Source organism: Curtobacterium sp. 18060, assembly GCF_902706105.1.
GTDB lineage: Bacteria > Actinomycetota > Actinomycetes > Actinomycetales > Microbacteriaceae > Curtobacterium.
Genome location: NZ_CACSJV010000022.1, coordinates 1 through 56965, shown reverse-complemented (window position 1 = coordinate 56965; position 56965 = coordinate 1). Strand labels below are relative to the sequence as shown.

At 72.0% G+C, this 56965-nt stretch carries 55 protein-coding genes (1 of these 55 cut by a window edge); 24 read left to right on the top strand and 31 right to left on the bottom strand.

The genetic code is table 11. The annotated features are described in order from the left end of the window. The 5 genes in view from GVL05_RS11825 to glp are tightly spaced (at most 50 nt apart) and all read right to left on the bottom strand, a layout consistent with a single transcriptional unit that may run on beyond the window. Positions 1–164, bottom strand: partial view of a hypothetical protein gene (locus GVL05_RS11825; RefSeq protein ID WP_159573260.1) — the 5' portion only. It extends 112 nt beyond the left edge of the window; 164 of the gene's 276 nt are visible here — the first part of the coding sequence; it begins with the start codon at positions 162–164; its stop codon lies beyond the left edge, outside the window. Positions 165–198: 34 nt separating this feature from the next. Further along, positions 199–582: a molybdenum cofactor biosynthesis protein MoaE gene (locus GVL05_RS20010; protein WP_235035953.1), complete on the bottom strand. Its 384-nt coding sequence runs from the start codon at positions 580–582 to the stop codon at positions 199–201. Between the two features lie 50 nt (positions 583–632). After that, positions 633–1145 carry a molybdopterin-binding protein gene (locus GVL05_RS20005; protein ID WP_194671896.1) on the bottom strand — a complete coding sequence of 171 codons (513 nt, stop codon included), beginning with the start codon at positions 1143–1145 and terminating at the stop codon, positions 633–635. Further along, the gene (moaC, locus tag GVL05_RS11815; RefSeq protein ID WP_159573259.1) at positions 1142–1657 is read right to left on the bottom strand and encodes a cyclic pyranopterin monophosphate synthase MoaC; all 516 of its coding nucleotides are present in this window, start codon (positions 1655–1657) and stop codon (positions 1142–1144) included. The genes GVL05_RS20005 and moaC overlap by 4 nt, the downstream gene beginning before the upstream one ends. Further along, positions 1654–2880, bottom strand: coding sequence for a gephyrin-like molybdotransferase Glp (gene glp, locus GVL05_RS11810; protein ID WP_159573258.1), 1227 nt, complete (start codon positions 2878–2880; stop codon positions 1654–1656). Before glp ends, moaC begins: the two co-directional genes overlap by 4 nt. Positions 2881–2985: 105 nt before the next feature. Here glp and GVL05_RS11805 point away from each other — a divergent pair, with 105 nt between their 5' ends. The 7 genes from GVL05_RS11805 to pgm all read left to right on the top strand — a co-directional run bounded on the left by GVL05_RS11805 (position 2986) and on the right by pgm (position 9412). Then, positions 2986–3942: an MTAP family purine nucleoside phosphorylase gene (locus GVL05_RS11805; protein ID WP_159573257.1), complete on the top strand. Its 957-nt coding sequence runs from the start codon at positions 2986–2988 to the stop codon at positions 3940–3942. Beyond that, complete coding sequence (locus GVL05_RS11800) at positions 3939–5009, top strand: NAD(P)-dependent oxidoreductase (protein ID WP_159573256.1); 1071 nt, start codon at positions 3939–3941, stop codon at positions 5007–5009. Before GVL05_RS11805 ends, GVL05_RS11800 begins: the two co-directional genes overlap by 4 nt. 300 nt (positions 5010–5309) lie before the next feature. Further along, positions 5310–6095, top strand: coding sequence for a glycosyltransferase family 2 protein (locus tag GVL05_RS11795; protein ID WP_327785642.1), 786 nt, complete (start codon positions 5310–5312; stop codon positions 6093–6095). Next, positions 6092–6724 (top strand): DUF2064 domain-containing protein, encoded by a 633-nt coding sequence (locus tag GVL05_RS11790; protein ID WP_159573255.1) that lies wholly within the window; start codon positions 6092–6094, stop codon positions 6722–6724. The genes GVL05_RS11795 and GVL05_RS11790 overlap by 4 nt, the downstream gene beginning before the upstream one ends. After that, a complete protein-coding gene (locus GVL05_RS11785) occupies positions 6721–7383 on the top strand; it encodes a class I SAM-dependent methyltransferase (protein WP_159573254.1) in 663 nt (220 codons plus the stop codon). Before GVL05_RS11790 ends, GVL05_RS11785 begins: the two co-directional genes overlap by 4 nt. 59 nt (positions 7384–7442) lie before the next feature. After that, the gene (locus tag GVL05_RS11780) at positions 7443–7688 is read left to right on the top strand and encodes a hypothetical protein (protein WP_123937570.1); all 246 of its coding nucleotides are present in this window, start codon (positions 7443–7445) and stop codon (positions 7686–7688) included. Positions 7689–7792: 104 nt separating this feature from the next. Next, on the top strand, positions 7793–9412 hold the full coding sequence (pgm, locus tag GVL05_RS11775; protein ID WP_159573253.1) for a phosphoglucomutase (alpha-D-glucose-1,6-bisphosphate-dependent): 1620 nt from the start codon (positions 7793–7795) through the stop codon (positions 9410–9412). A 39-nt stretch (positions 9413–9451) separates the two neighbouring features. Here pgm and GVL05_RS11770 read toward each other — a convergent pair whose 3' ends face one another. The 5 genes from GVL05_RS11770 to GVL05_RS11750 are packed head-to-tail and all read right to left on the bottom strand — an operon-like array spanning position 9452 to position 16224. Continuing rightward, entirely contained in the window at positions 9452–10726 is a 1275-nt protein-coding gene (locus GVL05_RS11770) for a glycoside hydrolase family 125 protein (RefSeq protein ID WP_235035950.1), read from the bottom strand. Further along, on the bottom strand, positions 10723–13062 hold the full coding sequence (locus GVL05_RS11765) for a glycoside hydrolase family 3 protein (RefSeq protein WP_159573251.1): 2340 nt from the start codon (positions 13060–13062) through the stop codon (positions 10723–10725). The genes GVL05_RS11770 and GVL05_RS11765 overlap by 4 nt, the downstream gene beginning before the upstream one ends. Then, the gene (locus GVL05_RS11760) at positions 13059–13913 is read right to left on the bottom strand and encodes a carbohydrate ABC transporter permease (RefSeq protein WP_123293697.1); all 855 of its coding nucleotides are present in this window, start codon (positions 13911–13913) and stop codon (positions 13059–13061) included. Before GVL05_RS11760 ends, GVL05_RS11765 begins: the two co-directional genes overlap by 4 nt. 52 nt (positions 13914–13965) lie before the next feature. Then, a complete protein-coding gene (locus tag GVL05_RS11755; RefSeq protein WP_131921229.1) occupies positions 13966–14904 on the bottom strand; it encodes a carbohydrate ABC transporter permease in 939 nt (312 codons plus the stop codon). A 30-nt stretch (positions 14905–14934) separates the two neighbouring features. Further along, entirely contained in the window at positions 14935–16224 is a 1290-nt protein-coding gene (locus GVL05_RS11750) for an ABC transporter substrate-binding protein (protein ID WP_159573250.1), read from the bottom strand. A 121-nt stretch (positions 16225–16345) separates the two neighbouring features. Between GVL05_RS11750 and GVL05_RS11745 the strand changes: the two genes are divergently transcribed. The 3 genes from GVL05_RS11745 (at position 16346) to GVL05_RS11735 (ending at position 21292) form a co-directional block, all read left to right on the top strand. Continuing rightward, the gene (locus GVL05_RS11745; RefSeq protein ID WP_111085521.1) at positions 16346–17392 is read left to right on the top strand and encodes a LacI family DNA-binding transcriptional regulator; all 1047 of its coding nucleotides are present in this window, start codon (positions 16346–16348) and stop codon (positions 17390–17392) included. 13 nt (positions 17393–17405) lie between these two features. After that, complete coding sequence (locus tag GVL05_RS11740) at positions 17406–18650, top strand: glycosyl hydrolase (RefSeq protein WP_131921232.1); 1245 nt, start codon at positions 17406–17408, stop codon at positions 18648–18650. A gap of 146 nt (positions 18651–18796) precedes the next feature. Next, positions 18797–21292, top strand: a complete 2496-nt coding sequence (locus GVL05_RS11735) for a DHA2 family efflux MFS transporter permease subunit (protein ID WP_268839501.1) — start codon at positions 18797–18799, stop codon at positions 21290–21292. Between the two features lie 193 nt (positions 21293–21485). Here the strand turns inward: GVL05_RS11735 and GVL05_RS11730 are convergent, their stop codons facing one another. Then, positions 21486–22472 carry a site-specific DNA-methyltransferase gene (locus GVL05_RS11730; protein ID WP_235035949.1) on the bottom strand — a complete coding sequence of 329 codons (987 nt, stop codon included), beginning with the start codon at positions 22470–22472 and terminating at the stop codon, positions 21486–21488. 102 nt (positions 22473–22574) lie between these two features. Here GVL05_RS11730 and GVL05_RS11725 point away from each other — a divergent pair, with 102 nt between their 5' ends. Continuing rightward, positions 22575–22859, top strand: coding sequence for a GNAT family N-acetyltransferase (locus tag GVL05_RS11725; protein WP_123293692.1), 285 nt, complete (start codon positions 22575–22577; stop codon positions 22857–22859). 14 nt (positions 22860–22873) lie between these two features. On the opposite strand, the gene GVL05_RS11720 is transcribed toward GVL05_RS11725, so the two are convergent. From GVL05_RS11720 to GVL05_RS11710, 3 genes are all read right to left on the bottom strand, one after another. Further along, positions 22874–23203 (bottom strand): hypothetical protein, encoded by a 330-nt coding sequence (locus GVL05_RS11720; protein WP_159573249.1) that lies wholly within the window; start codon positions 23201–23203, stop codon positions 22874–22876. Positions 23204–23373: 170 nt separating this feature from the next. After that, entirely contained in the window at positions 23374–24423 is a 1050-nt protein-coding gene (locus GVL05_RS11715) for a biotin/lipoate A/B protein ligase family protein (RefSeq protein WP_159573248.1), read from the bottom strand. Between the two features lie 85 nt (positions 24424–24508). Then, positions 24509–25387 (bottom strand): alpha/beta hydrolase, encoded by an 879-nt coding sequence (locus GVL05_RS11710; RefSeq protein WP_123293689.1) that lies wholly within the window; start codon positions 25385–25387, stop codon positions 24509–24511. A gap of 105 nt (positions 25388–25492) precedes the next feature. Between GVL05_RS11710 and GVL05_RS11705 the strand changes: the two genes are divergently transcribed. Both GVL05_RS11705 and GVL05_RS11700 read left to right on the top strand, forming a co-directional pair. After that, the gene (locus GVL05_RS11705) at positions 25493–26653 is read left to right on the top strand and encodes an inorganic phosphate transporter (RefSeq protein ID WP_123937556.1); all 1161 of its coding nucleotides are present in this window, start codon (positions 25493–25495) and stop codon (positions 26651–26653) included. 11 nt (positions 26654–26664) lie between these two features. After that, positions 26665–26934, top strand: coding sequence for a hypothetical protein (locus tag GVL05_RS11700; RefSeq protein ID WP_123293687.1), 270 nt, complete (start codon positions 26665–26667; stop codon positions 26932–26934). A gap of 117 nt (positions 26935–27051) precedes the next feature. Here GVL05_RS11700 and GVL05_RS11695 read toward each other — a convergent pair whose 3' ends face one another. After that, positions 27052–27804, bottom strand: a complete 753-nt coding sequence (locus GVL05_RS11695) for an SDR family NAD(P)-dependent oxidoreductase (protein WP_123293686.1) — start codon at positions 27802–27804, stop codon at positions 27052–27054. 94 nt (positions 27805–27898) lie between these two features. On the opposite strand from GVL05_RS11695, the gene GVL05_RS11690 reads away from it, so the two are divergent. Both GVL05_RS11690 and GVL05_RS11685 read left to right on the top strand, forming a co-directional pair. Then, positions 27899–28309, top strand: coding sequence for a MarR family winged helix-turn-helix transcriptional regulator (locus GVL05_RS11690; protein WP_111085532.1), 411 nt, complete (start codon positions 27899–27901; stop codon positions 28307–28309). Then, the gene (locus tag GVL05_RS11685; RefSeq protein WP_323749192.1) at positions 28306–29652 is read left to right on the top strand and encodes an MFS transporter; all 1347 of its coding nucleotides are present in this window, start codon (positions 28306–28308) and stop codon (positions 29650–29652) included. The genes GVL05_RS11690 and GVL05_RS11685 overlap by 4 nt, the downstream gene beginning before the upstream one ends. A 177-nt stretch (positions 29653–29829) precedes the next feature. On the opposite strand, the gene GVL05_RS11680 is transcribed toward GVL05_RS11685, so the two are convergent. Then, a complete protein-coding gene (locus tag GVL05_RS11680; RefSeq protein ID WP_159573247.1) occupies positions 29830–30723 on the bottom strand; it encodes an alpha-E domain-containing protein in 894 nt (297 codons plus the stop codon). A gap of 163 nt (positions 30724–30886) precedes the next feature. Here GVL05_RS11680 and GVL05_RS11675 point away from each other — a divergent pair, with 163 nt between their 5' ends. Both GVL05_RS11675 and GVL05_RS11670 read left to right on the top strand, forming a co-directional pair. Next, entirely contained in the window at positions 30887–31405 is a 519-nt protein-coding gene (locus GVL05_RS11675) for a MarR family winged helix-turn-helix transcriptional regulator (protein WP_131921240.1), read from the top strand. 10 nt (positions 31406–31415) lie between these two features. Beyond that, entirely contained in the window at positions 31416–31619 is a 204-nt protein-coding gene (locus GVL05_RS11670; RefSeq protein WP_131846957.1) for a hypothetical protein, read from the top strand. 33 nt (positions 31620–31652) lie between these two features. On the opposite strand, the gene GVL05_RS11665 is transcribed toward GVL05_RS11670, so the two are convergent. The 6 genes from GVL05_RS11665 to GVL05_RS11640 all read right to left on the bottom strand — a co-directional run bounded on the left by GVL05_RS11665 (position 31653) and on the right by GVL05_RS11640 (position 37732). Next, the gene (locus tag GVL05_RS11665; protein WP_159573264.1) at positions 31653–32489 is read right to left on the bottom strand and encodes an NAD(P)-dependent oxidoreductase; all 837 of its coding nucleotides are present in this window, start codon (positions 32487–32489) and stop codon (positions 31653–31655) included. An 82-nt stretch (positions 32490–32571) separates the two neighbouring features. Further along, a complete protein-coding gene (locus GVL05_RS11660) occupies positions 32572–33171 on the bottom strand; it encodes a M23 family metallopeptidase (protein ID WP_159573246.1) in 600 nt (199 codons plus the stop codon). Between the two features lie 256 nt (positions 33172–33427). Next, entirely contained in the window at positions 33428–33778 is a 351-nt protein-coding gene (locus GVL05_RS11655) for a hypothetical protein (protein ID WP_159573245.1), read from the bottom strand. A gap of 134 nt (positions 33779–33912) precedes the next feature. Then, the gene (locus GVL05_RS11650; protein ID WP_159573244.1) at positions 33913–34659 is read right to left on the bottom strand and encodes a 1-acyl-sn-glycerol-3-phosphate acyltransferase; all 747 of its coding nucleotides are present in this window, start codon (positions 34657–34659) and stop codon (positions 33913–33915) included. Between the two features lie 91 nt (positions 34660–34750). Next, complete coding sequence (gene recQ / locus GVL05_RS11645; protein ID WP_159573243.1) at positions 34751–36604, bottom strand: DNA helicase RecQ; 1854 nt, start codon at positions 36602–36604, stop codon at positions 34751–34753. A 9-nt stretch (positions 36605–36613) separates the two neighbouring features. Next, positions 36614–37732 (bottom strand): CPBP family intramembrane glutamic endopeptidase, encoded by a 1119-nt coding sequence (locus GVL05_RS11640; RefSeq protein WP_159573242.1) that lies wholly within the window; start codon positions 37730–37732, stop codon positions 36614–36616. A 36-nt stretch (positions 37733–37768) separates the two neighbouring features. Between GVL05_RS11640 and GVL05_RS11635 the strand changes: the two genes are divergently transcribed. Next, positions 37769–38698 (top strand): EamA family transporter, encoded by a 930-nt coding sequence (locus GVL05_RS11635; RefSeq protein ID WP_159573241.1) that lies wholly within the window; start codon positions 37769–37771, stop codon positions 38696–38698. Between the two features lie 9 nt (positions 38699–38707). On the opposite strand, the gene GVL05_RS11630 is transcribed toward GVL05_RS11635, so the two are convergent. Beyond that, the gene (locus tag GVL05_RS11630; RefSeq protein WP_123293676.1) at positions 38708–39136 is read right to left on the bottom strand and encodes a GNAT family acetyltransferase; all 429 of its coding nucleotides are present in this window, start codon (positions 39134–39136) and stop codon (positions 38708–38710) included. 93 nt (positions 39137–39229) lie between these two features. Between GVL05_RS11630 and GVL05_RS11625 the strand changes: the two genes are divergently transcribed. Both GVL05_RS11625 and GVL05_RS11620 read left to right on the top strand, forming a co-directional pair. Continuing rightward, the gene (locus GVL05_RS11625; protein WP_235035947.1) at positions 39230–40042 is read left to right on the top strand and encodes a class E sortase; all 813 of its coding nucleotides are present in this window, start codon (positions 39230–39232) and stop codon (positions 40040–40042) included. After that, complete coding sequence (locus GVL05_RS11620; protein WP_159573240.1) at positions 40039–40215, top strand: hypothetical protein; 177 nt, start codon at positions 40039–40041, stop codon at positions 40213–40215. The genes GVL05_RS11625 and GVL05_RS11620 overlap by 4 nt, the downstream gene beginning before the upstream one ends. 46 nt (positions 40216–40261) lie before the next feature. Here GVL05_RS11620 and GVL05_RS11615 read toward each other — a convergent pair whose 3' ends face one another. The 4 genes from GVL05_RS11615 to GVL05_RS11600 form a co-directional block, all read right to left on the bottom strand. Further along, a complete protein-coding gene (locus GVL05_RS11615) occupies positions 40262–43237 on the bottom strand; it encodes an AAA family ATPase (protein WP_159573239.1) in 2976 nt (991 codons plus the stop codon). After that, complete coding sequence (locus GVL05_RS11610; RefSeq protein ID WP_159573238.1) at positions 43237–44400, bottom strand: exonuclease SbcCD subunit D C-terminal domain-containing protein; 1164 nt, start codon at positions 44398–44400, stop codon at positions 43237–43239. Before GVL05_RS11610 ends, GVL05_RS11615 begins: the two co-directional genes overlap by 1 nt. Before the next feature lie 61 nt (positions 44401–44461). Continuing rightward, positions 44462–45649 (bottom strand): S24/S26 family peptidase, encoded by a 1188-nt coding sequence (locus GVL05_RS11605; protein WP_159573237.1) that lies wholly within the window; start codon positions 45647–45649, stop codon positions 44462–44464. A 91-nt stretch (positions 45650–45740) separates the two neighbouring features. Then, entirely contained in the window at positions 45741–46340 is a 600-nt protein-coding gene (locus tag GVL05_RS11600) for a hypothetical protein (protein ID WP_111085548.1), read from the bottom strand. A 202-nt stretch (positions 46341–46542) separates the two neighbouring features. Here GVL05_RS11600 and GVL05_RS11595 point away from each other — a divergent pair, with 202 nt between their 5' ends. Beyond that, a complete protein-coding gene (locus tag GVL05_RS11595; protein ID WP_123937540.1) occupies positions 46543–47085 on the top strand; it encodes a MarR family winged helix-turn-helix transcriptional regulator in 543 nt (180 codons plus the stop codon). A gap of 36 nt (positions 47086–47121) precedes the next feature. After that, on the top strand, positions 47122–47631 hold the full coding sequence (locus tag GVL05_RS11590; protein ID WP_159573236.1) for a DinB family protein: 510 nt from the start codon (positions 47122–47124) through the stop codon (positions 47629–47631). A gap of 150 nt (positions 47632–47781) precedes the next feature. On the opposite strand, the gene GVL05_RS11585 is transcribed toward GVL05_RS11590, so the two are convergent. Together GVL05_RS11585 and GVL05_RS11580 are read right to left on the bottom strand one after the other, a co-directional pair. Further along, a complete protein-coding gene (locus GVL05_RS11585) occupies positions 47782–49902 on the bottom strand; it encodes a DEAD/DEAH box helicase (RefSeq protein ID WP_159573235.1) in 2121 nt (706 codons plus the stop codon). Between the two features lie 268 nt (positions 49903–50170). Beyond that, the gene (locus GVL05_RS11580; protein ID WP_235035946.1) at positions 50171–51025 is read right to left on the bottom strand and encodes a PPK2 family polyphosphate kinase; all 855 of its coding nucleotides are present in this window, start codon (positions 51023–51025) and stop codon (positions 50171–50173) included. 176 nt (positions 51026–51201) lie between these two features. Here GVL05_RS11580 and GVL05_RS11575 point away from each other — a divergent pair, with 176 nt between their 5' ends. Together GVL05_RS11575 and GVL05_RS11570 are read left to right on the top strand one after the other, a co-directional pair. Continuing rightward, a complete protein-coding gene (locus tag GVL05_RS11575; protein WP_111085552.1) occupies positions 51202–52212 on the top strand; it encodes an alpha/beta hydrolase in 1011 nt (336 codons plus the stop codon). A 317-nt stretch (positions 52213–52529) separates the two neighbouring features. Continuing rightward, complete coding sequence (locus GVL05_RS11570; protein WP_159573234.1) at positions 52530–52874, top strand: hypothetical protein; 345 nt, start codon at positions 52530–52532, stop codon at positions 52872–52874. A gap of 27 nt (positions 52875–52901) precedes the next feature. Here GVL05_RS11570 and GVL05_RS11565 read toward each other — a convergent pair whose 3' ends face one another. Continuing rightward, on the bottom strand, positions 52902–56069 hold the full coding sequence (locus GVL05_RS11565) for an efflux RND transporter permease subunit (RefSeq protein WP_159573233.1): 3168 nt from the start codon (positions 56067–56069) through the stop codon (positions 52902–52904). A gap of 64 nt (positions 56070–56133) precedes the next feature. Beyond that, positions 56134–56820: a DUF6518 family protein gene (locus GVL05_RS11560; protein WP_159573232.1), complete on the bottom strand. Its 687-nt coding sequence runs from the start codon at positions 56818–56820 to the stop codon at positions 56134–56136. Positions 56821–56965 lie beyond the last annotated feature (145 nt).

Below are 56965 nucleotides of genomic sequence, written 5' to 3'. Positions count from 1 at the left end.
AGCGCGACGCCGACGAGCACCAGCAGCGCGATCACCAGGGCCACCGCCAGGACGAACCCGCGGATGGGCAGGACACGACGATCACGCGGCTGCGCGAGGTACGCCTGCGCCCGGATCTCCGCGTCGGCCCACCGCCGGTCGGCGGTCGTCTGTGCTTCGTTCACCGATCTGAGCGAACCAGCATGAACTGAGCATCCGTCACAGCGCCGCGACCCACTCGTCCGTGCCGTCGGTGAACCGCTGGTGCTTCCAGATCGGCACCCGCTCCTTCACCAGGTCGACCAGCTCCCCGCACGCCGCGAACGCCTGCGCCCGGTGCGACGACGCCACTGCCGCGGCGAGCGCGACGTCCCCGATGCCGAGCGATCCGACGCGGTGCAGCACGGCGATCCGGACGTCGGGGTGGGCTGCGGCGACGGTGCGGGCGACCTCGGCGATGACGTCGCCGGCGCTGGGGTGCCGCTCGTAGTCGAGCGCGGTGACGCCCTTGCCGCCGTCGTGGTCGCGGACGACGCCGGCGAAGGTGACGACGGCGCCGTCCTGGTCGGTGGCGACGACGGCGGAGACCTCATCGACGGTGATCCCCCGGTCGACGACGTCAGCGAGGACGACGCGTGCGTCCAGCGCCGCGGTCACGACGCGCTCCGGGGCGCGTGGCCCTCGCCGTGTACCTGCGCGAGCACGTGCTCGAACAATCCGTCGAGCACGGCCAGTCCGTCCGCCACCCCGCCGCGCGACCCGGGCAGCGTGACGATCAGGGATCCGCCGGTGCTGATGCCGGCGACGCCGCGGCTCAGCAGTGCGGTCGGACCGGCCCCGGCGAGCCCGCGACGACGGACCTCTTCGAGGACACCGGGCAGCTCCAGGTCGATGAGGGGCGCGACGGCCTCGGGCGTCCGGTCGGTCGGGGTGACGCCAGTGCCCCCGGTCGTGATGACGATCCGGGCCCCGGCGAGCAGTTCGGCGGTCACGGTCTCGGTGATCGCCCCGCCGTCGGGGACGATCACGGGCTCGGCGACGGTGAAGTCCCGCTCGCGCAGCCACCCCGCGATGACGGGCCCGGTACGGTCGAGTGCCGGATCGGCGGCGGCCTGCGTGGACACCACCACGACGGCGGCACGGCCCCTGGTCGGCTGCGAGGTCATCGGTTGCTCCAGTCTCCCGACCGACCGCCGTGCTTCTCGAGCACTCGGACGTCCGTGATCGAGGCCGCCCGGTCGACGGCCTTCACCATGTCGTACACGGTCAGCGCGGCGACGCTCGCGCCGGTCAGCGCTTCCATCTCGACGCCGGTGCGCGAGGTCGTGCGGACCGAGACCTCGATCAGCACGCGGTCGTCGGCACCGGTGATGTCGACCTGCACTCCGGCGATGGGGAGCGGGTGGCAGAGCGGGATGAGGTCGGAGGTCTTCTTCACGGCCATGATCGCGGCGATGCGGGCGGTGCCGATGACCTCGCCCTTCGGCAAGGAGCCGTCGAGGATGCGAGCGACGACGTCGGGCCGGGTGACGAGTGTGGCGGTGGCGGTCGCCGAGCGGTCGGTGACGTCCTTCGCGGACACGTCGACCATGTGCGCGGACCCGTCGGCGCGGACGTGCGACAGCTCGGCCGCGTCGGACGGATCGACCTGATCGGACGTGTGGACGGGTTCGGTCATCGGAGGCTCCAGACGGTCAGAACGTCACCGGGTTCGACGGCGTCGACCCCCACCGGGACGTGCACGAGGTGCGTGGCGGCGGCGTAGTGCGCGAGCAGGTGGGAACTCGGTCCGCCCACGAAGTGGACGACCCCGTCGGCCACCCGGCCACGCCGCACCTGGTGCTTGCCACCCGGTGACTGCGCAGCCGAAGCAGCGGGCAGGTGCAGCTCGGGACGGTCGGCCGGCAGCCCGACGAGGGGCGCGAGCAGCGGACGGAGGAAGACCTCGAACGAGACGAGCGCCGACACCGGGTTGCCGGGGAACGACACCACCGGCACCGGTCGACCGGCGAGCTCCACGCTGCCGAACGCCTGCGGTCCGCCGGGCTGCATCGCGACCGGGGTCACGGCGAGCCCGCGGGGTTCGAGTGCCTGCCGCACGACCTCGTACGCGCCCGCACTGATGCCCCCGGTGGTGAGCACGAGGTCGGCCCAGTCCCCCACGGCGTCGTCGAGCTCGGTGACGAACGCGTCGACGTCGTCGGGGACCCGGACCGTGCGGGACGAAGCACCGATCTCGGCGAGCGCCGCCTGCAGCGCGATGCCGTTCGCGTCACCGATCGTCGCCGCGTCGGTGTCCGCGCCCTGCAGTTCGGACCCCGTCGACACGACGAGGACCCGTAGCGGTCGACGAACCTGCACGGTGGACACTCCGGCGGCTGCGAGCGCGCCGAGCAGGGCGGGGGTGATCGGCGCACCGGTCGGAGCGATGGACGCACCGAGGGCCAGGTCGCTGCCGGTCGCTCGCACGAAGGTGCCCGGCACGAGGTCAGCGGGCACCGTGACGTGCCCCAGGTCGAGCGCAGCCGGGAAGGACCCCGGCGACGTGGCCTCCACCGGGAAGACGGCATCGGCGCCGTCGGGGATCCGCGCGCCGGTCATGATCGGTGCCGCTGTGCCGGAGGAGAGCGGTGCGGGGACGACCCCGGCGGGGATGGGCGCGACGACCCGGACGTCCTGCCCGGCATCGGCCACCCGGACCGCGAAGCCGTCCATCTGGCTGTTGTCGAAGGGCGGCAACGGGACCGGTGAAGCGACGGGTGCAGCGAGCACGCGGTGCCCGTGACCGGCACGGCCGTCGACGGCGAGGTCGTCGATCCGCCACGACGCAGCCCCGAGGCCCGCCAGGACCGGCGCGAGCAGCGCTGCCAGGTCGTCGCGGTGCTGACCGATCGTTCGCACAGGTGCCTCCGAACAGGGATGGTGTCGCCGCTCCCGGTTCGTCCGGGGCCGGCGTCAGTAGCGTATCCAGCGCGCAGACCGCGCCGACGACCTTTCGGAGGACCTGTGGAGAACGACGAAGCCGTGACGATCGGTGTCATCGGGGGCTCCGGCCTCTACCAGCTGTTCGAGGAGGGGACCGCCGAGGAGCTGGACGTGCCGACGCCGTTCGGCCCGACGTCGAGCCCGATCAGCATCGGCACGATGTCCGGCCGTCGGGTCGCGTTCCTCACCCGGCACGGTCGTGAGCACTCCGTCGCCCCGCACCGCATCAACCACCGCGCGAACCTCTGGGCGCTCCGCTCCCTGGGCGTCCGCGCGATCGTGTCCTCGAGCGCCGTCGGTGGTCTGCACCCCGACTACGCCCCGGGCACCTTCGTCGTGACCGACCAACTCATCGACCGCACCTTCGGCCGCGCGGACACGTTCTTCGAGGACGACGTCCAGCACCTGTCGTTCGCCGACCCGTTCGACCCGACGCTGCGGCGCGCAGCCGTCGACGCGATCGCCGCACTCGACGTGCCGTTCCGTCCGACCGGCACGTGCGTGGTCATCCAGGGCCCCCGCTTCTCGACGCGCGCCGAGTCCGTCTGGCTGCGCGAGGCCGGTGGCCACACCATCAACATGACGATGACCCCCGAGGTCCCGCTCGCCGCCGAGCTCGGCATCGCGACCGTCAACCTGTCGTTCGTCACCGACGCCGACGCCGGCCTGGCCCCGACCGAGGACGAAGCCGCAGCCGCAGCCGCAGCCGCAGCCGCCCACGCGGCCACGGCGGACGCAGCGGCCACGGCGGGCACAGCGGCCACGGGCGACGCAGCCGACGACGCCGGCGCACCCGTCACCCACGCCCTCGTGATGGAGCGTCTCGCCCGCGCCAACGAGGTGATCGTCCGCGCCATCGGCGGGATCGTCGGCGCGATCCCCGCCGACTTCACGCCGCGCGAACTCGTCCCGGCGAGCGCCAGCGCCAGCATCATGCAGACCCAGCCCACCGCCGCGACCCCGGGACCCACCGTATGACGCGCCTGCTCGTCACCGGCGGCGCCGGCTTCATCGGCTCCGCGATCGTCCGCCGCGCGCTGGCCGACGGCCACGAGGTCCGCGTCCTCGACTCCCTCCGCGACGACGTCCACGGCGACCCCGGCGAGGTCGTGCGCGCCCACCAGCAGCAGGGCATCGAGTTCGTGCACGGCGACGTCCGCGACCGGGTCTCGCTCGACGCCGCGCTCGACGGCGTCGACGTCGTCTGCCACCAGGCCGCCAAGGTCGGCCTCGGCGTCGACTTCCAGGACGCCCCCGACTACGTCTCGTCGAACGACGCCGGCACCGCGTACGTCCTCGCCGGCATGGACCGGCACGACATCGGTCGACTCGTCGTCGCGAGCTCGATGGTCGTCTACGGCGAGGGCGCGTACACGACGTCCGACGGCGAGCCCGTCCGGCCGCCGGCCCGCCGCCGCGAGGACCTCGACGCCGGTCGTTTCGACCCGATCGGCCCGGACGGTCACCCCCTGCTGCCCGGCCTGATCGACGAGTCCGCCGCGCTCGACCCCCGCAACGTGTACGCGCAGACGAAGGTCGCGCAGGAGCACCTGGCCTCGAGCTGGGCGCGCGCGACGGGCGGCCGGGCGATCGCGCTCCGCTACCACAACGTCTACGGACCCGGCATGCCCGCGAACACCCCCTACGCCGGTGTCGCGTCACTGTTCCGCTCGGCGCTGGCCCGCGGCGAGGCTCCCCGCGTCTTCGAGGACGGCGCCCAGCGTCGTGACTTCGTGCACGTCGACGACGTCGCCGGAGCGAACGTCGCCTCGATCGCCGCGACCGCCGACCTGCCCGCCGACTCGTTCCGCGCGTACAACGTCGGGTCCGGCGTCGTGCACACGATCGGCGACATGGCCGCGGCGATCGCGGGCCCCGACGGCCCCCAGCCGGTCGTCACGGGCGAGTACCGCCTGGGCGACGTCCGCCACGTCACGGCGAGCTCGGACCGCATCGCCGACGAGCTCGGCTGGCGCGCCGAGGTCGACTTCGCGGCCGGCATGCGCGACTTCGCGACCGCTCCCCTCCGGAGTGCCGTCCAGTAGCCCCACTTCGTGAGCAGGAATGGTCGGGTCACCGGACGAGACCCGACCATTCCTGCTCACGAAGCGCGCGCACCGCGCGCACCGCGCCCAGCGCGACCACACGCCGGACGCGACCGGACACGAACGCCCGCCACGGGCCTCCCGTCCGCTTGTCCCCCGTTCTGGGGACCCCGCGCCGAAACAGTGCGCTGACTGACCAGCGGGTACAGATTTCCTGTACCCCGGCGCGCGTCGTCGTGTTACGTCGAGTGCATGACAGGACAGACCCGTCGATCTGACGACCGGCACCGAATGACGGACATGAGTGTCGACGTCATCCTCCCGTGCCTCGACGAGGCCGATGCCCTGCCGAAGGTGATCGCACGCCTCCCGGAGGGCTACCGCGCGATCGTGGTGGACAACGGCTCGACCGACGGTTCCGCCGACGTCGCCCGCGCCCACGGCGCCCTCGTCGTCACGGAACCGGTGAAGGGCTTCGGCTCCGCCTGCGCCGCGGGCGTCGCGGCCGCCACCGCCGACTTCGTCGCCTTCTGCGACGCGGACGCCTCGATGGACCCCGCCGAACTGCCGCCGCTCGTCGACCGCGTCGCGAGCGGCCGCGTCGACCTGGCGCTCGGACGACGTGTCCCGACGAGCACGGGCGCCTGGGCGCCGCACGCACGGTTCGCGAACCGCGTCCTCGCTGTCCTGATGCACCGTGCGACCGGCTACCGCCTGCGCGACCTCGGCCCGATGCGCGTCATGCGCCGCGAGGACCTCGTCGCCCTGGACCTGCAGGACCGCCGCAGCGGCTACCCGCTCGAGATGGTCCTGGCCGCGCACGCGGCCGGCTGGCGCGTCGACGAGTCCGACATCGGCTACGCGCAGCGCATCGGCGACAGCAAGGTGACCGGGACGCTCCGCGGCACGATCAACGCGGTCCGCGACATGACCCGCCTGCTGCGCGCGTACCGCCGGGAGGCCCGTGTCCGGGTCGTCGCACCGGCGTCCGTCCGCCACGTGGCCGGCTCCACCGCCGCGACCGGTTCCACGGCACGGCCCGACTCCGCACCCGTCACCGCCTCGGTCGAGGGGACGCGCGCATGACCGCCGGCATCACCGTGGCCGTGGTCGCGAAGGAGTGCCTGCCCGGCAAGGTGAAGACCCGCCTGACCCCGGCGCTCTCACCCGAGGGTGCCGCCCGTGTGGCGTCCGCGAGCCTCGCCGACACCCTGTCGACCGTCCGCGCCCTGCCCGCAGAGCGCCGCGTGCTGTTCTTCGACGGCGACGTCGTCCCGGAGTCGGCCGAGGGCTTCGACGTCCTCCACCAGCCCGGCGGCGGGCTCGACGAGCGCCTCGGGTTCCTGTTCGACGCCATCGACGGCCCGTTGCTGCTCGTCGGAATGGACACCCCGCAGGTGTCCACCGACGCGCTCGCCCCGGTGTTCGACCGGCCCGAGCGCGACGCGTGGTTCGGCCCCGCCGAGGACGGCGGCTTCTGGTCGCTGTACCTGCAGGCCCCGACCGGCGACCTGCTCCGGGGCGTCCCGATGTCGCAGGACGACACCGGCGCCGTCCAGCTCGCACGTCTGACCGACGCCGGCCTCGACGTCGGGATCCTCGGCGAGCTGCTCGACGTCGACACGATGCCCGACGCCGAACGCGTCGCCGAACTCGCGCCGGACTCCGGCTTCACCCAGGCACTCCGTGCCGAGACCGTGGGGAGTCTCCGATGACCATGCACGCACCCGTCTCCTTCGGCGCCGGCGGCGGCGAGCCCTACGCCCGGGCACTGCGCTCGGACGGACGGCTCCGGCTGACCGACCCGGACCGCCCCGACGTCGTCACGACGATGGACGTCGGCCGGTGGAGCGCCGCGGCCGACCGGGTCGACCGCTCGCTGCTCGACGACGCCGACGGCCCCGTGATCGACATCGGCTGCGGCCCCGGGCGGATGCTCGTCGCCGCGCGCAACCGCGGCATCCCCGCACTCGGCGTGGACGTCTCCGCCGAGGCCGTGGCGATCGCCCAGCGGTCCGGTGGCACCGCGATCCAGGGGTCGGTGTTCGACGCGGTCCCCGACGAGGGGCACTGGGACACCGCCCTGGTCATCGACGGCAACATCGGCATCGGTGGCGACCCCGCCGCCCTGCTCGAGCGCTGCGGCGAGATCGTCCGCGCCGGTGGCCGGGTCATCGTGGAGACGAACCCCGACCCGCTGGCCGACCGGGTGTACACCGCACGAGTGATGGACGCCGACGGCCACGAGAGCGCCGGGTTCCCCTGGGCCGAGGTCGGACTCGACGCGCTGCACCGGCACGCGGCGGACGCCGGCCTCGTGGCGCGGCAGAGCTGGACGGTCGCGGGCCGGAGCTTCTGCGAGCTCATGGCCTGATCACGCACGTTCGTGCACTTGTTTTGCATCATGCAAGACAGTCACGTACGGTCGAGCGCATGACGAACAGCACCTTCCCGCTCGGCGGCACCTTCGTGTCCGGACTCCGCGACCGTGACGAGCGCGCGTCCTTCACGGGCACCCGCTCCACCGAATCGGTGGGCACCTACACGGGCGCGCCGATCACCGGACGCCTCGGGCGCTTCACCGACGTGCAGCGGTCGCGTCCCGGCACCTGGACCGCCTCCACCCGCACGGCCACCGGCTCGTTCCGCACGGCGACCGGCTCCCTCCGCACCGCCTGAGCCGCGCCGTCGCCCCGGTCGGCGGACACGGCTCCGGCCGCGCTCTGCGGCCCCGGCTGTGCGCCGGCCGGACGCGTCCGGGTGCGCGATGCCAGGATGGACCCATGAACGACCGCGCCGGCACCCCCGCGACCGCAGACGACCTCGTCGACATCGACGCGCTCGTCGCCGCCTACTACGACCGTGTGCCCGATGTCTCCATCGCCGAGCAGCAGGTCGTGTTCGGCACCTCCGGCCACCGCGGCTCCTCGCTCGACTCCGCCTTCAACGACACCCACATCGCCGCGATCACGCAGGCGATCGTCGAGTACCGGCAGTCGCAGGGCACCGATGGCCCGCTGTTCATCGGGCGCGACACCCACGCCCTGTCCGGCCCCGCCGAGCGCACCGCGCTCGAGGTCCTGGCCGCCAACGGCGTGCACGTCCTGGCCGACAGCGACAACGGCTACGTGCCGACCCCCGCGCTCAGCCACGCGATCATCCGCTACAACCGCGCCGGCAACCCCGACACGGCGGACGGCATCGTCATCACGCCGAGCCACAACCCGCCCCGCGACGGCGGCTTCAAGTACAACCCGCCGCACGGCGGCCCCGCCGACAGCGACGCCACGAGCTGGATCGCCAACCGGGCGAACGCGATCATCGAGGGCGGCAACGCCGAGGTGCAGCGCACCGAGCACGCCACCCCGGACCGCTACGACTTCCTGCACACCTACGTCGCCGACCTCGAGAACATCATCGACATCGCCGCGATCAAGCGTGCCGGGGTGAAGATCGGCGCCGACCCGCTCGGTGGCGCATCGCTGCCGTACTGGAACCTCATCCGCGACCACTACGGGCTCGACCTGACCGTCGTGAACCCGGACGTCGACCCGACCTGGTCGTTCATGACACTCGACTGGGACGGCAAGATCCGGATGGACCCGTCGAGCCCCTCGGCCATGGCCTCGGTCCTGGCGCACAAGGACGAGTTCGACGTCCTCACGGGCAACGACGCCGACTCCGACCGGCACGGCATCGTCACGCCCGACGGCGGCCTGATGAACCCGAACCACTACCTCGCCGTCGCGATCGAGTACCTCTACGCGCACCGTCCGGCCTGGCGCGACGACGCCGCCATCGGCAAGACCCTGGTGTCGTCGAGCATCATCGACCGCGTCGCAGAATCGCTCGGGCGCCGTCTGTGGGAGGTCCCGGTCGGCTTCAAGTGGTTCGTGCCCGGCCTGATCGACGGCTCCGTGGCGTTCGGTGGCGAAGAGTCCGCCGGAGCGTCGTTCCTGCGCACCGACGGCACGGCGTGGACCACCGACAAGGACGGCATCATCCTGGCGCTCCTGGCGTCCGAGATCGTCGCCGTCACCGGCAAGACCCCCTCGCAGCTGTACGTCGAGCTGACCGAGCGCTTCGGCGACCCGGTCTACCAGCGCGTCGACGCCGCGGCCTCGAAGGAGCAGAAGACACGCCTGTCGAAGCTCGACGGCGACGCCATCACCGCCGAGACCCTGGCGGGCGACCCGATCACCGCCAAGCTGTCGAAGGCCCCCGGCAACGACGCGGCCGTCGGCGGCGTCAAGGTCGTCACCGACAACGCCTGGTTCGCCGCACGACCGTCCGGCACCGAGGACGTCTACAAGATCTACGCCGAGAGCTTCGTCGGGCAGGAGCACCTGGAGCAGGTGCAGCGCGAGGCCAAGGAGATCGTGGACGCCGCACTCGGCGCCTAGTCGGTCACCCGCAGGACCCGCACTGGCGGCGGTCGAGGTTCAGTCCTCGGCCGCCGCCAGTGCCAGTTCGCAGAACATCGCGTCGGCCCACGAGAACCACGGGCGCGAGAACTGCGCCGGGTCCTCGACGTCGAACGACTCGTGCATGTCGCCGGTCCCGCCGTCGGTCGCCACGAGCACGTCGAGCAGTTCCCGGCGGCGCGCCGGCGACCCGGAAACCAGCCCCTCGACCGCCAGGGCGATCGGCCACACCCGCTGCGGCAACGTGTGCGGGCTGCCGATGCCGGCCGCCGCGGTGCCGCTGAACCAGTACGGGTTCGCCGGTGACAGCACGAAGTCCCGCGTCGCCGCCCACACCGAGTCGTCGAGCACCGACGGCGCCGACAACGGCAGGGACAGCAGCGACGGGGTGTTCGCGTCGTCCATGAGCAGCACGCCGCCCAGCCCGTCGACCTCGTAGGCGTAGACGTCCTCGCCGTCCGGCCCGGGCACGACGCCGTGCTGCCGGACGCCGTCCAGGATGCTCGCGCGCAGCACGTCGGCGTCGTCCGCCAGGCCGGAGTCGGACCAGACGTCCCGCGCGATGGCGGCGACGGCGAGCAGCGCCTCGGCGGCGAACAGGTTCGCCGGCACGTTGTAGCCGTACGTGCAGGCGTCGTCCGACGGGCGGAACCCGCACCACGTCATGCCCGTCACCGCGACCGGGGTGCCACGGCCGTCGCGCGCGAGGGTCTCGGTCGGGATCGCCCCGTCGCGCACGAACCGGTAGGCCGAGGCGTCGTGGTCCTGTTCGGTCCGCCACTGCGTCACGATCGTCCGGAACACCCGGTGCGCCCGTTCGTCCAGCACCGCGGTCGACCCGGTCGACCGCCACAGGGCGTGTGCGAAGGTCACCGGGTAGGCCAGGCTGTCGACCTCGTACTTCTGCTCCCACACCAGCGGGTCGGCGTTCAGGTCGTCGGGGTCGTAGTGCGCGCCGTTCGGCTCGCGGTTGAACGAGTTCGCGTAGGGGTCGTGCTCGATCAGCCGGAACTGCCGCCGCACGACCGCCCAGAGCAGCTCCGCGAGCGCCGGGTCGTCCGCCACGAACCGCAGGTACGGCGTCATCTGCGTCGTCGAGTCGCGGAGCCACATCGCCGGGATGTCCCCCGTGATCACGAAGGCGCCGTCGTCGTCGAGCGAGATCGTGTCCCGCAGCGTGCGGACGAGCGCGCGCTCAACGCGGTCGCCGACCTCGGTGCCGACCGCGGCCCGGACCCGGTCGGCGGCCGCCACCAGCGTCGGCGTGATCTCCTCGAGCTGCGTCTGCGTCACGACACCCATCGCACTGACTCCTGTCCGTCGGTGACGCGGACGGTCCGCGTCGACCCGGGTGGATCGAGCACGTCGTCCGTCCAGCAGTCGAGTTCGAGCGGCCGTGCACCGAGCCGGAGACCAGCGTCCCACGTGCCGAGCGCATCGAGTCCGAGCGCGTACACGGTGTCGACGGTCCCACCGGCGGGCACGTCGACCGTCACCAGGGCGAGTAGTCGTCGTCGCCGCGGACGGACACCGGGTTCACGCCGCCGCCCCCACAGGGGCACCGAGACCCGACGGGGTGCGTCCGACGTGTTGCGCACCGTCACCGGGACGGTCACCGTCCCCCCGGCCAGGAGGCGCACAGCAGTCACCGCGTCGCTCCCCTCCGCCAGGCGGACGTCCACCCCGCCACCCGGCCCGGGTGCACCGGTCACGGTCGAGCGACTGGTCACGTCGACGTAGCCGCGTGCCGTCTCGAGGCGCTCGTCGTGCGCCACGGGCAGGACGCCTTCGGCGCCGGGCCACGTCGCGGGGAGTCGTCCCTCGGCCGGGGCGCCGAACAGCACGTCCGCGACGGCTCGACCACCGGAGGGCCCGGGGAACGGCACGACCAGCACGCTGTCGGCCAGGGCGAGCACCTCGGTCAGGACACGTGGTCGACCGTCGACGACGACCGCGACGACCGGCAGACCGCTCTCGCGGGCGGCGCGGAGCACGTCGAGCTGCGCGTCGGGCACGGCGATCGAGGCCAGGTCGACCCCCTCGCCGTTCGTGGTGTCCGGTGCCGGACCGCTGACGGCGCCGTTGTCCTCGAAGCCGTCGTCGTACGCGCGACGACTCGAGCCGCCGAGCACCACCACCGCCACGTCGGCGCCGAGGAGCGCCGTGCGGACCGCGAGGAGCCCGTCCGGGCCCGGCAGGGGCTGTCGGAGCCCGCTGCCCCGGGCGGTGCGGATCCGGGCGGGGCCGAGCCGGGCCTCCAGGGCGGAGCGGACGGTGGACGCACCGGGGTCGTCGGGCGGCCGCGGAGGTGAGTAGTCGCCGAGCAGGGCGTCGACGTCGTCGACGTTCGGGCCGACCACGGCGACGACGGCGTCGGGTGCGATCGCGGGCAGCGCTCCGCCCAGGGCGACCACGGCGCGGTGAGCGGCACGTTCGGCGAGCGCGATGGTCGCGCGTTCCAGTGGCTCGGCGTTCTCGGCCGGGCCGGGTGCTGGTGCAGGTGCAGCTGCAGGTGTCGCTGGTGGTGCTGTCGGTGTCGCGAGCAGGCCGACGCGGCGCTTCAGGGCGAGCACGCGGTCCACCGCCTGGTCGAGGTCGTCGGTGCTGATCAGGCCCCGGTCCAGTGCCTCGTCGAGGTGCGTGTAGGACTCGTCCCACAGGCTCAGGTCGACCCCGGCACGGAGCGCGAGCGCAGCCGCCGAGGCCGGATCGGGGGTGACGTCGCGCAGCCGGTCGATGGCGGTGCCGTCGGCCATCACGAGCCCGTCCCAGCCCCAGGTGTCGCGGATCGTGGTGGTGAGCAGGTCGCGGTTGCCGCAGCACGGCACCCCGTCGACGTCGTTGTACGCCGCCATGAACCCGGCGACGTGTTCGCGTGCCGCGGCGAGCGCCGGCGGCAGGTGCACCTCGGCGAGCTCGCGGCGGCCGATCGGAGCACCGGAGCCGTTCCGCCCGCCGATGCCGGCGCCCTGCCCGGCCAGGTGCTTCGCGACGACCGCGACGTGTCGGTCGTCGATCGTGCCCGGACCGCCGCCCTGCATGCCCCGGACGGTGGCGGCGACCATGATCGCGGCGAGCGCGGCGTCCTCGGACCAGCACTCCTCGCTCCGACCCCACCGGGGATCGCGCAGGACGTCGAGCCCGGAGACGAGGGCGACGTGGGTACCGCGGGCGCGGACCTCGGCGGCGACCGCGGCCGCGAGGTCCTCGACGAGTTGCTCGTCCATCGCGGCGCCGAGCGCGAGGTTCACGGGCACCGTCGTGCCGCCGAGGGCCTGCAGCCCGTGCGGGACCTCTTCCACGAAGAGCGTCGGGACGCCGCCGTCACTGTGCGCGACGACGTGGTCCTGCACGGCGGCGTAGGCCTCGGCGGAGCGTTCGGGCGGGATGCCGTTGCCCCAGTGCACGCCGGACCAGGGGTCGGCGCGGAGCACGCCGTAGACCGCGCCGATCCCGCCCCACCGGTCGACCTCGGCGCGCAGGACGTCGGTGATCCGCGGGCGGCCGTCGACCCAGCGGACTGCCTCCCAGCCCTTGAGGCGCTGGTTGAGCTGGCCGATGCGGGCGCGGACGTCGAGGCTCGTCGCGGTCTGGTGCTCGGTCGGGTGCGCGGTCGGGTGCTCGGTCATCCCTTGATCGCTCCGGAGACCAGGGCGCGCTGCATCTGGCGCTGCAGGATCGAGTACACGAGGTACACCGGCAGCAGCGTGAACAACGTGCCGGCCATGAGCATCCCGTAGTCGGTGCCGGCATCGACCTTCAGCGTCGGGAGCGCCACCTGGATCGTCCGCTGCGCGGTGTCCGGACCGATGAGCACCAGGGCGTAGAGGTACTCGTTCCAGAACGACAGGAAGTTCAGCAGCAGCACCGTGGCGATGCCCGGGATGCAGATCGGCAGGTACACCTGGCGCATCACCTGCCACGCCGAGGCGCCGTCCATCGACGCGGCCTCCTCCAGCTCGCGCGGGATCGTCCGCATGAACTGCGTCAGGATCACGACGGCCAGGGGCATCGCGGTCGCCGGCAGCAGGAGCACGAGGAACGTCCGGGTGTGGAACAGCCCCATCCCGGCGGCGAGCAGGAACGTCGGGAACAGCGCCGCGAACGACGGGATGAGGAACCCGAGCGAGAAGAGTCCCTCGACGATCCGTCCGGCGCGGCCGGTGGCCCGGGCGAGGGCGAACGACGCCGGCAGCGCGAGGACGAGGGTCAGCACCAGGGCCGCCACCGTCGTGATCGCCGAGTTCGCGATGGCCGGTCCGAGCGAGGCCTGGCGGATCGCCTCGGTGAAGTTCGACAGGTCCCACGACGCGGGCAGCGCCAACGGGGACTCGAAGATGCCGTCGTTGTCCTTGAACGACGACACCACGAAGTAGTAGAAGGGCAGGATCAGCAGGGCGGCGTAGATCCACGCCACGGTGCCGCTCGTGATGGAGCCGATCCGGTCTCGCAGCCGGATGCCGGCGGTGGGTTTCGCCATGGTGGTCTCCCGGGGTCTGTCGGTCAGGGGCGGTCGGTCAGGGGTGTCACGGTCAGTGGGTCTTGCGCAGGACCCGGCGGATGACGAACATCCCGCCGAGTCCGAGCACGAACAGGACGACGCCGACGGCCTGGCTGTAGCCGAGGTCGGTGTCGACGAACGCCTTCTGGTACACGAGGTACGACAGCGTCGTGGTCGCGGTGCCCGGGCCGCCCTGGGTCAGCAAGAGCACGTTCTGCGCGGAGCTGAACAGCATCGACAGGAACTGCAGCATCGCCACCACCCCGATGAAGTCGCGGGCGATCGGCCAGTACACACCCCACGCCAGCCGCCACGATCCGGCGCCGTCCATGCGGGCGGCCTGCACGACCTCGGTGTCGACGCCGTCGAGCCGGCTCGCGATGAGCACCGCGGAGTACCCGATGCCGGCCCACAGGTCGACGACGATGAGCGCGCCGAGGGCGGTCGCGGGGTCGGCCAGCCAGGCCTTGCCGCCGATGCCGAGCGTCGCGAGCACCCCGTTGACCAGGCCGTCGGGATTGAGCATCGCGTAGAACATCATCGCCGTGGCCGGTGCCGAGATGAGCGCCGGGATGAAGAGCAGGTAGCGGAGCACCTTGTGCCCGCGCGGCTTCTGCACGACGTGGAAGGCGAGCAGGAACGCCAGCACGATCATGATCGGCAACCCCACCACGATCTGCACCGTGCTGTTCCGGACCGCGGCCCAGAACGTCTCGTCGGAGAACAGCACCCGGAAGTTGTCGAGCCCCGCGAACGTCGGCGAGACGAGCATGCCGGGCCAGCTCAGGAAGGCGATCACGATCATCGCGACGACCGGCCCGATCATGAACAGGCCGTACCAGACCAGCGCCGGGATCGCGAAGGTCGGGAAGCTGCCGCGGGTGCTGCCGACGGCGCGGGATCCGCGGCGGGCGGGCCCGGGCGGGGTCGACGCCGACCGGACGGGTGGTTCCTCGACGAGCACTGCCATGGGGAGCTCCTTCTCGCAGGGTCGGGTGGGTCAGGCGGCCGTGTAGGCGCGCTCGAAGAGGTCGATGATGCGGTCGGCCGAGGTGCCCGAGCCGTACGCCAGGCTGGTCGCACGGATCATCGGCTCGTACGCCGAGTCGGGCACGAGCAGGTCGGGCAGCATCACCGGGGTGACCTGGTCGTCGGTGAGCTTCGACGCCTGGGCGACGAGCGGGAAGTCGCGGCTGACGGTGTCGGTGATCCGGCTCATGTCGCGGCCGGAGTCGAGGACGAACTCGGTCGTCACCGCCGACGAGTACAGGTACTGAACGAACGGCTTGATGAGGTCGAGCTTCGCCCGGCCGTTCTCGCTGATCCAGATGCCGTGCCCGTTGTAGCTCTTGATGACGCTCGGGTGCGCGATGGCCGCGTGCTGCGAGGGGACCGGCCAGCCGCCCACGGTGACCTCCCTCGCGCGTTCCTTCGACACCAGCGCCAGGGCGGAGGACATCGCGGGGACGATCGCGGCCTTGCGCGTGGTGAACTGCGTCAGTTCGGAGTCCGAGGTGAACCCCTGCACCGAGTCCACGAAGACCCCGGCGTCGCGGAGCTCGACGAAGTGCTCGACGCCGCGGACCGCACCGGCGCTCTCCGAGATCCTGCCCGTGGAGAAGACCTTCGCCGCTTCGTCCTGGGACACGAACCCCTGGATCACCTGCATGAGGAGCTTCTGCCCGCTCCAGTCCGACCCGCCGACGGTGACCGGCCCGATGCCGGCGGAGCGCAGGCGGTCGGCTGCGGCGATGAGCGCGTCCGAGGTCGTCGGGATCTCGCTGACTCCGGCCTGTTCGAGCAGCGCCGTGTTGAACGACACCGGCCAGTTCGTCCGGGTGAACGGGAACGCCCGGAGCCGGCCCTGGTCGTCGGTCCACTCCTCGAGCGCCTCGGGGATGATCTTGTCGCGCAGGTCCCACTCGTCGAGGTACCGGGAGACGTCGATCGTGGCGTCCTCACCCGTCCAGGACAACGTCCGCCCGACCATGTTCACGATCGCGACGTCGGCTTCCTTGCCGGCGAGGGAACTCGTCTCGAAGACGATCGGCAGGTCGGACCCGTTCGACAGCAGGGCGACCTTGCGGTCCGTGCGGCGGCGGTAGGCGGCGACGACGTCCGTGAACGTCTGCGCACCCGCGACCGCGCCGCTGAGCTGGGTGTGCACGCTCAGCGTGCCGGGGCCGCTCGAGGCCGGGGTGAGCGCGCTGCACCCGGCCAGGATCGGCGCGAGGATGCCGGCGCCGAGCCCGGCCCCGATGAGGGTGCGCCTACTGATGCCGTCCGTCACGGTGCCTCCCTGGCAGTGGATGGTGGAGCGATCGCGATGCATTTGGTACAGCGGTGTACTTCAGGTGACGAGCAACGTATACCGCTTTACACGACGGGGTCAAGCCTCTACGCTCGACGGCATGAGCGACACCACTGCCGGAGCCGTCGACCGACGCCGTGTGACCATCGCGCAGGTCGCCAAGCGCGCCGGCGTCTCGACCTCGGCGGTCTCGCACGTGTTCAACGGGCGGCCGAACGTGTCCGCCGCCACCGCGGCCCGGATCCGCAAGGCCGCCGACGACCTGAACTGGCGGCCGAACCTGGCGAGCCGCAAGCTCTCCGGCAACGCGGGGCACAGCCTGGGACTGGTCCTCGCCCGCTCACGCGACACCTTCCAGCGCGACCCGTTCACGATGCGGCTGATCGCCGGCCTGACCGAACCCCTCGCCGCGATCGGCTGGTCGCTGTCCGTCACCCTCGTGCAGGCCGACGACGAAGCCGCCGTCTACCGGCAGTGGTGGACCGAGCAGCGGGTCGACGGCTTCCTGCTCGTCGACGTCCGCACCGACGACCCCCGCATCCCGATGCTGCAGCACCTGGCGGCCCCGGCCGTCATGCTCGGCGCACCGATCGCCGGCAGCACCGTCCCGGCGGTCACGGTGGGCGACGCCGACGCGACCGAGTCCTTGCTCGACCACCTCGGTTCGCTCGGGCACCGCCGGATCGCCCGCGTCGGGGACGGTCCGGCGCTCGCGCACACCGGCGCCCGCGACGCCCGCTTCACCGCCGCAGCCGCGCGCCGGGGGGTGGACGCGCTCGTGCTCGGGTGGCGAGCCGACGCCGAGGACCCGGTGGCCGACCTGCTCGCCCGGCTGGACCGCGCCACGGCGATCGTCCTGGACGGCGAGGCGATCGCGGCCGAAGTGATCGCGCACGCCCCCGAGCTCGGTGTCCGCGTTCCCGAGGACCTGTCCGTCGTCGCGTGGGAGGACTCGTGGGTCTCGTCGATCGTGCGTCCGTCGCTGACCGCCCTGGACGCCCCCGTCGAGGAGTCCGCCCGCACCGCCGTCGCCCTGGTCGAACGACTCGTCCGGGGCGACGAGGTCACCGATGCCGAGGTCGGCGGGCGTGCCCTGCACGTCCGCGGCTCGACCGGCCCCGCCCCAGCCGCCGCCACCGTTCCCTGATCGAAGGAGACCGATGACCACCGCCACGCGCTTCGGCGTGAACTACGTGCCCTCGACCGACTGGATGTTCCAGTGGCAGTCGGTGGAGGAATCCGCGATCCGCCGTGACCTCGAGGCGATCGCCACCCTCGGCCTCGACCACGTCCGGCTGTTCCCGCTGTGGCCGACCCTGCAGCCGAACCGCACACTCATCCGCCGACGCGCCCTCGACGACGTGGCCCTGGTGGTCGACATCGCCGCCGAGTTCGGGCTGGACGCCAGTGTCGACGTCGTCCAGGGGCACATGTCCGGATTCGACTTCGTCCCCGCGTGGCTCGTGAACTGGCACGACGGCAACATGTTCACCGACCAGCCGGCGATCGACGCGCAGGCCGCCCTCGTCGCCGCCGTGTACGACGCGGTGCGCGACCGCCCGAACTTCACCGGGCTGACCCTGGGCAACGAGCTCAACCAGTTCCAGCCGCCGAACCCCGCCGCGATGCCCGCCGACACCGCGCAGGTGACGCACTGGCTCGAGTCCCTGCTCGGCGCACCCCACGACAAGGACCCGCGGCACGTCGTCACGCACTCCGAGAACGACCACCTCTGGTACCGCGACGGCCACCCGTTCGTACCGGCGCACGCCAGCCGGCTCGGGGACGTCACGACCGTGCACTCCTGGATCTTCAACGGGGTGGCCGGTCGGTACGGGGCACTCTCCGACGAGTCCGTCCGGCACGCCGAGTGGATGATCGAGCTCGCCCGCGCCTTCGCCACCGACCTCGAGCGGCCCGTCTGGCTGCAGGAGGTCGGGGCACCCGACCGGCACCTCGCCGAGTCCGAGATGCCCGAGTTCCTCGAGCGCACGGTCGCCGCGGCCCTCACGACCGAACGCCTCCACGCGGTCACGTGGTGGTGCTCCCACGACGTCTCCCGCGACCTGGGCGACTTCAAGGACCTGGAGTACTCGCTCGGTCTGCTCGACGTCGACAACCGCGTGAAGCCGCTCGGCCGGCGCTACGCCGAGGTCGTCGCCGACGCACGGCGCTCCGCCCCGATCCCGACCCCGCGGACGAGTGCCGTGGTGGTCGACGTCGACACAGCCGACCTGCCGATCCGTCGGGCGGACCTGGCACCGGGCGGCCCGGTCTTCGAGCGCTGGCACCGCCTGCGCGCGGCCGGCGAGGCCGTGACCGTCGTGACGAGCCGGACCGTAGCCGACCCCGCGGCGCTGGCGGCACGGGGTGTGACCCGGGTCGTGGAGACCGCAGCGGTCTGACGGGGCCGAGCCGGGCCTCCTGGCCGTGGACCGGGATCGTCACCGAGCCCGCGATCCGGGCGTACCGTGACTGCCGATCCACACAGGAAGCCGCTCCTGAGCAACCGAGCACTTGCGGCAGATGTAACTTTGCAGGCAGCGCAAAAATCGTTTCGCCAGCGCATCGGTACCGGGAGACCCTGCTCATGACCCAGACGGCGACCGCACCCGCGGCCCCCACCACGGCGTCCAACGTCGTGATGAACCACCGACAGATCCTGTTGGTGATCTACGGCCTGATGGCCGGGATGTTCCTCGGAGCCCTCGACCAGACGATCGTCGGCACCGCGATCCGCACCATCGGTGACGACCTGCACGGCCTCGACCAGCAGGCCTGGGTCACCACCGGGTACCTGATCGCCTCGACCGTGACGACGCCGATCTACGGCAAGCTCTCCGACATCTTCGGTCGGCGGCCGCTGTTCATCACGGCGATCGGCATCTTCATCGTCGGGTCGTTCCTCGCGTCGTTCTCGACCTCGATGCTCATGCTCGCCGGGTTCCGTGCGCTGCAGGGTCTCGGTGCCGGTGGCCTGATGTCCCTGCCGCTGGCGATCATGGGCGACATGCTCGCTCCCCGCGAGCGGGCGAAGTACCAGGGCTACTTCCTGGCCGTCTTCGGCATCTCGTCCGTGATCGGTCCGCTCGTCGGTGGCGTCTTCGCCGGCGCGAGCGAGCTGCTCTTCATCTCCGGCTGGCGCTGGGTGTTCCTGATCAACGTGCCGATCGGCGTCATCGCGCTGTTCATGGTGCTGACGTTCCTGCACCTGCCGAAGTTCGGTGACCGTGGCAAGCCCCGGATTGACTGGTGGGGTGCGACGCTCGTCATCGTCACCCTCGTGCCGTTGCTGCTCATCGCCGAACAGGGCCGCGAGTGGGGCTGGAGCTCCCCCGGCGCCTTCGCCTGCTACGGCATCGGTGCAGCCGGTCTGATCGCGTTCATCATCGTCGAACGGGCGATGGGCAGCGACGCGATCCTGCCGATGAAGCTGTTCGGCTCGCGGGTGTTCTCGATGTCCGCGATCCTGTCCGTGCTCGTCGGCTTCGGCATGTTCGGCGCGATGCTGACCATCCCGCTGTACCTGCAGATCGTGAAGGGCGTCACCCCGACCGAGTCCGGGTTCGCGATGCTCCCGATGGTGCTCGGTCTGATGATCTCGTCGATCGCCTCGGGCCAGATCATCTCGCGGACCGGCAACTACCAGGTCTTCCCGATCACGGGCACGGCATTCACGGCCATCGGCTTCACGGTCCTGACGTTCCTGACCGCCGACCGCCCCCTCTGGTTCCTGATGCTCGGCATGTTCGGCATCGGCCTCGGGCTCGGGCAGCTCATGCAGACGCTGACCCTCGCGGCGCAGAACTCGGTGTCCCCGCGGGACATCGGCGTCGCCACCAGCGCCGCGACGTTCTTCCGGCAGATCGGCGGCACCATGGGCACCGCCGTGCTGCTGTCCGTCCTGTTCACCCTGATGCCGACGAACATCACCGCGGCGATGCAGAACGAGACCGACCTGAAGAGCGCCCTCAACGCCGCGCTCACCCCCTCGGTCGCGAACGCGTCCGAGAACAAGGGCGTGATGGACCAGATCTGGACGAAGATCGTCGATCCCGTGCAGAAGAACGTGCAGGACGGCCTGAACGACGGCGCCGTGCAGGCGAAGGAAGCCGCCGACGCCGCCGTCACGAAGCAGGTCACCGCCGCCGTGCAGCAGCAGGTCGCGGCCGGCAAGCTCCCCGCCGCCGCAGCCGACACCGTCATCGCCCAGCAGGTCGACGACGCCAAGCCGGCCGCCGAGCAGCAGGCCCTCGAGACGGCTGCGGCCAAGGCGAACGCGACCGTCGTCGACGGCACGCTGCAGGTCGACTACTCGGACAAGGCACAGCGCGAGAACGTCGTCGACGAGGTCGCCCCGACGCTCATCAAGCAGCTGAAGAGCGGCGACTCGAGTGCGAGCTCATCCGGTTCCGCGGCGACGAGCGACACCTCGTTCCTGAACGGCGCGGACAAGCGACTCACCCGTCCGTTCCTGGTCGGCTTCAGCGACTCGGCCGTCCGCGTGTACTACGTCGGCCTCGCGGTGATCCTGCTCGCGTTCGTGCTGACCTGGTTCTTCCGGGTGCCGCCGCTGCGCAAGACCTCGGCGCTGCAGGAGCAGGCGGACGCCGCACGGACCGCTGACGCTGCGGCTGCCGGTGCGGGCGCGGGTGCTGCCGGCGCCGGATCGGGTTCGGCGGCGCTCGCGTCATCCGAGGCAGTGCCGACCTCGCCCGACGTGCCCGCACAGCCCCGGTCGGCTCGCGCTGCCGGATCATCGGACGTGTCGGTGCTGCCGAACGACGTGCCACCGAACGACGTCGCCACGGACGGCACTCGCGCGCCGCTGCCCGACGCCACGACGCACGGCGCCCACTCGGCGGCCGCGCCCGTGGACGAACCCCCGACGACGACCGGTGCCATCCGGACCCGGGCTGCCCATGCTGCCCCGGTGGTGGACGCCGGAGCCCCTGCGACCGGGGCCGACGCTGCGGAGGCGAGCCGTGCCTCCCGGCTGGACGACGCGGACGACGCGCACCCGCACGGGCGGCACTCGGCCGAGTAGGCGCAGGCGCAGGTCGGCCCTGCCGACTCGGAACGACAAGGTCGACGTCGCACGACGTCGACCTTGTCGTCTCTGCACGCGTGCAACTGTTGCGGGCGCGCGGTTGCGTGGTCCTCGATGTCGTACGACGTCGAGGATGTCGCACTGCGCGCGCCCTCGGTGCGTGTGCATGTTCCGACGATCCACGCGTCGATCACCTCGTGGATCGTCGCAGCATGCACCCGCATCGTGTGCGTGTGCATGTTCCGACAGAACACGCGTCGATCACCTCGTGGATCGTCGCACGATGCACCCGCATGTACCCGCCCACGCGCACCCCCCACGCGCACGCACCCGCCACCTCGAACGACGCCCCCGGCAAGCGCTTCCGCATCACGTCGATCGCCGCCGGGTTGTCGTCCACCAGCACGTACCGCCGCCCGAGCGCCGACGCCACCGCGCCGGTCGTCCCGCTGCCGGCGAAGAAGTCGAGCACCCAGTCGCCCTCGCGCGAAGAGGCCTGCACGATCCGCCGCAGCACCCCCTCGGGCTTCTGCGTCGGGTAGCCGGTCTTCTCCTTGCCGGTCGGCGACACGATCGTGTGCCACCAGACGTCGGTGGGGAGCTTGCCGCGCTCGCGCTTCTCCGGTGTGACGAGCCCCGGCGCCATGTACGGCTCGCGGTCGACCGCCGACGAGTCGAACCAGTACTGCGACGGGTCCTTCACGTAGACCAGGATCGTGTCGTGCTTGGTCGGCCACCGCGACTTGGACTTGGCACCGTAGTCGTAGGCCCAGACGATCTCGTTCAGGAACGACTCGCGGCCGAACAGCGCGTCGAGCAGGACCTTCGCGTAGTGCGACTCGCGGTAGTCGAGGTGCAGGTACAGGGTGCCGTCGGTGGTGAGGAGTCGCCAGGCCTCGATCAGCCGAGGCTCGAGGAACGTCCAGTAGTCCTCGAACCGGTCGTCGAACCGCATCAGGTCACCGCGGACCCGCTCGTAGGTCCGTCCGTGGAACCCCATCACCGGCCCGTCGGCGCTCGGTACTGCGGACGAAGCATGCCGCCGCTGGTACCGCCCCGTGTTGAACGGCGGGTCGAGATACACGATGGTGAACGTCCCGTCGGCGAGCGCCGGGGTCACGTCGAGGGCGTCGCCGAGGACGACGCGGTCCGGGCCTCGGTCGTCTCCCGTGTGCACGGGACCATTGTGGCGCAGCCAGCGGCGACGCACCGGTCCCCGCGCTGAAAGCGCAGCCAGCGCAGCCAGCGGCGACTCGGCCTCGCGGCGTAGCCTCGGCGCATGGCAGCACCCGAGGTCCGCAACGACACCGACAAGCAGCAGTACTCCCTGGTCGAGGACGGCGAGGTCATCGGCTTCGCGGCGTACGAGGTCGACGGCGACGAGATCCGCTTCGTCCACACCGAGGTCGACCCGTCGCACCGCGGTGGCGGGCACGCGTCGATCCTCGTGCAGCACGCGCTCGACGACGTGCGCGACGGCAGCCTCCGGGTCGTGCCGCAGTGCAGCTACGTCCGCGCGTGGATCGAGCGGCACCCGGACTACCAGGAGCTCACGACGCGCTGACGCGCAAGCACCGGTCAGTACGACAGGTCGTGCGTCCCGATCCGCGCTTCGTGCCGACCGGCGCTCCGCACCGTCGGCACCTTGATGAGCACGCTGCCGCTGAGCAGGTCGTGGTCGTCGTCCGCCGGTGACGGGGCCTCCTTCGGGAGGCGCGACTGACGTTCGTACTCGGCTTGCGTCTCGTGGCGGGTCGGCGCGAACACCTCGTCCAGCATCCCGCCGATGCCTCCGGATCCGCCGCTGCGCGTGGACTTGTTCGACAGGTCGATCCACCCCACGCGATCGGCGATCCACACCACGACGGCCACGGCGGCCACCGCCCCCAGGAAGATCAACCAGTTCACGCGAGCGACGCTACGTGGACGATCCGGCCACGACATCAGCCGCGCGGGGGATTCTCATGATCCGCACGTGTGGTTCATGGAGTCGGTCGTCACACTGGTGGAGCGGCGGCCGGAGCGTCCCCCCTCTGCTCCGGCCGCCCACCACGAGCCCGCTCACCGGCAGTGCCCGCTCAGGGCACCCGCTCGAGCCACTCCTTCGTCGCGAACTTCGTGCGCACCAGCTCCCGCGCCTTCTCGCGCTCGGCATCGGTCACCGCGCCGGGAGTCGCCCCGTACAGCTTCGTGAACGTGCCGATCAGCCGGTCGATGATCTCGGCGCGGGACAGCCCGGTCTGCGAGCGCAGCGGGTCCACGCGCTTCGCGGCCGACGTGGTCCCCTTGTCGCTCATCTTCTCGCGCCCGATCCGCAGGACCTGGACCATCTTCTCGCCGTCCATGTCGTAGCTCATGGTGGCGTGGTGGAGCAGGGATCCGGTGCCGAGACGCTTCTGCGCAGCACCGCCGATCTTGCCCTTGGTCGAGGTGATGTCGTTGAGCGGCTGGTAGTACGCGTCGATGCCGAGGGACTTCAGCGCCTCGATCACCCACTCGTCCAGGTAGGCGTAGGAGTCCGCGAACGTCATGCCCTGCACCAGGTCGGCGGGGACGTAGAGCGAGTAAGAGATGATGGCGCCGGCGTCCATGAACATCGCGCCGCCGCCGGAGATCCGTCGCACCACCTGCACGCCGAACTTCTCGGCACCCTCGGGGTCGACCTCGTTCTTCAGCGACTGGAACGACCCGATGACGACGGCGGGCTGGTCCCACTCCCAGATGCGCAGGGTCGGACCGCGACGTCCGGCGCCGACTTCTTCGGTCAGCACCTGGTCGAGCGCGAGGTGCTCGTTCGGGCTGATCGGGCCTTCGTGGATGATCTGCCAGTCGTAGTCCTGCCACGACGACGCTCGGGACAGCGCGCGGCGGACGGCGACCCCGACGGACTCGGGTGTGAAGCCGAGCAGCACGGCGTCGGCCGGGAGCGCCGCACGCACGGCCGCGGCGATGCCGGCGGCGTCGGTCGTCGACGACAATCCGTTGACGGCCGCGTCGATGAGCGGCAGCGCGTCGTCGGGTTCGAGGAAGAAGTCGCCGGCGAGCCGGAACTCCTGGATGTCCCCGTCCACCACGTCGAGGTCGACGACGACCAGTTTTCCACCTGGGACCTTGTACTCACCGTGCACGCGTCGAGCCTACGCCCGCCACCTGTCGGACTGGAGGCGCGGCTCGGCGCCGCCACGGGCCTCCCGTCCGCCAGCCGGTACCGTCTCAGGACGCGGCGCGCGCCGTCACCCGGTCCAGCCACGCGACGAGGTCGGCCACGACCTCGTCGCGGTTCGTCTCGTTGTAGACCTCGTGCCGCGCCCCCTCGTAGACCCGCACCGTGACGTCGGACAGTCGTCCGCGCCGCCGGTAGGCCTGCGCCAGCCGCTCGACCGACCGCGGCCCACCGAGGGCGTCATCGGACCCGACCTGCAGCAGCATCGGCAGGTCGTGCGGGATCCCTCGCCGCGGGACCCCGAGCAGCCGGAGCGTGTCGGGCAGGCCGAACAGGCCGATGACGTCGGCCTCGACGGCGAGCGGGTCGACGGACATCGCGTCGATGATCTTCCGGTCGCGGGTGAGCCACTCGAACTTGGTCGGACCGGAGCCCGCGTGCCGGGCGTTGAGGTCGCCGCTGTTCATCCAGCCGGGCAGCCGGTAGGCGGTGGCGGAGAGCACGACCCCGTCCCACGACTCCGACGAGCTGTTCACGATCCGCTGCGCCATGAGCGAGCCCCACGAGTGCCCGAGCAGGACCAGGGGCACGCCGGGGGTGTCCGCACGGGCGACCTCCCCCATCTGCTCGACGGCGGCGATCGCGGCGCGCAGTCCGCCGGGGCCGAGCCGTCCGAGCTTGGCGTGGTCGCCGTCCCACTGCCCGAGGCCGGTGCGCCCGTGCCCGCGGTGGTCGTTCGCGTGCACGGTGTACCCGGCACGCACGAGGTCCTGCGCCAACGGCTCGTACCGCAGCCCGTGCTCGCCGACGCCGTGCGCGATCTGCACGATGCCCTTGGGGCGCGCCGCTCGCCAGGTCGAGTAGACGATCTCGACGCCGTGGGCGTCGGTGAACGAGGCGTCGCCTCGCGCTGCGGAGAAGGTGGGCACACCCGCAGTTTCGCAGACGCTGCCATCTTCGCAGAACCGGGTGACCCAGCACCTGTTCATCCGGCGTTCACGCAGCGGGTTCGAGGCGGGCCTACCGTCCCGGTCATGGACGTCCTCGTCATCGTCGTGCTCGTGATCGTGGTGGCCCTCGTGTTCGACTTCACGAACGGGTTCCACGACACCGCCAACGCCATGGCCACGTCGGTCGCCACCGGGGCGCTCAAGCCCCGGACCGCCGTGCTCATCTCCGCCGTCCTCAACGTGGTCGGCGCGTTCCTCTCCACCGAGGTCGCCAAGACCGTCTCGCAGGGCATCATCCGCGAGGGCCAGGACGGCGTCCACATCTCCCCCACGATGATCTTCGCCGGCCTGGTGGGTGCGGTCCTCTGGAACCTCGCCACGTGGTACCTCGGGCTGCCCTCGTCGTCGACGCACGCGCTGTTCGGCGGGCTGATCGGCGCATCGATCATCGGCGCCGGGCTGAACTCGGTGGACTGGGCGACGGTGGTGTCGAAGGTCGTGCTGCCGGCGCTGCTCTCGCCGGTCATCGCCGGGGTCATCGCCCTGGTGGCCACCTACCTGGCGTACGTGCTCACGAAGAACGCCACGACGCACGGTGCGGCGACGGGCTTCCGGCACGGCCAGACCGTCTCGGCATCGCTGGTGTCGCTCGCGCACGGCACCAACGACGCGCAGAAGACGATGGGTGTCATCACGCTCACGCTCATCGCCGCGAACTACCAGGACAGCGGCACGGGCCCGGCGCTCTGGGTGATCCTGGCCTGCGGACTCGCGATCGGCCTCGGCACCTACACGGGCGGCTGGCGGATCATGCAGACCGTCGGCAAGAAGATCTCCGACGTGCAGTCGCCGCAGGGCTTCGCGGCTGAGACGAGTTCCGCCGCGACGATCCTCATCTCGTCGCACCTCGGCTTCGCCCTGTCGACGACGCACGTCACCAGCGGTTCGGTGATCGGGTCCGGGCTCGGCAAGAAGCTCGCCGACGTGCACTGGTCGGTCGTCGGCCGCATCGTCGTCGCGTGGGTGATCACGTTGCCGGCGGCCGCGGTGGTCGGCGGGTTGGCGACCTGGCTCGCCTCGACCTCGGCGGTCGGCCTCGTGCTGGTGGCGGTGCTCGCCCTGGCCGGCGGGCTCACGTTCTACGTCCTGGCCAAGCGCAAGCCGATCTCGCACGACGACGTCGCAGCCGGATCGACCGAACCCACCGACCAGGCCGAGCCGCAGCCGGCCGGCGCGCAGAACTGAGGGGAACGACGATGGAGATCGACTTCACGAGCATCGGCCTGGTCGCGGGCGTCGGCTTCGTGGCCGCGGTGGGCATCGTGCTCGTCTACACGCTCGGCCTGCGGCTGCTCGGCACCGGGCAGCCGCTCGACACCGGCGGCGAGCGCACGCAGTACTCCGAGGAGACCCCGCGGTCCGGGCACACGCCGCCGGCAGCACTGGCGGGTGCCGTCCTGTGCTTCGCGGTCTGTGCGGCAGCCGTGCTCGCGGGCATCTGGCTCACGATCCCCCAGTTCCACTAGCACGTTCCTTCCCATCGCCCCCGCGCTGGGAAACGGAAACGGGCGTACCTGGTCGAAACTTCCGACCAGGTACGCCCGTTTCGACCAAGTACGCCCGGAACGCCTACGCGCCCGACGTCAGTGCGCGCTGTAGCCGCCGTCGACCAGGTGGTAGCTGCCCGTGATGAACGAGGCCTTGTCGCTCAGCAGGAACAGGACGAGCGCGGCGACCTCCTTGTCGGTGCCGAGACGCTTCGTGGCGTGCTCCGCTTCCAGCGCCGAGATGGCCTCGGGCGTCATGGCATTGCGGAGCAGCGGGGTGTCGATGAAGCCCGGGCCCACGGCGTTCGTGCGGACGCCCTGCGCCGAGTACTCGAGCGCGGCGACCTTGGTCAGGCCGGCCAGGGCGTGCTTCGACGCGACGTACGCGGCGTTCTGCGCGATGCCGACCGTGCCGAGCACTGACGCCATGTTCACGATCGAGCCACCGCCGGCGGCGACCATCGCGGGCAGCTCGTAGCGGAGGCCGTAGAAGACACCGTCGAGGTCGACCGCACGGACGCGGTCCCAGGCGGCGATGTCGTACTCGCCGATCTTCTGCGGGGCGGCGCCGATGCCGGCGTTGTTCACGGCGAGGTGCAGCGCGCCGTAGGTGTCGACGGCGTACTGGACCATGCGCTCGTTGTCGGCGGCGACGGCGGAGTTGGCCTCGAACGCGCTGGCGGTGCCGCCGGCCTCCGTGATCTCGGACGCGACCCGCTGGGCAGCGTCGAGCTTGATGTCGGTGACGACGACCGTGGCACCCGCCGCGGCGAGCTCCTTCGCGACGGACTCGCCGATGCCGCTGCCACCACCGGTGACGATGGCGACCTTGCCCTCGAACTCGGACATGATTCCTTCTCTCTGAACAACACCTGTTGTCCAGGACAACGGTACACCCGAAAACCAGTTCGTTCACTGAACTAATGAGCTAGGCTAACGACCTGTGACCGACGCCACCGACCTCCGCATCGCCGTGAACCGGCTGTCCCGGACGCTCCGCGCGCAGAAGGCCGACACGACGGTCACCGACGCCCAGTTCGCGGCGCTCGCCCGGCTCCACCGCGACGGCGCGATGACCCTCGCCGACCTGAGCCGCCAGGACGGCGTCACCCCGCCCTCGATGACGAAGACCATCGCGGTGCTGGTCGAGCGTGGCCTGGTGTCCAAGGGCGGCCACGACGACGACCGGCGCAAGGTCGTCCTCTGCGCCACCCCGGCCGGGGCCGCGTTCGTCGAGGAGACCCGTCGCCGCCGTGACGGCTGGCTCACCCCGCGGCTCGCCGCACTCACCCCCGTCGAGCGCGCCACCCTCGCCGACGCCACCGAGATCATGAGGAGGCTGGCCCAGCAGTGACCGCCATGTTCCGCTCCCTCGCCGGACGCAACTACCGCATCTGGTTCGCCGGTGCCCTGGTGTCGAACGTCGGTACCTGGATGCAGCGCACCGCCCAGGACTGGATCGTCCTGACCCAGCTCTCCGACAACGACGCCGTCGCGGTGGGGATCACGATGGCGCTGCAGTTCGGCCCGCAGCTGCTGCTCCTCCCCCTCACCGGCCTCGCCGCCGACCGCTTCGACCGTCGCAAGATGCTCATGCTCACCCAGGCACTGATGGGCCTGCTCGGGCTGGGCCTCGGTGTCATGGTCCTCACGCACACCGCGACGCTGCTCGCGCTGTACGGCTTCGCCCTCGCGCTCGGCATCGTCGCCGCGTTCGACACCCCGATCCGCCAGGCGTTCGTCTCCGACGTCGTGCAGGGCGAGAACGTCGCGAACGCCGTCGCACTGAACTCCGCCTCGTTCAACGCCGCCCGCCTGATCGGCCCCGCGGTCGCCGGCGTGCTCATCGCCGCCATCGGCTCCGGCTGGGTGTTCGTCATCAACGCCGGCTCGTTCCTGGCGGTCCTCATCGCCCTGCGGTTCGTCGACCCCGCGCAGCTCGCCGAGCGGGTGCACGCCGGCCGCGGCAAGGGGCAGATCGTCGCCGGCTTCCGGTACGTGCGCACCCGGCCGGACATCATCGTCGTGCTCTGCATGATCTTCGTCGTCGGCACGTTCGGCGTGAACTTCCCGATCTTCACCTCGACGATGGCCCGGGTCGAGTTCCACCAGGGCGCCGGCGAGTTCGGCCTGCTCAACTCGGTGATGGCGATCGGATCGGTGTTCGGCGCCCTGATGTCCGCCCGCCGGGACAAGCCGCGGATGCGCACGCTGGTGCTCGCAGCCGGAGGCTTCGGCCTGGCGTGCACGGCTGCCGCCCTCGCACCCACGTACTGGACGTTCGCGTTCGTCCTGGTGTTCGTCGGACTCGCGGCGCTGACCTTCATGACCACCGCGAACGCCCTGGTCCAGACCACCACCAAGCCCGCGATGCGCGGCCGCGTGATGGCGCTCTACATGGCGATCTTCGCCGGCGGCACCCCGATCGGCGCCCCGATCGTCGGTGCCATCGCGGACGCGTGGGGTCCCCGCTGGGCCATCGCGGTCGGCGCAGCGTCGGGCTTCGTGGCGCTCGCCATCGCGATCGTCTGGCTCGTCCGCTTCCAGCGCCTCCGGCTCCGGTACGACGCGGACACCCGCCTGCACCTCGCGGTCACGCACGCGATGCCGGTGGTCGGCACTCGCGCGTCGCGCGCTGCGCTCCGCCAGGAGCTCGAGCGCGAAGAGGCGGTCGCCGACCGCTCCAGCGCCGTCTGACGCGTCCACTCCGCGAACGCGACAGATCTCCGCGACGCGGCAGCGTCCACCTCGCGAAAGCGACAGATCTCCGCGAACCGTTGGCGGGGCTCTGACGCTTTCGCGTGGCGGACGGGAGGCACGGGTCGGGCCCGCCACGGGCCTCCCGGCCGTCGCCGGTCCGCTCCAGGGCCGCGATCAGTGCGCGGGTTCGGTCACCGCGAAGACGCGCTCGTCGAGCGCCGCGGTGACGCGGTCCGCAGCAGCCGCGAGCCGGTCGCCGGCATCGCCGACGACGCCGAGGGCTGCGTCCGCCGGGACGGCCTCGAGCCGGTCGCGGGCGGCGGAGAACGCCGCGACCTCCTCCGCGACGCAGGACGGAGCCACGTCGGCCAGGCACTCGGCGGCCCGTCGGACGGTGAAGCGCAGCGACCGCGGACTGTGCTCGTCCAGGAGCAGGAACGCCGCGGCGTCGTCCGGTACCGGATGGTGGTCCCGGCCACGCAGGAAGGCCTCGCCCGCACCGCAGGCCCGGAGCGCCGCCGTCCACGAGGTGACCGAGTCCGGTTCGAGCAACCCCGAGGCGAGTAGCCGGGCGGTCGAGGCGACCCGGGTCAGGGAGCGGCCGAGGGTGAAGAACTCCCAGACCTCGTCGCGACTGGCGTCCCCTTCGACCACGCCGATCGCGAGGGCGCTCCGTTCCCGAGCCCAGCCGAGGAACTCGTGCGCGCGGCCCGGGGCGATCTTGCGCGGCATGCGCGAACGGGTGACGTCGAGGCAGTCCCAGAGTTCGCTCGAGACGACCTCGCGGGCTCGACGGGCGTGGTCCCGCGCGACGGCGACCGCGGCGGCGATGGACGCCGGCTCGTGGCGGTCCAGCGCCAGGGCGTCGATGGTCGCGGACCGGTCGGCGTCGTTCGCCGGTCCGGCGGTCCCCACCACCGAACGGAGCTCCGCAGCGACGGCCCGGTCGTCCTCGACGGTGCCGGGTTCGCGTCGGGCGACGTAGACGTCGAGCAGGCGTGCGACCACGTCGGTGCGCTCGACCGCGCTCCCCACGTGGAAGACGTTCCCCGCGAGTCGGCTCAGCACGGCTGCTCCTGCATCCCCAGAACCTAACGAGCGGGCGTTGCGGGAGTGTTTCGGAGCCGCGTCACGGGTGTTGCAGTGTCCGATGTCCGCGCACGGGCCTGGGTCTCCGCCGCGATACCGACCCCTCGCTAGACAATCTAACTAGAGCGTCTAGCATTGCAGGATGACGTCCGAGGTCCTGACCAGCACCGCGGGGTTCTGGTACGAGGACTCCCCGGTCACCGCCGTCGACGTCCTGAACGCCCTCCGCCGGTACCGCACCGCCGAGAGTGCCGCGCAACGTCGTGCTCGCGAAGCCTTGGGCATCGGCGAGAACGCACTGCTCGCGCTGCGGGTCCTCATCGACGCCGAGCACGACGGCCGGACCGTCAACGCGAAGGACCTGGCCGAGCGCCTCGAGATCACGGCGGCGTCGACCTCGGCGCTCGTCGACCGACTGGTCCGCAGCGGCCACGTCGAGCGGCACCAGGACCCGATCGACCGCCGCGGCGTGATCCTCACCGCGACTGGGACGTCGATGGGCCATGCCCTCCGCGTGATCGAGGAACTCGACGCCCGTGCCCTCGAGGTCACCGAGCACGTGCCGACCGACGAGATGGCCGTCGTCGTGGACTTCCTCGACGAGATGGTCCGCGTGGTCGACGACGTCGACGCAGGCGCCCGCACCCTCCGCCGCGCGTAACCTGCTGTCCATGGACCCTCGCGGCACGCACGACCCCGAGGACGACATGCCGTTCGCCGAACTCGACTCCCGGGCCCGCGCCGACGCCGCACTCCGACGGATCCAGGGCGGGGCCGATCCGGCGCGCGAGGCCTTCGACCTGGCGAACACCATGAACGACGAGGCCGTGGGGCGGCTCACGGCGCGGCTGCGACGGTTCCTCCGCCGCGACTGACGCGTCGACGCGCGCGTCGACTCGCGCGTCGATTCAGAAGGCGGTGCCGACCGCCGCGATGTCGTCGCCGCCGTGCCCGGCCGCACTCGCGTCGGCGTAGACGCGACCGAGGGCGTCGAGGAGCGTGGTGGACACGTCGTTCGCCCGCGCAGCCTCGGCGATGAGGCCGATGTCCTTCCGCAGCCCGTCGAGTGCGAACTGTGCCGGGAACTCCCCCGCGATGATCGCCGCACCCTTGGTGTGCGCGTAGGCCGAGTCGCTCGCGCTGCCGTCGATCGCGTCGAGGAACAGCTGCGGATCGAGCCCGAGCGCCGCGGCGAGGGCGAGCGACTGCCCCGTGGCCGCGGTGATCGAGGCGATCCAGGCGTTGGCCGCGAGCTTGAGCGCGGTCCCGTCGCCGACCCGCTCGCCGGCGCGGATGGTCTTCGCGCCGATCGCGTCGAGCACGGGGACGACGCGGTCGACCTGGTCGGCGGGGCCGGCCGCCAGCATGGTGAGCTTCCCCTGCTCCGCCGGGGCCTTCGTGCCGAGCATCATCGCTTCGACCAGGGTGATGCCGTACTTCGCGGCGAGCTGCACGAAGGTCTCGGTGCCGTCGACGCCGATCGTGGACGCCTGGATCCACACGGCGTCGGTCGGAGCGTCTCCGGCGGCCTGTTCGAGCACGTCGACCACGGCGTCGGTGTCGAAGAGGGTCAGGAGGACCACCTCGGCGTGCTCGACGGCGGCACCCGGGTCCGTGGCGACCGTCGCACCGTGCTCACCGAGCGGCGTGGCCTTGTCGGCACTCCGGTTCCAGACCGTGACCTGGTGCCCCTCGCGCAGCAGTGATCCCGCCACGCCGGCACCCATCGCCCCGGTCCCCAACACCGTCACTCGCACGCGCGTCTCCGTCCTGCCACGGCTCGGTGCCCCGGCGTTCCCGACGCTACGCGCTCGACCGTCGTCGCTGTCAGAGGAGCCCGCGGGCCTGCAGCCAGGTGGCCGGGTCGACCGGGACCCCGCCGACGATGACTTCGAAGTGCAGGTGCGCCCCGGTGGAGACGCCGGTGTTGCCGACGGCGCCGAGGCGTTGGCCGGCCGACAGGACCTGACCGGGTCGCACCCCGATCGCCGACAGGTGGCCGTACCGGGTCTGGGTGCCGTCGGCGTGCTGGAGCAGGACCTGGTTGCCGTACCCGCCCAGGACCCCGGCGGAGACGACACTGCCGGGCATCGCGGCGACGACGGTGGTGCCGATCGGAGCCGCGAAGTCGATGCCCTGGTGGTTCGTCGAGCAGGCGGAGCACCCGGTCACCCAGCGCGAGCCGAACCCACCGGCGGCCGGCACGTTCCCCGCGGTGGGGCGGGCCGCCGCGTCCGACGAGCCGACGGCGGTCGCACGTGCCTGGGCGGCAGCGGCCCTGCCGATCGAGAAGCCGTCGCGGTCGACGGAGAGCCGGGCGGAACCGTCGGCGACGAACTGCTGCACGCCGGGCACGGGACTGCTCGGCGACGGGGTCGATGCCATCGCGGTCTGCGGGGAGCCGACGGCGACGAAGAGACAGGTCACCGCGGCGGTCGCCGTCGCGGGCAGGGCGCGCCGGACGGAACTGCGGAAGGAGGAGGGGGAAGCCGGGGTGGCGGAAGGGGGAGCCACCACCCCGGCGGCTCTGGGGGCGTCCGGACGCGTGCCGTGCCCAGCACGGCGCCGCACGGACGCTTCGGGTCGACGGGTACGGGAGCGGTTCGCGGCCCGCCGCTCGGCACCGCGCGGGCGCAGCGGGAGGCCGTCAGCGGGCGTCATCATCGCTCGGGGACCGCCGGGCTCAGACGCGGACGACGCCGTCGCGGGCGATCCGGTCGAGTTCGGTCGCGACGGCGTCGACGACCGCCCGGGTGATGGCGTCGGCGACGGTCTCGACCAGCACGAGCTGCTCGGGCTGCACGCGGAGCTCGGTGACCACCGACGGGGTGACGCGGACCGTGATGTCGTCGATCGCGGCGACGAGGGCCGCGGGCACGAGGGTCGAGTCCCCGGCGCGGACGGGGGCGGTCATCGGTGAGGTCGGTGCGGGCGCTGCGGCCGCACGAGCCGGGGTCGGAGCCGGAGCAGCTACGTGGGCCTCGGGCTGGTCGCGTCGCTGGGCGATGGAGTCGAAGAGCGGGGTGGAGGACATGCTGCTGACCGTCCGATCTGAGTCGTGGTTGCGGGCCGTTGTCGGGCGACCCGTCGGGGATGCGTGCCGTGCGGTACGTCTCTCATTCAACCATCGATATTTCAGATGTGCAATAGTGACCGAACAGATCGCGATCAGTCGGGGTCGACGGCAGCCGCGGTCGGGTCGTCGGGCTGCAGCGCCCGCTTGACCCGCTCGACGATCGTCGCCGGCGGGTTGTTGTAGGTGTTCGCCGGCTCCTGCCCGCTGAGCTCCTGGATCGCGGTCATCACCGCATCGGTCGCGTGCCGGCGCGCGCGTCCGGACGATGCCTCGCCGAACGAGGACAGGTCGATCGGCTTCCCGAACTCGATCGTCACCTTCGCGAGCTTCGGCAGCTTCGAGCCGACGGGCTGCACGTCCTGCGTGCCCGTCAGCGCCACGGGCACCACGGGCGCGCCGCTCGTCAGGGCCAGCCAGGCCACACCCGTGCGGCCCTTGTAGATCCGGCCGTCCAGGGAGCGGGTGCCCTCCGGGTAGATCGCGAAGGCCTCGCCCTCGTTCAACCGCGCGAGCCCCAGGTCGAGCGCCTGCTGCGCCGCCGCCCCCGCACCGCGTTCGACGCCGATCGCACCGATGCCGCCGAAGAACGCCCGCGACACCGCGCCGCGGAACCCGGTGCCGGTGAAGTACTCCTGCTTCGCGAGGAAGGCGACCTTCCGCGGTGCCATCAACGTGATCGCCGGGGAGTCGATGAAGGAGCGGTGGTTGCTCGCGAGGATCACCGGCCCGCGCTTGGGAACGTTGCGGCGTCCGATGATCTTCGGTCGCCAGAGCATCCGCGCGAGCGGTGTCACCATTGCGCGGCTCAGCACGGTGGCGAACTTGGTCGAACCGGACACCGGGCCTCCTCGTCGTGACGGCGAACTCCCGAGTGTAATCACGCCTGCGAGCAGTACATGCCCACGGCGGCATGCACGTCCGACCGTGGGGTCAGTCGGCCTCGGACGCGACGACGTCGAGCACCGCGCGGCCGTACCGCTCGAGCTTCGCGGCACCGACCCCGGAGATCTCGGCGAGCTGGTCGACGTCGGACGGACGCACCGCCGCGATGCCGCGGAGCGTCGCGTCGTTGAACACCACGTACGCCGGCACACCCTGCTCGCGCGCCTGGGCTGCACGCCAGACCCGGAGCGCCTCGAACAGGCCGACCGCATGCTGGGGCATGTCGGTGACGACGGTCCGGCGGGACGACCGGCTCGCCCGCGGCGCCTTCACCGGGTCGCGACGCATCCGCACCTGGACCTTGCCGGTCAGGACCTCGGCGCTCGTCGGGCTGAGGACGACCGTGCCGAACCCGTCGCCCGAGACCGCGGCGTAGCCCTGCGCGAGCAGCTGCCTGGCCACCGCGCGCCACTCGCCGTCGGACAGGTCGGAACCGATGCCGAAGGTCGCCAGGGACTCGTGCTGCAGTTCCTGCACCCGCGGGGACTGCTTGCCGACCAGGATGTCGACGAGATGGGCGACGCCGTACCGCTGACCGCGCTCACGCTCGAGCCGGACGACCGTGGACAGCAGCTTCTGCGCGGGCACGGTGCCGTCCCACGACTCGGGCGGGGCGATGCACGTGTCGCAGTTGCCGCAGGCCGTGGACGGCTGCCCGAAGTACGCCAGGAGCCGCACCCGGCGGCACTCGATCGTCTCGCACAGGCTCAGCATGGCGTCGAGGTGAGCGCTGAGCTGCCGACGGTGTGCGGCGTCGCCCTCGGACTGGTCGATCATCCGTCGCTGCTGCACGACGTCGTTCAGGCCGTACGCCAGCCACGCGGTCGAGGGCAGGCCGTCGCGTCCGGCACGACCGGTCTCCTGGTAGTACCCCTCGACCGACTTCGGCAGGTCGAGGTGCGCCACGAACCGGACGTCGGGCTTGTCGATGCCCATGCCGAAGGCGATCGTCGCGACCATGACGATGCCGTCCTCGCGCAGGAAGGTCGACTGGTTGCGCGCACGCACCCGGGCGTCGAGCCCTGCGTGGTACGGCAGCGCCTGGATGCCCTGTTCGGCCAGTGCGGTGGCGGTCCGCTCGACCGACTTGCGCGACAGGCAGTAGACGATGCCCGAGTCGCCGCTGTGCTCGGTGCGGATGAAGGTGAGGAGCTGCTGCAGCGCGCCGGTCTTCGGTTCGATGCGGTACTGGATGTTCGGGCGGTCGAAGTCGGCGACGAAGTGTGCGGCGTCGTCGAGGCCGAGCCGCGCCGAGATCTCCTGGTGGGTCTGCGGGGTCGCCGTGGCCGTGAGGGCGATCCGGGGCACGGTCGGCCAGCGCTCGTGCAGGACGCTCAGCTCGAGGTAGTCCGGCCGGAAGTCGTGGCCCCACTGGGCGACGCAGTGCGCTTCGTCGATGGCGAACAGCGACACCCGCGCCCGGTCGAGGAGCGCGCGCGTGGACTCGAGCCGGAGCCGCTCGGGCGCGAGGTAGAGCATGTCGACCTCGCCCTGGACGACCGCGCGCTCGACCCGGGCACGCTCGTCGGGCCCCTGCGTCGAGTTGAGGAAGGCGGCACGCACCCCGTTCGCCGCGAGGGCGTCGACCTGGTCCTGCATGAGCGCGATGAGCGGCGACACCACGACCCCGACGCCGTCGCGTACGAGCGCGGGCACCTGGTAGCAGAGCGACTTGCCACCGCCGGTGGGCATGAGCACCAGGGCGTCACCGCCGGCGACCACCTGGTCGATGATCGCCGCCTGCTCGCCACGGAAGTCGTCGTAGCCCCACACGCGGTGCAGGACGTCGAGCGCTGCGGCTCGCGAAGCAGACACGGCGGCGGGCGCGGGCGTGGTGCTCATGCCACGAGCCTACGGGCGACCGGCGACACCCACGGCACTGTCCACAGCGGCACGGTCCACGGCGGCTGCGTCGACGTCGTCGGCACGAGCCGGCGCGACGGCCCAACCCGAGCCCGCCGGGCCGAACCACCGCTTGCCGCCCGCCCAGACCGGCGGCGTCCCGCGGAACCGCGGTGCCTCGTGTCCGGCGAAGGTGCGATCGAGCTTCCGCCACCAGGCCAGGAACTCGACCATGCCCCAGAACGCGAGCGAGGTGCCGAGGGTGATGAGCCAGCCCTGCCAGGTGCCGTTCGCGTCCTGTGACTGCAGGTCCACCTTCGACCACCCAGGTGCCTGCAGCACGAAGATCATGATGTTGTTGAAGGCGTGCTGCAGCACGGTGGCCTCGAGGCCGCCGGTGCGGAGCACGATGATCGCCGCGATCAGCCCGAACGAACCGACGTCGAGGATGCCCCAGACGTTGTAGCCGTTCGGGATGTGCAGCACCGCGAACACGACGGTCGACACCGCCACGGCGATGATCGTGCCGGTGCGTCGCGGGATCCACGAGGCGATCGTCTGCATGAGGAAACCGCGGAAGATGAACTCCTCGGCTGCGCCCTGGAACGGCACGAGCAGGACGACCAGGACGATCGTGAGCGTGAGGGTGCCCAGGGACACCGTCGACTGCCCGATCGCAGCGTGGTCCCAGCCGAAGCCGCCGTCGAACGTGAACATCCCGCTGGTCTGCACGAGGAACATCACCACGGCGATGACGAGGGTCGGCAGGACGCACCACGCCGTCCATGCCCACCGCACTCGGAATCGCGTCGACGTCAGGACGGCGCCCGGTCCGAGTCGAGCGACCTTGACCGCCAGCAGGATCCCCGGCAGCAGGATGACCAGCGACACCAGGGTCAGCGACAGGATCAGCGGATCGGTCGGGTCCAGGGCTCCGCGCTGCAGGTCGTCGAGCAGGTCGAACACCCCGGTCTCGCCCTGGACCGCCGCAACGGGGATGAAGTACGCCACGGTGATCAACACCTGCGAGGCGAAGTACCAGCCCGCCAGGAACGCGAGGGCGACCAGCGGGCGCCACCACCTCCATCGTGCGTCGACACGGGGCAGGCGGTGGTAGGGAACACTCACGCCCCGCAGGCTACCGGGCCGGGCAGGATGGGACCCGTGCTCACCGTGCTGTTCGGCCTGACCGGAGCCGTCGTCTACGGTTTCGCCGACTTCCTCGGCGGGCTCGCGTCGCGGCGCATCCGTCCGGTGGCGGTCACCGCCGTCGCCGCGGCGATCGGGATCGTGCCGCTGCTGATCGGTCTGGCCGTGCTCGGGGGCACGCCGTCGTGGGCGGGCACCCTCTGGGGCGCCGTCGCCGGACTGTCCGGCGCGGTCGGGGTCCTGCTGCTCTACGCCGCATTGGCGATCGGCCCGATGAGCGTGCTGTCACCCCTCACCGCCGTGTTCGCCGCCGTCGTCCCGGTCCTGGTGGCCGTGGCCCGCGGGACCGTCCTGTCACCGCTGGCCGTCGCCGCGGTGGTCGTGGCCGTCGTCGCGGTGGTGCTGGTGGCGGCCGTGCGGGACACCTCGGGTGCACGCCTCACCGTGCGTGGGGTCGTCGCGGCCGCGGTCGCCGGGTGCGGGTTCGGCGGGATCGTGCTGGCGTACGACGCGACCCCGCCCGGCGCGGGCGTCCACCCGCTCGTGGTCGCGCGGGTGCTGCAGACGGTGCTGCTGGGTGCGGCGGCGCTCGTGGTGACGGTGCGTGCCGGGCGCGGGGCGCGGCCTGGAGGCGCGTCAGACCCCGCAGCGTCGGTCGGCGTCGCGGGGTCTGCCGTGCCTCCAGGGCGCTGGTGGCCGACGCGTCTGCTGCTGACGGTCGCGGCGTGCGGCGTGCTCGACGCCCTGGCGAACGTGTGCATCCAGGCGGGGCTGCACGCGAGCGACGAGCCGGGCACCCTGCCCGTCGTGAGCGTGCTCAACGCGCTCTACCCGATCGGCACGGTCGTGCTGGCCGGGGTGGTGCTGCGGGAGCGGTTGACCGCGCCGCAGTGGGTCGGCATCGCGCTGGCGTTCATCGCGTCGGTGGGCCTGGCCCTGGCGTGACCGGACGACTCAGACGTCGGGGATGAGTCGCTTGCCGAGCGACACGGTGCGGTCGTCGGAGTACCCGAGGGACTCGTAGAAACCGAGCACCCGCTCGTTGCCGGCACGGATCTGCAGGTTGAGCTTCGGGCAGCCGAGGTCGGTGAGCAGCCGCTCGAACTCGGCCATCAGCGTCCGGCCGAGACCGGAGCCCTGCAGGTCCGGCTGCACGGCGAGGTAGTTGACCCAGCCGCGGTGCCCGTCGAAACCGGCCATTCCCGCGGCGACGACCCCGCCGGCCTCCGACTCCGCCACCAGGAAGAGCTCGGGCTGGACCGTGGCCTTGCGCGCGATGTCGCGGCGGGGGTCGTTCCACGGGCGGACGAGACCGCACGATTCCCAGAGGGCGACGACCGCGTCGGTGTCGTCGGCGCGGAACGGGCGGATCCGGTACTCCATCCCCCCACGTTACGGGGGTGTGGAGAACGTCGTCACCGGGCCGTCGTCGTGATCTGATAGACCTGTCCGACCGACCAGCCGATCAGGAGCCCCGTGACCGCACACGACACCATCCCGTCGCGCCGCAGCGCGCGGGACGACGACGGCGGTAGACGGTCCGGGCGCCGTTCCCCCCGGCGACGGCAGACGGTCGGTGGCGCGATCGTCTCGCTCATCGCCGAACTGCTCATCATCGCGGGTGCCGGCACCGGGTTGTACGTGGTGTGGACCGCGTGGTGGACGGACGTCGTGGCGGTCAACGAGCAGTCGAAGCTCGTCGAGGGGCTCGACCAGTTGAAGACCCCGGACGGGGCCGGCACCGAGCACCGCGGCACCGCACCCGTGCTCGCCGAGCCGCCGGACGTCACCGACGTGTTCGGCACGATGCAGATCCCGCGCTTCGGCAAGGACTACAACCGGCCGATCGGCGAGGGCACGGACCGTGAGAAGGTGCTCAACACCATCGGGCTCGGGCACTACCAGGACACCGCGATGCCCGGGGCTCCCGGCAACTTCGCCGTCGCCGGACACCGCGTGACCTACGGCAAGCCGCTCAACCAGATCGCGGAGCTCAAGACGGGCGACTCGGTCGTCGTGCGGGTCACCGACGCGAAGACGAAGTTCGACGTCTGGTACGTCTACAAGGTCACCGACAGCCAGATCGTGACGCCGGACCACATCGAGACGATCGCGCCGGTGCCGAACAAGCCCGGAGTCGACCCCTCGGCGTCGGACCGGTGGCTGACCCTGACCGCGTGCCATCCGATGTGGTCGGCAGCCGAACGGTTCGTCACGCACGCGAAGCTCGACTACTGGATGCCCGCGTCCGAGGGCACCCCGAAGGAACTCTCGGAGACGGCCAAGTGATCTTCCCCCTGGTCTGGCGGCTGCTGCCCGGCCCCACGTTCCTGAAGGTGCTCGAGCTGCTCGTGCTGCTCGCCGCGATCGTGTTCGTGCTGTTCCAGTGGGTGTTCCCGTGGATCGCAGCGGACATCCTGCCGCCGCCGGATGGCACCGTGGAGTCCACGCCGACGCCGTAGCGGCCGGCCACCCGGAACCAGGACCGGCGGCGGACGGCAGGCGGCGTCAGACCGTTGTCGTCACCTGCGAGCCGCCGGCTGCCGTCCGCCGCACGGCGATCCGCTCCGGGATCCGCTGCTTGAGTTCCTCGACGTGGCTGACGATGCCGACTTGCCGCCCACCGGCGGTCAGTCGCGACAGCTGCCCGATGACGTCGTCGAGGGTCTCCGGGTCGAGCGTGCCGAACCCCTCATCGACGAAGAGCGTGCCGAGCGAGACGCCACCGGCCTCGGCCTGCACGACGTCGGCCAGTCCGAGCGCCAGGCACAGCGACACCGTGAACGTCTCGCCGCCGGACAGGCTGCGGGGATCCCGCACGGTGTCGGTGGTGTGGTCGTGCACGGCGAGTGCCAGGCCGGTCCGGCGTGCCCGTGACCCCGACTCGCGCTCGTCCGAGGTCTCGAGCGTGAACCGCCCCGTGAGCATCCCCCGGAGTCGGTCGTTGGCCGCGGCGACGACGTCCTCGAACCGGCGCATGAGCACGTAGGTACCCAGGGTGATCCCGGTCGGGTTGGCCGCGGTGACCCCGTTCGCGATGTCGGCGAGCCGGACCACGGCGCGGCTGCGTGCCGACGTCTCGTCACGGGCTCGGGTCGCCCGGGTGACCTCGGTCGCGCACCGGTCGACCGCGTCGGCACGGTCGGCCGCGGAGACGGCGACCGCGACGGCCTCGTCGAGTGCGGCGGCAGCGCGCTGGCGTCCGGCACGGGCACCGTCGAGGTCGAGGCGTTCCGCGGAGTCGTCCGCCGCGGCGACCACGGCGGGCTCGGCCAGGCCGGCCGTGACGACGGCCCGCTCGGCCTCGGCCGCGCTGATCAGCGCCCGCAGCCGGTCGGTGCTGTCGGGGTCGAGCCGTCCGGCCCGCGCTGCGGCGACGTCGGCGAAGTCCTGGTCGTCGAGGACCCGGTCGACCTCGGCACGGCGGTCGTCGCGGGCACGGGTCGCGGCGGCCACCCGTTCGTCGGCCTGCACGACCGCGCGGTACGCCTCGAGTCGCTCGTCGAGGAGCTCGACGGCTGTCCGGAGCGTCGCGGGACGCTCGTCGAGGAGCGCTCCGAGCCGCTCGAGCGCCGCGGCCACGGTGCCGAGGTCGGTGTCGAGCCGCTCGGCGTCGGCCAGCGCGGTCGATGTCAGGACGGTCCGCCGTGCGTCGAGGTCGTTCCGCTCGCGCTGGAGCCGACCGGTCGTCGTGTCGTGCTCCGCCCGCTGCCGCTCGTGCTGCAGGACGAGCGCGGCAGCGTCGTGCGCAGCCCGGACCCGTTCGTCAGCGGCCGCGGTCAGGGCGTCGAGCGTGGGCGCGTCGACCGTGCCGACGACGTCGACGAGCCGCTGGTGTTCGGCACGTTCGACCGCCAGGTCCGACGCGGCGTCGGCGAGGTGCTGGTCCGCGCGACGGGTGGCGTCGCTGGCGGCGTCGACAGCCGCGGTCGTGGGGTGGTCGTCCTGCGGCGTCGCCACCGACGGGTGCGCCGTCGACCCGCAGACCGGGCACGGGTCGCCGGCCGTGAGCGCCGCCCCGAGTTCTCCGGCGAGACCGGCGATCCGGCGTTCACGGAGTGCCCGCTCGGCCGTGAGGGCGTCGGTCGCCGACCGGCGCGCGGCAGCGACGGACTGCTCGGCCGTGGCGACCCGCTGCGCCGCATGGTCGCGCGCCACGAGGTCGGCTCGGAGGGACCGGATCCGGGTGACCTCGTGCGCGGCGGCGTCCGAGTCGGCTGCCGTGCGAGCCGCGGTGCGTGCGGCCTCGACGATGCGGGCCCGTTCGGTGGGACGGGCGTCGAGTGCGGCGTCGCGTTCGAGCAGCTGCTCGGCGATCTGCTCGGCGTCGGCGGTGGCCCCGGCGATGGCGGACCGACGGGCAGCGGCGCCGTCCTCGACCGCGACGAGGTGCCGGACGGCCGACAGGTCGTCGGTCAGGGCGTCGCGTCGCAGCACGACGGCGTCGGCGTCGGCGGTGACCCCGTGGCGGTCACGCAGCGACCGGGCGGCCGCGGTGCTCTCGTCGGCGCGCAGGACTGCGGCGTCGAGTCCGTCGGCGACGGCGGTCACCCGGGCAGCGCGTTCGCCGAGGGCGAGGGTCGACCGGGCGGCGTCGACGGCGGGGGCGTCGTCGTCGAGCGCGGCCCGTCGCACGAGCAGTCCCGCGCGTCGTTCGAGGGCGGTCGCACGCGCCGTGGCCGCCTGTTCGTGCTCGGCAGCAGTCGTCGCCGCCGCGGCTGCTGCAGCACGGACGGCGGCAGCGGCATCGGCGGCCGCACGGACCGACGCCACCGTCGACGGCACGACGGTCTCGTCGGCGTCGTCGAGACCGGCGGCCTGGGCGAAGCGGTTCAGGGCATCACGCACGCGGTCGTCGGCACCGTCGACCTCGGCCTGCACGGCACGGCGCCGCGCGGCGAGTTCGTCGGCCGTGCGGTCGTAGACCTGCGTGCCGAACAGGGACTGCAGGAGCTTGCGGCGCTCTTCGCCCGGGGACCGCAGGAACCGCGCGAACTCGCCCTGCGGCAGCACGACGGTCTGCAGGAACTGCGCGCGGTCGAGCCCGACGATGCGGCCGATCTCGACGCCGACCTCGGGGATGCGTGACGACATCGGTTCGCCGGCGACGTCGGACGGGTTCGTCAGACGGAACAGCTGCACGGACGCCTGCTGCTTGACGGTGCCGGTCCCCCGCTGCTTCGGGCGGTCGTACTGCGGGGTGCGGCGGACCCGGTAGGTCCCTGCACTGGTCTCGAAGACGAGCGCGACGAACGGCTCCACCGCGGGGTCGGCGTGCTGGCTGTGCAGGCGGTCGGAGCTGGCGTCGGACCCGGCGAGCCCGCCGTACAGGGCGAACACGACGGCGTCGATGATGGTCGACTTGCCGGAGCCCGTCGGCCCCTCGAGCAGGAACACCCCGGAGGCCGCGAGCGCTGCGAAGTCGATGGACACCAGGTCGGGGTAGGGCCCGATGGCGCGCAGTTCGAGTCGGTGCAGGTACATCAGCGGTCCCCCTCGCGCTGCAGCGCCAGCACCGCGGCCTCGTACGCCTCGGTCAGGACGGCGTGTTCGTCGTCGTCGGGGGCGGCACCGGTGGCGAAGGCCACGAAGTCGGCTGCGACCTCGACCGGGTCGGACGTCGCCGTGACCGCACGGGCCACCGATGCCGGGCCGCGGTCGGCGGGTTCGTGTGTGATCGCCAGCGCGTGCGGGAAGTGGTCCTTCACCCGGGCGTACATGCGCTCGGGGTGCAGCGTGTCGGTCACGGCCACCCGCACCCACGCGTCGGCGTCGGCCCGGAAGACCCCGGACTCGATGTCGTCGATGCCCCCGCGGACGTCGACCAGGCGGCGCGGCACGGGAGCGGGCACGAGTTCGACCGAGACGGCACCGGCCGCGTCGAGCTCGGCGATCGTCACCGACTTCTGCTGGTGCCGCTCGCCGAACGAGAACGCCAGTGGTGAGCCGGCGTACCGGATCCGCCCGCCGTCGCCGACCCGCTGCGGGCCGTGCAGGTGCCCGAGGGCGACGTAGTCGAAGCCGTCGAAGACCGACTCGGCCACCCGGTCGACACCGCCGACACGGATGTCCTGCTCGCTGTCGCTCGGGTCCGCCCCGCCGACGAAGGCGTGTGCGACGACGACGCTGCGGGTACCGCCGCGCAACGCGAGGTCGGACCGGATCCGCTCGGTGGCGGCCTGCACGACGGCGTGGTGCGACCGCGCGAGGGGCTCGTCCGGCACGTCGGCGAGTGCGTAGCGGGTGAGGTCGGGGTGCAGGTACGGGATGCCGTAGACCGCCACCGGGCCGTCGGCGTCGTCGACGAGCACCGGGTCGGCGATCCGGGCGGGTTCGGCGAGGATGCGGACACGGCGGTCCATCACACCGGAGCCGAAGCCCAGGCGTGCGGCGGAGTCGTGGTTGCCGGGCGTGAGCACCACGGTCGCCGTCTCGGCCAGGCGTTCGAGCACCCGGGACAGCATGCGGACCGCGTCGATCGGCGGGATCGCCCGGTCGTACACGTCACCGGCGATCACGACCAGGTCGACGGAGCGGTCCCGCACGAGGTCGACGAGCCAGTCACTGAACGCCGCCTGGTGCTCGAGGAGGTCGGCACCGAGCAGCGTGCGGCCGAGGTGCCAGTCGCCGGTGTGCAGGATGCGCATGCGGACACGGTAACGCCGGCCGGGGACATCGCCGGACGGCCGCGCGCCGCCTGTGGAGAACTCAGGGCACGCAGCTCGCCGACGCCAGGCCGAGGGCCGAGACGACCCGCACCTTGACGGTCGGCGTGCTGGTCGCGGTCCAGTTGTTGCCGAGGTTCGTGCGGAGGTTCAGCGTGTAGGTCGTGCCGAGGTCGAGCAGGCCCGCACCGCCGTAGACGAGCGAACGCTGCCCGACGGTCGTGGCGCTCGCGAGCTGGGTCGTCCCGTTCATCAAGTCGAACGAGTTCGGCACGGTCGGGTCCGTGTAGGTCCAGGCGATCGTCACGGTGCTCGACGACGCGGCCGTGCAGGTCAGGGTGGGGACACCGGTCGCGGTTACCGCCGTGAAGTTCGACACCGGGTTCACGGTCGTCCGCGACCACGGCACGGCCACCGCCTGCGCCGGCACGAGCACCCCGACGCTCCCCGCGATGACGAGGACCGCCGCGGCACCGCCGAAGCGGCGCAGCCGCTGCACGCGACGCTCGTGCACCCGGAGCGAGCGACGGGTGACGACGGTGGTCCCGCCGGACGGGAGGCGCGTGGCGGCGTCGTCCCGTGCCTCCCGGCCGGTGTCGGTACCGTCCGACGGCCCGTCACCCGACCCGTGGGCGGTGTCGCCCCCGTCCGAGCCGTCGGCGTCGTCGTCGTCGATCGCCGCGAGGCGGCGGAGCGACCCGTCGACCGTGCAGAGCGCGAGCAGCGCCGTCAGGCCGAGTGCGAGCACGACGACCTTGACCCACTCCCCCTGCCGGAGCCACAAGATCGGCGCCCCGACGAACGGGATGCGCAGGAAGGCGACCCCGTGCACGGCCGAGCGTTCGAGCGGCGTGGAGTCCTGCTGCGGGTTCGCGTCGCCCTTGGTGACCAGGGTGCCGCCCGGGCCGTCCTCGACGTAGCGGTGCATGCGGAGGTGCCCCGGCTGGTCCGGGTCGTCGGCGAGCAGGATCTTGCCCGTCCGGACCTCACCGGACGCGACCGGGCGGGAGACGACGACGTCCCCGGGCGTGAGGCGCGGCTCCATCGACCCGGTCATCACCGTCGTCGGTTGCCAGCCGATCAGCGCGGGGGCGGCCGCCCACAGGGCGAGGCCGAGGAGGGTCGCGACCACACCGCGTGCGACGGCGCCGACGACGACGCGCCCCCAGTCGACGACGTCACGGAGCACGGCGTGCGGTGTGGGACCACCGTGCACTGCGATGCTGCTCATGACTGCCTTCGACCGGGGGCGCGTTCTCGGGGGTGGTGACCGGGGCGGGCTCGGGCCGAGCCCCGGTCACCGGGTGGGGAGGGCTCCCGGCTCAGCTGTTCTGGGCCTCCCAGGTGAGGCCGAGGGACGCGGTGCCGCCCTGGACCGTGTTCGGCGCGGTGCTCGAGACCGTGTAGGTGAAGCGGTAGACGCGCGACTCGGACGCGGACCCGGTCGGGGCCCAGGTGCCGAGGCCGGTGGCGAAGTTCGTGGAGCCGGTGCCGAACGCGGCGAGGGTGCCGTTGTAGAGCGTTCCGCTGGTCGCGGCCGGGGTGAAGCCGGTGCAGGAGCCGAAGCCACCGCCGGTGCCCTGCTCGACCTGCAGGTTGATGTTGCCCGAGAGGTTGTTCGTGGTGGCCGGGTTCGTGCCGTACAGCTTCACGGTCGAGGCCAGCGAGCCGGTCGACGTGACCGTGATGCAGTTGGCGCCGGTGGAGCCGGGCTTGAGGCCCGTCGCGGTGAAGAGCGCGGTGTTGTTGTCGTCGTCGGTGAGGGCGACGCTGCCGGCGGTCCAGTTGCTGGTCGGGTTGACGGTGGTGGCCGAGAACGCCGAGTAGGACGCGGTCGAGACGACGACACCCGAGGCGACGAGGGCGGCGGGGATGGCGATCCAGGCCGCGAGACGGGCGGCGCGAGGGGTGACACGAGACATTGCGGGAGCTCCTGATCCGGAAACGGTGGCGCCGTGGTCGCGGTGGTTGGTCGCGTCGGTGCCGTGGTGTTTGCTACGACGATCAAGTTACTTTTCCGCCGAGCAACTCACAAGGGAAGGAACCACCCCGTGCTGGGGGTGTCTTGACGAGTGAGATACTTGTTGACTGAGTCTTCCCACCCCCTGCCGAGAAGAGCCGCCGATGACGGACACCACCCAGCCCGTCCTGCCCGACACCCTGCCGCCCGCGCCCGTGTCGCCGACCGTCTCCGTGCCGGAGCGCGTGGACTCGGACACCGACCTCGCGAAGCTCCTCACCGCCTTCCGCCTGCTCCAGACGCAGCACGCCCGCGTCCTGCACCACGAGAGCGTCGTGCGCGGGCTGAACGCCACCGACACCCGCTTCGTGTTCTTCCTGGCCGCGGCCGACGGCGAGGGGATCACGCCGAAGCAGGCCGGCGAGTACCTCGAGCTCACCACAGGCGCCATGACCTCGCTCGTCGACCGGCTCGAGCAGCGCGGACACCTCGAGCGCCGCCCGAACCCGCAGGACCGTCGCAGCGTCCTGCTGCACCTCACGGCCTCGGGCGCCGAGGTGGCCCGGCAGATCGGCGCCGTCTACTCGGACGCCTTCCGCGAGGTCGTCGCCCCCGCCGACCGGGTCCGCCTCGCCGCCGCGTTCGCCGGGCTCGGCGACGCCCTCGACCGCCACTCGCGCGCGGAGACCGCAGCCCGCTCCGCGTGACCTCGTGTGTCGGGGCGCGCGCGTAGCGTGGTGCGCATGACACCGTCCGAAGTCCTGATCGAAGCGTTCTCCCGCGTCCCCGAGACCGTCGAGCGTGCCGTCGACGGCCTGTCCGAGGACCAACTCGCAGCGCGTCCGGCCGCCGGGGCGAACACCCTGGCATGGCTCGCGTGGCACACCGCCCGTGGGCAGGACGTCCAGATCGCCGACCTCGCCGGCACCGCGCAGGTGTGGACCGCCGACGGCTGGTACGACCGGTTCGGCCTGCCGTTCCCGGCCGAGGCCCTCGGCTACGGCATGTCCCGTGACGACGTCGGTCGCGTGCGTGCCTCGGCCGAGCTGCTCACCGGGTACCTGCGTGCCGTCCACGACCGCACCGTCGCGTACCTCGGCACGCTCGGCCCCGACGACCTCGACCCCGTGGTCGACGACGCGTGGGACCCGCCCGTCACCGCCGGTGCCCGACTCGTGAGCATCCTCGACGACTGCACGCAGCACGCCGGCCAGGCCGGCTTCGTGCGCGGGTTGCTGTTCTTCAACCGCTGACGCGGTCGCGCGGTCGCGAGGGCGTGCTCGCTTCGTGAGCAGAAATGGTCGGGTCCGATTTCGGGACCCGACCATTTCTGCTCACCATGTGACGGACGGGAGGCCCGGTACCAGCTGGTACCGGGCCTCCCGTCGTCCGTCTGGTCGCGACTAGCGCGCGGCGAGCTCTGACACGATGCCGTCACCGGGGGCGGCCTGCACGAGGTCCGCCGCGATCTCGGCACGCTCGAGGATGCCCTCGATCTTGCGGATGCGACCACGCGGGACGAGGGTCACGACGGTGCCCTCCTTGCCGGCACGACCCGTGCGGCCGGAGCGGTGCATGTACGCCTTGTAGTCGTCCGGGGCATCCGCCTGCACGACGAGCGACACGTCGTCGACGTGGATGCCGCGGGCGGCGACGTCGGTGGCGACGAGCACGTTCACCCGGCCGCTCGTCAGGAGCTGCAGGTTCCGGGTCCGGCGCGACTGGTTCAGGTCGCCGTGGAGCGACGTGGCACGGATGCCGGCGTCCTCGAACTGGTCGGCGAGGCGCTCGGCGTAGGCACGGGTCCGGGCGAAGACGATCGTCTTGCCGTCACCGGCGACGAGCTCCTCGAGGACACGGTCCTTCTCGCGCTGCTCGACCACGAGGACACGGTGGTCGATGGTCGAGGACGCCTGGTCCTCACCCGCGACCTCGTGCACGCTCGGCTCGTGCAGGAACTGCTCGACGAGCGCCGCGACCTGGGTGTCGAGCGTCGCGCTGAACAGCAGCTTCTGTGCACGGTTGCCCTGCGGGGTGACCTCGGCGGTGGCGGAGAGGATCTCCTGCACCGGCTCGAGGAACCCGAGGTCGCACATGTGGTCGGCCTCGTCGAGCACGGAGATGACGACCTCGCTGAGGTCGAGCTTCCCCTTGTTCATGAGGTCCTGCACACGACCAGGGGTGCCGACGATGATGTCGACGCCACGCTCGAGCGCACCCTCCTGACGGCCGTACGGCACGCCGCCGTAGATCTGCGTCGTGAAGAGGCCCACCGAGCGGGCGATCGGCTGCACCGTGCGGTCGATCTGCAGGGCCAGCTCGCGGGTCGGCGCGAGGATGAGCGCACGCGGGGCGCGGCCCATCTTGCGCTTCGTGCCGCCGCCGTGCTCCATGAGCTTCTCGACGAGCGGGGCGCCGAACGCGATGGTCTTGCCGGAGCCCGTGCGGCCACGGCCGAGGACGTCCTTGCCGGCGATCACGTCGGGGATCGTCGCGGCCTGGATCGGGAACGGGCTGCTCGCGCCGAGCTCCTGCAGGGCGCGGGAGATGTTGCCGCCGATGCCGAGGTCGCCGAAGGTCACGCCCTCGACGTCCGACGCCACGGTGGACTCGGCCTGGAGCTTCGCGAGCTTGACGTCGTCGGCGGGGACGAACTTGCCGCGCTCGGGCTCGTCGAACGTACGGCGGGGAGCGCTGCGGTCGTCGCGGTCGAAGCTGCGACGGGGACGGTCGTCATTGTCACGACGGGGGGCACGGTCATCGCGGTCGAAGCTGCGACGCGGGCGGTCGTCGTTGTCACGACGCGGAGCACGGTCGTCGCGGTTGAAGCTGCGCGGAGCGCGGTCATCGCGGTCGAACGAACGACGCGGGCGGTCGTCGTTGTCACGACGGGGCGCACGGTCATCGCGGTCGAAGCTACGACGCGGGCGGTCGTCGTTGTCACGACGCGGAGCACGGTCGTCGCGGTTGAAGCTGCGCGGGGCGCGGTCATCGCGGTCGAAGCTACGACGCGGGCGGTCGTCGTTGTCACGACGCGGAGCACGGTCGTCGCGGTTGAAGCTGCGCGGGGCGCGGTCATCGCGGTCGAAGCTGCGACGCGGGCGGTCGTCGTTGTCACGACGGGGCGCACGGTCGTCACGGTTGAAGCTGCGCGGTGCGCGGTCATCGCGATCGAACGAACGACGCGGGCGGTCGTCGTTGTCACGACGCGGGGCACGATCGTCGCGGTCGAAGCGACGCGGCGCGCGGTCGTCACGGTTGAAGCCGCGTCCACCACGGTCATCGCGCTCCGGGCGGCGCTGGCCGCCGCTGTCGCGGGGCTCCCAGTTCGGGCGCGCGGGGCGCTCGCCCTGCGCCGAGCGGCCGCGACGCTCCTCGGCGTCCCAGCGCTGCTTCTGGCGCGGCGCGCTCGGTTCGGCGGCGCGGAACCCGCGGTGCTTGCTGCTGCGTGCGGCGGGGGTGCCGTTCGGGTGGCGGGGACGATCGGAGGCGCGGTTGTCCGCGCCCTTGTTGTACGGAGCCATGACTGCTTTCTCGGGTGCGCAACGAACCGCAGCGCCCGACAGCGACATCGGCGGGGGCTGCTTGCGGAGAGGGGGTTCATCCCGTCGCGATTCGACGTGATTCCAGCCCTCGAGCAACACACACCCAACAAAAAGCCCGTGATCACGATGTCACGGCGTCGAAGGCCGACCGAGCGAGTCTACGCGACCCCGCGCTCTGATGCCAGCCCCGTCGTCGACGGACGGCCGCGAGCCGGACCCGGCCCGTGCCTCCCGGCCGGCCCGTCGGTCAGGACTCGGCGAGCCGCTGTCGTTGCTCGGCCACGTCGAAGTCCGCCTTCGGCCACGAGAGCTGCATGTCCTCGAGGGCCCGGAGCAGGAGCTGCTGCACCGCCAGGCGGGCGTACCACTTGCGGTTCGCCGGCACGACGTACCAGGGCGCCTGCGGGGTCGAGGTCCGGTCGAACACGATCTGGTACGCGTCCTGGTAGCGGTCCCACAGCAGGCGCTCGTCGATGTCGGCCGGGTTGAACTTCCAGTGCTTGTCGGGACGGTCGAGTCGCTCGCCGAGGCGTTCGCGCTGCTCGTCCTTCGAGATGTGCAGCATCACCTTGACGATCGTGGTGCCCTCGGCGGTGAGGCGGTCCTCGAACTCGGTGATCGCGCCGTAGCGTCGTTCGATCTCGTCCGGCGCCGCGAACGCCCGGATGCGCTGGATGAGGACGTCCTCGTAGTGCGAGCGGTCGAAGACGCCGAGCTGCCCGGCAGTCGGGAGCTGCCGCTCGATGCGCCAGAGGAAGTCATGCTCGCGCTCCTCGGCCGTCGGGGCCTTGAAGCCCGCGTACCGCACGCCGTTCGGGTCGACCGCACCGACGACGTGCGAGACGATGCCGCCCTTGCCGGCGGTGTCCATCGCCTGCAGGACGAGCAGCACCCGGCGCTGGTCGCCAGCAGTCGACGCCGCGTACAGCCGCTCCTGCAGGGCGGCGAGGCGGGACGCCCCCGCGGCGAGCGCTTCGAGCCCGTCGATCTTGCGGCCGGGGAAGCCCGGCGTCGCATCCGGGTCGACCTGGTCGAGGCGGAAGCCCGGGTCGACGCGGAGCAGTGGTTCGGGATCGGCGTTCCAGGCCTTGCGACGGCTCACGGGTCCTCCTGCGGTCCTGGCGGCGGGTGCCCCCAGCTCTCATCCTGGCACTGTGGCGGTTCCGCCGTCGGGCTGCGCCGTCCGGTTCCGCCGTCGGGTTGCGCGGTCGGGTGCGCGGTCGGGGTTCCTCCGCTCGGGTGACGTGGCCGGCCTCGGGTGCGGCTACCGTGGAACCGATGAAGTCCGGCCGTCGCACAGTGCTCGCGCTCGTCGCCGCGGTCGTGGCGCTCGGCGCGGTCGCGTCCTGCAGTACGGACCCCGTCGGCGACGAGAACGCGACGGTCACCGCGGACAGCGTCATCTACCCGCTGTCCCTGCAGTACCACGGCATCGACGTGGTCGCGGATGTGCCGTACGGCACGGCTCCGCTGCAGCGACTCGACGTCTGCTTGCCGGCCGACAGCGCCCCGGAGACGACCGCGACCCCCACGGCGACGCCGTCCGCCACCCCGACGGCCGACCCCGCCGAGGCCGCAGCCAGCACCGGTCGGCCCGCGGTGCTGATGATCCACGGCGGCAGCTGGTCGCACGGCGACAAGGCCACGGCCGCCTACCGGTCGGTGTGCAAGTACCTGGCGTCCGAGGGCTTCGTCACGTTCAACGTCGACTACCGGCTCGCCCCCACCGACCCGTTCCCGGCCGGTCTCGACGACGTCCGACGGGCGCTCGACTACGTGTTCCGCCCCACGACGCTCTCCACGTACGACGTCGACTCCCAGCGGGTCGGGGTGTTCGGCGGGAGCGCGGGCGGCAACCTGGCGGCGATGCTCGCAGTGACCGACCACGAGTCCGCCGCCTACGCCGAGGGCGACCGGATCCGTGCGGTCGTCGACCTGAGCGGCCCCACGAACCTGACGTCGCGCTCGACCCGGGCCGACGGGGTGTCCGCGTCCTTCCAGCGGAAGCAGCTGCTGTACCTCGGCTGCAGGACCTACGCGAAGTGTCCGGCGGCGACCCGGGCGTCGCCGGAGTACCACGTCACCTCGGACACGGCGCCGTTCTTCATCGGGCACTCGACGGACGAGTTCATCCCGCTGTGGGAGTCGCAGGAGTTCGCGGCGACGCTCCGGTCGCACGACGTGCCGGTCACGTTCGTGCAGGTCGAGGGGACGGCGCACTCGATCGCGCAGCTCGACGAGGCGATGAGCCGCCGCGTCGCGACGTTCTTCCGGACCCAGCTGGGCTGAGGCGCTGCGGGGGCGGCGTGCGCGGGTTCGGCCGCGGGCGGGTTCGGCCGCGGGCGGGTTCGGCCGCGGGCGGGTTCGGCCGCGGGCGGGTTCGGCCGTGCGCGGGTTGTGTGCCGCCGAAGCGACACTTCTCGCCGACGAGCGGCCGTCCGTGCCGCGAGAGCGACGTTGTGCCGCCGATGTTCGGCGGAGAAGTGTCGCTTTCGCAGAGACGCCAGAGCGGGCGCGCTCGCGGAGCCGCACTGCCGCGTGCCCCGGGTGGGTGGCACCCGGAGTCGGGACTACTGCCGACCCGCGCCACGTCGCAGACTTCCGGGGTGACCGACACCTCGACCCGCCCTGCACGCGCCGCCGCGACCCGCTGGGACCGTTCCGCGCTGCAGACCTCCGCGGAGTTGCTGCTCGGGCTGTCGTTCGCCGCCACCATGGCCTTCGGCGGGTACGCGGCTGCGACCGGGCACCTCGCTGTGTTCGCGCAGGGCGCCGGGGTCGTCTTCCTCGTCACGCTGACCTGCGTGCTCGTGTCCTGGTTCCGCGCCGTCGAGCGCGAGGAGCGTGCCGACCACCGGGCCACCGCGCCCGTCGTGCCGGCCACGGCCTCGGCCTCGGTGCCCCTCACGACCGCCGCCATCGCGGCCGTCGACGCCGAGTACCGCAGGTAGCGGGGCCCGGCGCCGGCAGCGCCGCCGCTAGCCCGCCGCGGCCGCCGCAGCCCGCCGATCAGCCCGCCGCTCCCGCGCCCGCTCCACCACGAAGTACAGCGCCGGCAGCACCACCAGGGTCAGCAGCGTCGACGACACCAGCCCGCCGATCACGACGAGCGCGAGCGGCTGCGAGATGAACCCGGACTTGCCGGTCAGCCCGATCGCCATCGGCACGAGCGCGAAGATCGTCGCCAGTGCGGTCATCAGGATCGGCCGGAGTCGTCGGGTGGCCCCCTCGACCAGGGCCTCGCGCACCCGCAGTCCGCGCCGCCGGTACTGGTTCACCAGGTCGATGAGGACGATCGCGTTCGTCACGACGATGCCGACGAGCATGAGCACGCCGATGAGCGACGCCACACCGAGTGGGATGCCCGACGCGATCTGCAGCAGGATCGCGCCCGTCGCCGCGAACGGCACCGAGACGAGCAGCAGCAGGGGCTGGAGCAGGCTCCGGAACGTCGCGACCATCACCACGTAGACGATCAGGATCGCGACCAGGGCGGCGAGCAGCAGCTGGCTGAACGCCGACGTCTGGCTCGAGGCGACGCCGCCGATCGACGCGGACGCACCCTTGGGCAGGTCGAGCTGGTCGACCGCCGTGGTCACCGACTGCACCGCCGCGCCGAGGTTCGACGCGTCCGGGGTCACGGTGATCGTGGCGGTGCGGACGGCGTCCGAAGTGGTGACGGTCGTCGGTCCCTCGGCACGTTCGACGGTGGCGACGTCGGACAGCGGTACCGGCCCGGTCGAGGTCGGGACCAACAGTGCGCGCAGTGCCGTGATGGTCTTCGGCGGCGAGGGTGCGGCGATGTAGACATCGAGCGAGGCGTCGTCGATCTCGACCGTCCCGGTGTCGCGCGGCGACACCGAAGCTGCGACGATCCCGCCGACCTGGGTCTCGGTCAGCCCGAGCGCGGCCGCCTTCTCGCGGTCGACCCGGACGGCCAGGTACGGCTCGGCCGACGACAGGTTGCTCGTCGCCCCCGTGGTGTCGTCGACCGTCCGCATCTCGCGCAGCACCTGCGACGCGGCGGTCCGGAGCTGCGCTTGGGTCGGCGCGCTGACGTCGACCTCGATGTCGCTGCTGCCGCCGAAGCCACCACCCGACGACGCGACGGTGAGCTCGCCCTGGTCATTGAGCCCGTCGAGTCGCTTCCGGGTGTCCGACTGCACCCGGGTCTGGTCGGCGCCCTCGTCGGTGGTCACCGAGTACTGCACCGATGCCGTGCCGCCGCCACCGAACGCGGCCTGGATCGACTCGCCGCTCGTGCCGATCGTGGTCTGCACGGTCTCGACGCCGTCGACCGCGCGGAGCTGGCGCTCGACGGTGCGCGCCGCGTCGGACTGCGACGCCAGGCTCGTGCCGGGCTCGAGGTCCTGCGTGACGGTGAACGTGTTCTGCCCGGAGTCACCGAGGTAGTTCGTCTTGACGAACGGCAGCGCCGCTGCGGTCCCTCCGAGCACGAGCACGGCGAGCACGAGGACCACCCACGGTGCGCGGAGCGCCCACCCGAGCACCGGCTGGTAGCCGCGGCGCAGCCGGTCGGGTGCGGACGCGTCGTGCAGGTCTGCCGCACTCGCGAGTGCACCGTCCGTCGCAGAGCTGACGGGAGGCACGGCCCCCGCCGCCCCGTCGGCGTCGGTCCCCGACACGGCCGGCTGCACCGCCCCGGCGTGCTTGTGCCCCTTCGGCGCGCGCAGGAACCAGTACGCCAGCACCGGCACGATGGTCAGGGAGACCAGCAGCGAGGCGACCAGCGCCATCGTCACGGTCAGGGCGAACGGCCGGAACAGCTCGCCGACGAGCTCGGCGACGAACGCGACGGGCAGGAACACGACCACGGTCGTCACGGTCGACGCGGTCACGGCGCCGGCGACCTCGCGGACGCCGTCGAGCACCGCCCGTTGCCGGTCGACGCCGGGTTGCAGGTGCCGCTTGATGTTCTCGATCACGACGATGGAGTCGTCGACCACACGGCCGATCGCGATGGTCAGGCCGGCGAGCGTGATGATGTTGAGCGTGTAGCCGGCGGCCAGCATGCCGATCGCGGCGAGGAGCACCGACGTCGGGATCGAGATCGCGGTGACGATCGTCGACCGGACCGACAGCAGGAACAGCAGGATCACGAGGACGGCGAACGCCAGGCCGAGCAGTCCTTCCTCGGCCAGGGAGTCGATCGACTGCTGGATGAAGGGCGCCTGGTCGAACACGACGGTGAACCGGGGGTCGCCGTCGATCTTCGCCTCGATGCCGGGCAGGGCGTCACGGACGGTCTCCGAGACGTCGACGGTGTTCGCCTCCTGCGTCTTCGTGATCGCGATGGTGAGTGCCTGTTCGCCGTTCACGCGGCTGATCGAGGTGCGCGGTGACTCCTTGATGGCGACGGTGGCGACGTCGCCGAGGGTCGTCGCCGAGGTGCCGCCCGTCAGCGGCAGGTCCTCGATGTCGGCGACCGAGGCGATGCGTTCGCCGGTCTGCACGGAGAGCGTCGAACCGCTCTGTGTGATCGTGCCGCCGGGGATCAGGGTGCCGTTGTCGTCGAGCGCGTCCGAGATCGCCGTCTCGCTGAGGCCCCGGGCTGCCAGGTCGTCCTGGTCCGGGGTGATGACGACGCGACGACCGGGGTTGCCGTAGACGTCGGCGGCCCGCACCCCGTCGAGCTTCTCGAGGTCGGGCACCGCGGTGGCGTTCAGTCGTTCGACGAGCTGTTCCTGGTCGCCCTTCGCCGACACCGCGAGCTGCAGGACGGGCAGGTCGTCGAACGACCCGGTCACGATCTGGGTCTGCACGGAGTCGGGCAGCGAGAGTGCGTTGACGACGGTCTGGATCTTGTCCTCGGCGCTGGCCAGGTTGGAGCCGTAGTCGAACGAGGCCGACACGATGCTCTGCCCGGTGGACGAGGTCGCCGAGGTCGACTCGAGGTCCGGGACCGCCTGGATCCCCTGCTCGATCTTCGTCGAGACGTCGTTGGACACCACCTCGGGCGTGGCACCGGGGTACGCGCTGACGATCGCGACCTGCGGGAACTCGACGCTCGGGATCAGCTCCTGCTTGAGGTTCGACAGCGCGATGCCACCGAAGACCGCGACGACGATGGTGACGAGCGCGATGAGGGCCCGGTTGCGGAGGCTGAAGACCGAGAGGAGGTGCACGTCATCGATCCTCGCAGCCGCAGCCCGTGCGCGTCCGCATCAGGCCTTCGGGTCAGCCGTCGGGTCAGCCACCGAGCAGCAGGTACGCGCCGAGCACGCCGACGGTGCCGAGCACGCCGCTGCCGAGGGCGATCACGCGGCCGACCGACGACCGGGCGGTGGCCACCCCGACGACGAGCACGAGGATGCCGACGACGATCTCGACCACCCAGGTCACCGGGCCGGTCGTGGCCACCACCTGCAGCAGCGCCCGCACCCCCTCGCCGATCAGGATCGCGGCGGTGACCCCGAACGCTCCGGCACGCCAGCGGGCGTCGCGGGAGCGGACGAACACGGCGACCGCACCGGCGAGCAGCCCGGCGGGGACGCCGAGCAGCACCCACAGGTTGGTGACGGACAGGAAGTCCGGGTAGCCGCGCAGGTTCGTCGTGGCCCAGTAGCCGACGTGCATGAGTTCGAGCAGCACGACGCCGAGCAGCAGCGCGAGCGGCAGGGCGAACCGGCCGGCACGAGCTCCGGCCCCGATGCACAGCGCGACGGCGACCAGGATCCAGGGGCCGGCCGAGTTGGCGACCGAGGACAGCGCGGGCACGGTCTGCCCGAACGAGGTCAGCACGCCGGCGAGCAGCGCACCGCTCAGGGCCATCGTGACGCGCACCAGAGCCGGCACCGCGGGGCACGGCTCGGACGGCGACGCGGACGACGGGGACGCGGCAGCGGCCGGAGCACCGGCGGACAGGGTCGCGTTCATGGCATCAGCATCGCGTCGTCCGCCGCCGCGCACATCACCCCACGGAGCGAGAACGACCCCGGCCCATCACCCCAGAGGATGACCCCACGACTGCTCACACCACCGCGGCGAGCGACCCCCGCACCCCGGCGGACTCCCCACCGAC

Bases quoted from the DNA above. Each gene is read 5' to 3' on its own strand.
- GVL05_RS11560 (WP_159573232.1), bottom strand. From the start codon at position 56,820: ATGAACGCGACCCTGTCCGCCGGTGCTCCGGCCGCTGCCGCGTCCCCG.
- GVL05_RS11655 (WP_159573245.1), bottom strand. From the start codon at position 33,778: ATGTCCTCCACCCCGCTCTTCGACTCCATCGCCCAGCGACGCGACCAG.
- moaC (WP_159573259.1), bottom strand. From the start codon at position 1,657: ATGACCGAACCCGTCCACACGTCCGATCAGGTCGATCCGTCCGACGCG.
- GVL05_RS11595 (WP_123937540.1), top strand. From the start codon at position 46,543: ATGACGGACACCACCCAGCCCGTCCTGCCCGACACCCTGCCGCCCGCG.
- pgm (WP_159573253.1), top strand. From the start codon at position 7,793: ATGAACGACCGCGCCGGCACCCCCGCGACCGCAGACGACCTCGTCGAC.
- GVL05_RS11585 (WP_159573235.1), bottom strand. From the start codon at position 49,902: ATGGCTCCGTACAACAAGGGCGCGGACAACCGCGCCTCCGATCGTCCC.
- GVL05_RS11630 (WP_123293676.1), bottom strand. From the start codon at position 39,136: ATGGAGTACCGGATCCGCCCGTTCCGCGCCGACGACACCGACGCGGTC.
- GVL05_RS20005 (WP_194671896.1), bottom strand. From the start codon at position 1,145: ATGACCTCGCAGCCGACCAGGGGCCGTGCCGCCGTCGTGGTGGTGTCC.
- GVL05_RS11590 (WP_159573236.1), top strand. From the start codon at position 47,122: ATGACACCGTCCGAAGTCCTGATCGAAGCGTTCTCCCGCGTCCCCGAG.
- GVL05_RS11780 (WP_123937570.1), top strand. From the start codon at position 7,443: ATGACGAACAGCACCTTCCCGCTCGGCGGCACCTTCGTGTCCGGACTC.
- GVL05_RS11790 (WP_159573255.1), top strand. From the start codon at position 6,092: ATGACCGCCGGCATCACCGTGGCCGTGGTCGCGAAGGAGTGCCTGCCC.
- GVL05_RS11600 (WP_111085548.1), bottom strand. From the start codon at position 46,340: ATGTCTCGTGTCACCCCTCGCGCCGCCCGTCTCGCGGCCTGGATCGCC.
- GVL05_RS11755 (WP_131921229.1), bottom strand. From the start codon at position 14,904: ATGGCAGTGCTCGTCGAGGAACCACCCGTCCGGTCGGCGTCGACCCCG.
- GVL05_RS11800 (WP_159573256.1), top strand. From the start codon at position 3,939: ATGACGCGCCTGCTCGTCACCGGCGGCGCCGGCTTCATCGGCTCCGCG.
- GVL05_RS11670 (WP_131846957.1), top strand. From the start codon at position 31,416: ATGGACCCTCGCGGCACGCACGACCCCGAGGACGACATGCCGTTCGCC.
- GVL05_RS11785 (WP_159573254.1), top strand. From the start codon at position 6,721: ATGACCATGCACGCACCCGTCTCCTTCGGCGCCGGCGGCGGCGAGCCC.
- GVL05_RS11575 (WP_111085552.1), top strand. From the start codon at position 51,202: ATGAAGTCCGGCCGTCGCACAGTGCTCGCGCTCGTCGCCGCGGTCGTG.
- GVL05_RS11695 (WP_123293686.1), bottom strand. From the start codon at position 27,804: ATGTCCGAGTTCGAGGGCAAGGTCGCCATCGTCACCGGTGGTGGCAGC.
- GVL05_RS11610 (WP_159573238.1), bottom strand. From the start codon at position 44,400: ATGCGCATCCTGCACACCGGCGACTGGCACCTCGGCCGCACGCTGCTC.
- GVL05_RS11675 (WP_131921240.1), top strand. From the start codon at position 30,887: ATGACGTCCGAGGTCCTGACCAGCACCGCGGGGTTCTGGTACGAGGAC.
- GVL05_RS11745 (WP_111085521.1), top strand. From the start codon at position 16,346: ATGAGCGACACCACTGCCGGAGCCGTCGACCGACGCCGTGTGACCATC.
- GVL05_RS11615 (WP_159573239.1), bottom strand. From the start codon at position 43,237: ATGTACCTGCACCGACTCGAACTGCGCGCCATCGGGCCCTACCCCGAC.
- GVL05_RS11700 (WP_123293687.1), top strand. From the start codon at position 26,665: ATGGAGATCGACTTCACGAGCATCGGCCTGGTCGCGGGCGTCGGCTTC.
- GVL05_RS11765 (WP_159573251.1), bottom strand. From the start codon at position 13,062: ATGACCGAGCACCCGACCGCGCACCCGACCGAGCACCAGACCGCGACG.
- GVL05_RS11795 (WP_327785642.1), top strand. From the start codon at position 5,310: ATGAGTGTCGACGTCATCCTCCCGTGCCTCGACGAGGCCGATGCCCTG.
- GVL05_RS11605 (WP_159573237.1), bottom strand. From the start codon at position 45,649: ATGAGCAGCATCGCAGTGCACGGTGGTCCCACACCGCACGCCGTGCTC.
- recQ (WP_159573243.1), bottom strand. From the start codon at position 36,604: ATGAGCACCACGCCCGCGCCCGCCGCCGTGTCTGCTTCGCGAGCCGCA.
- GVL05_RS11705 (WP_123937556.1), top strand. From the start codon at position 25,493: ATGGACGTCCTCGTCATCGTCGTGCTCGTGATCGTGGTGGCCCTCGTG.
- GVL05_RS11740 (WP_131921232.1), top strand. From the start codon at position 17,406: ATGACCACCGCCACGCGCTTCGGCGTGAACTACGTGCCCTCGACCGAC.
- GVL05_RS11725 (WP_123293692.1), top strand. From the start codon at position 22,575: ATGGCAGCACCCGAGGTCCGCAACGACACCGACAAGCAGCAGTACTCC.
- GVL05_RS11760 (WP_123293697.1), bottom strand. From the start codon at position 13,913: ATGGCGAAACCCACCGCCGGCATCCGGCTGCGAGACCGGATCGGCTCC.